We start from the raw sequence: 56,688 nt of genomic DNA, 5'->3' as shown, positions 1-56,688 counted from the left end.
GTGCCGCCCCCTGGCTGCGGCAGCTGCTCGACCATCGGCCCTCACTCGCCGGCGACCACCCCCGGCTCACCGAGCGGGCGGCATCCGTCGGCAGCCTGCCGACCCCGGACGGCGGCCCTGCGCGCGAGGTTCTCGTCGAGTCGCTCAGCGACCGCGAACGCGACGTGCTGCGGCATGCCGCGCAGATGATGTCGACCGAGGAGATCGCCGGAGCACTGTATGTGTCCGTCAATACGGTGAAGACACATCTGAGCAGCATCTACCGCAAGCTTTCCGTTTCGCGGCGCAGTGATGCGGTCCGCCGCGCGAGGGAGCTCCACCTGCTCTGACGGCGACATGCTGGCTCGGCGCGCAGACCGGGCGTACGACTCGGAGCGCGCACCCGGAGCGCGGACTCGGAATACGGGCTCGGAACCCGGGCTCGGAACCCGGACTCACCTCATCCGGGTGATGCCGCACCGGTCGCACGTCGGACAGCATGCAAGGAAGAGAGATTCCCTGGACCATCCAGCACCAACCAGGACAATTGGGAGGTGCGGGCATGCGTTACGAGTTCCGCGTCACCGACAACCTGTCCGGGCCCGTTGCAGAGGCCTTCCCCGAGTTGGAGGCAACGCCAACCCCACACCAGACATTGCTCTACGGCCCGGTCACCGACGAGGCGCACCTGTACGGACTGCTCATGCGCTTCCAGGACTTGGGCCTGCACGTGGTCGAGATGCGTCGGCTGCCCGACTGATCAGTTCCGCAGTGGCAAGGAGGCTTTCGCGATGAACGCGACGACCCCGGGCGTACACCTGAACCCGCACGAGCGGGTCGCCCAAGGCAAGGCAGCCCGCGCGCGGGTGCCGCGCTCCAGCCACGCCGTCTTCGAACCGCCGGCGGACCGGCCGGACCCAGTCGGGACCATCGAGCACCAGTCCGCCTCTCGCTTGCCGGAACTCGTACCCATCCGGTACGGCCGGATGCTGGAATCCCCGTTCCGGTTCTACCGGGGCGCGGCCTCCATCATGGCCACCGATCTCGGCGCCGCGCCCGACACCGGACTCTTCGCGCAGCTCTGCGGGGACGCCCACCTGCTGAACTTCCGACTGCTCGCCTCCCCCGAACGGCATCTCGTCTTCGACATCAACGACTTCGACGAGACCCTGCCCGGCCCATGGGAGTGGGACGTCAAGCGGCTTGCGGCGAGCCTGGTGATCGCCGGCCGCGCCAACGACTTCTCGGAAAAACAGCGCAAAGGCGTGGTCCGGGGCACCGTACGGGCGTACCGGGAAGCGATGCGCGGATTCGCCGGGATGCGCAACCTCGACCTCTGGTACCTCCAGGGAGATACCGACCGGCTCCGTGAGCTGATGCCCGAGGATATGGGCAAGAGGGCCCGCGAAAGGATGTCCAACGCGCTGACCACAGCGCGAACGCGCGACAGCCTGCAGGCGTTTCAGAAACTCACGAAGGTCATCGACGGCGAGCGGCGCATCGCCCCCGACCCACCGTTGATCGTCCCGCTGACCGACCTGCTCCCCGACGTCGAGCGCGAGGTGCTCGAGCAGCAGATCCGTCACCTCATCGCGCAATACGGCCGCAGCCTCCCGTCCGACCGGCGGCATCTGCTCGAACAGTTCCGGTTGGTCGACATCGCCCGCAAAGTAGTCGGGGTCGGCAGCGTGGGCACCCGCTGCTGGGTGGTGCTCCTGGTCGGCGCGGACGACGGGGACCCGCTGCTGCTGCAGGCCAAGGAGGCCGACACATCGGTGCTCGCCCCGTACGCCGGTGCCGCCGAGTACGAGAACCAGGGGGAACGGGTGGTGTCCGGGCAGCGGCTGATGCAGGCGACCAGTGACATCTTCCTCGGCTGGGAGCGGGCCACGGGCATCGACGGCCTGCAGCGCGACTTCTACGTCCGCCAACTGCGGGACTGGAAAGGCATCGCCCGGCCCGAGCTCATGGCCCCGGAGCAAATGGAGTTCTTCGGCAGCCTCTGCGGCACCACACTGGCCCGCGCCCACGCCCGCTCCGGCGACCGGATCGCCATCGCCGCCTACCTCGGCCGCAACGACAGCTTCGACCGGGCACTGGCGGAGTTCGCCGAGCTCTACGCCGACCAGAACGAGCGGGACTTCCAGTCCCTCGCCGACGCCGCGCGCACGGGACGCGTCACCGCCGAGAGCGCGTGAGCGCACGATTCACCCGTGACAGGTGAGGCCTCGGGCCGGGAAACGAGGAGTCTGGAAACGAGCGGGCCCTGCGAGGTCCGAAAGCAAGTGGCAGGAGGAGAGCTATGGATGGCTACCTGGTCCTGGCGTACGACTACCCCGTGCTGGGCGCCTTCTGGACCGTGATGTGGATCTTCCTCTGGATCATGTGGCTGATGCTCCTCTTCCGGATCATCATCGACATCTTCCGGGACCACGAGATGAACGGATGGGCCAAGGCCGCATGGCTGCTCTTCGTGATCATCATCCCGTTCCTCGGTGTGCTGGTGTACGTGATCGTCCGAGGCAAGGACATGGGCAAGCGCGAACTCACCCAGGCACAGAAGCAGCAAGATGCCATGGACTCCTACATCCGGGAGACAGCCGGTGGCGCGAGTGGGGCGGACCAGTTGGCCAAGCTGTCCGAACTCAAGGCCAAGGGCGAGATATCGGAGCAGGAATTCGAGCGGGCCAAGCAGAAGATCCTGGCCTGAACCGCCGCAGCCGAGTGGGGCTGAGAGCCGGAAAAGCGAAGCGCCCCGACCGGTGAAACCCGGTCAGGGCGCCACGTGCTCAGGTCAGGACAGCGGGGGCAGGCCCGAGCAGCCGAGTGGCGACGGCGTCGAAGGCGTCGGTGACCTGTTGCACCGGGTTGCCGGCGGTACGGCGGGGCAGGGCGGTATGGGCGGGCGGTCCGTGCGGTGGAGGAAGCCCAGGGCTGTGCCGTGCGAGGCGGCGCGGCCGGGGAAGGTCCGACGACTCATCGGGAGGCCATCGTTTCGGCGAGGGCGCGGAAGATCAGCGCGGTGGAGGTGGCCCCCGGGTCCTGGTGGCCGATGCTGCGGGCGCCGAGGTAGGAGGCGCGGCCCTTGCGGGCCTGCATCGGGGTGGTGGCACGCATGCCTTGCTCGGCCGCGTCGGCTGCCGCGAGGGCGGCGGCGGCGAAATCGCTGCCCGAGTCGGCCGTCAGTCGGAAGGCGGCCAGCGCGGGGGCGTAGGCGTCGATCATTGTCTTGTCCCCGGCCTGCGCCGTGCCGAGTTGCTGGACGCTGTGGAGTCCGGCCGCGAGGGCGGCCGCGAACTGTTCCGTATCGGCGGTGGGTGCTTCCAGGACCTTGCCCATGGCGCGGAAGGCGCTGCCGTAGAGGGGGCCGGAGGCGCCTCCGACGCTGGAGATCAGGGTTGTGCCGGTCTTGACCAGCACGGCGCCCACGGTGTCCGGCGGAAGGTCGGCGAGTGCGGCGACGGCGGCGGAGAAGCCGCGGTGCATGTTGGTGCCGTGGTCGGCGTCGCCGATGGCCGAGTCGAGCTGGGTCAAGTGGTCCTTGTGCTTGTCCACGGCGGCGGCGATGGCCTGCACCCAGGTGCGGGCGAGGTCGATGTCCACGGAGTCTCCGTTCTTGGGGGGCGCTGTCGGGGGTGGGGCGGATCCGGAAGTCTCACGCGTGCCGGACCCGCCCGGCTCTCTCTAGACTCCCCAGCGCAGGGCGGGGGTGTTCACGGGCATGTCCCACAGGGACAGAATGTCGGGATCGGCCTTGCACACGGTGATGGAAACACCCGCCATGTCCAGGCTGGTGACGTAGTTTCCGATCAGGTTGCGGGCGATGACGATGCCCTTGTCCGCGAGTACGGCGGCGACCTCGTTGAAGACCACGTACAGCTCGATGAGCGGTGTGCCGCCCAGGCCGTTGACCATGACGATGGTCTCGTCCCCCGCGGTGAGCGGCTGGTCGCCGAGGATCGCGCCCAGGGCGGTGGCCACGAGCTCCTTGGCCGGACGGAGCTTTTCCCTGCTGCGTCCGGGTTCGCCGTGGATGCCGACGCCGACCTCGATCTCGTCCTGGGGCAGGTCGAAGCCGGGCTTGCCGGAGGCGGGTGTGGTGCAGGCGGTCAGGGCGATGGCGAAGGACCGGGAGGAGGTGTTGACCTGGTGGGCGATCTTGGCGACGGAAGCGAGCGGGGCGCCCTGTTCGGCCAGGGCCCCGGCGATCTTCTCGACGAATACGGTGGCTCCGGTGCCCCGGCGCCCGGCGGTCCAGGTGGAGTCCTGGACCGCGACGTCGTCGTCGACCAGGACGGTCTCGACTGTGATGCCTTCCTCACTGGCCAGTTCGGCGGCCATCTGGAAGTTGAGGACGTCGCCGGTGTAGTTCTTCACGATGAACAGCACGCCCGCACCGCCGTCGACGGCCTGGGCCGCGGCAAGCATCTGACCGGGTACGGGCGAGGTGAACACCTCCCCCGGACAGGCGGCGTCCAGCATGCCGAGTCCCACGAAGCCGCCGTGCAGCGGCTCGTGTCCGGAGCCGCCGCCGGAGATGAGGGCGACCTTGCCCGGTCTGATGCCGTCGGCCCGGGTGATCACCTTGTTCTCCGCGTCGACCTTCAGATCCCGGTGGGCGGCGGCGATCCCGCCCAGGGCCTCATCCAGGACGGCCTCGGGAGCGTTGATGAGCTTCTTCACGACAGAACTCCTTCGGCGGCCGCGACCGGCTTGGCCGGTCCCTCGGCCACGGTGGCGGGGGAGCGGCGGGCGTTCAAGGCGGCGTAGAGCAGACCGCCCGCGACCGCGCCGACGGCTTCGGCGATCAGGTAGACGGGCAGTTGGTTCCAGTGGACCGTGCCGTCGAACAGCTGACCGATCATCATGGGGCCTATGGCACGGGCCGGGTTGATGGCGGCGGCGGTGGCGGGCGCGACCGGGATGATGATCGCGAACACGGCCAGACCGATGGCGAGGCCGGCGAAGCCACCGGACGAACGGCGGTCGATGGCGCCGAAGACGACGAAGGCCAGGATGAGTGTGCCGATGGCTTCTGCGAAGAAGGCCTGGCCCGTGCCGATTTGAGGGCCGTACGTGGCGATGCCCAGACCGACGTCCACGGCCTTGTGGCCCAGTACGCCGACGATCGCCAGGGATCCCAGGAGTGCACCGGTCACCTGGGCGGCGATGTAGCCGGGGACGTCCCGCCAGGGCATCTTCTTGGTGACGGCCAGCGCCAGGGTGATGGCCGGGTTGATCTGGCAGCCGGATATGTGACCGATCGCGTAGACCAGGGCGATGACGGCCGTGGCGAACGCGAGCGAGATCATCCCCAGCTCGGCCATCGTGAACGGGGCCTGGCCGCCGATGATGAGCGTTGCGGGGACCGAACCGACGCCGATGAACACCAGCGTGGCGGTGCCCAGCATCTCGGCGAGAAGTTTCTGAGGGTAAGTGTTCTCTTCCATGATGGCGCCCAGCGCCGGGCGGCGCGTTGGGCGTCTCACCTCCTCCGCGCGGAGCGGGCTGTGAAGGGAGGTGGCCGCCAGGCAGTGCCGGGGAACGGAGCCTGACGGCCGGCTCAGGGGAACCGGATAGGAACTTCCGGCGAAGATGTTCATCATTAATGAACGTTGTTCGGACGTTAAGCCCGGGTTTCGCGACTGTCAAGAGGTCCGGAACCGCGGCCTTCCACCGCAGCGCAGAGGCCCACGGCGGGTGCCATGGGCCTCTGTCAGGGGCGCGAGAGGGCTGCTCGGGCGGTCGCGGCCCGGCCGCGGAGGGACTCTCGGGCGGGCTGGACTGCTTGCCCACGGTGCTCGCCCGCGGGGCGGGGCGCTTGCGCCCCGGGCGAATCAGGTGTTCGCGCGGCGGGCGGTTCCCCGGGGTGCCCCCAGGTCGCGGGAGAGGTTGCGGGCGGTCTCGCGGACCGCGACAGCGAGCTCCTGACGTGCCGATTCGGCCAGCAGACGCTCCACCGGACCCACAATGCCGATGGCACCGACCACCTCGCCGGAGCGGTCGAAGACGGGGGCCGCAATGCCCGCGTCACCGATGGCGGACTCCTGGTCCTCCAGCGCGTAACCCGTGTTGAGGACTTCGCCCAGCTGACCTGCCAGCTCCTTCGGATCGGTGATGCTGGTGCCGGTGAGGACCGCAAGCTCGCCGGCGAGCAGCCGCTCCCGCTCGGCCGCCGGAGCGAAGGCGACGATGGCCTTGCCGAGGGCGCAGGTGCTCCACGGGATGCTGGCTCCTACTTCGAGGATCTGTACGGCGCCCTCCGGCCGGAAGGCGTGGTGCACCACCAGGATGTGGTCGTCGGTGAGCACGGCCACCCACACCGCTTCGCCCGCCCGGGTGGCGAGTTGGTCCGCCCAGGTCAGCGAGCGGGTGCGCAGCTCCTGGGTGTCCAGGTAGGCGTTGCCCAGCCGGACCAGGCCGGGGCCGAGCTGGTACTTGGAACTGTCGCGGTCCTGGACCACCATCCCCTCGGCCTCCAGCGTGCGGAGCAAGGCATGGACGGTGGGCTTGGCCACGCCCAGGCGGTCGGCCAGCTCGGTCACACCAAGCCGGGGCCCTGTGGTCGCGAGCTCCCGCAGGATCTGGGCCGCACGCTGCACCGCCTGCACCATGAAGAAACTCCTTGTTCAGTATTGCTGAATTGTGTTCCGAGAATTAACGTAGGCGTTCATGAGCACACTCGTCGGCATCGTACTCGTGTCCCACAGCGCCGAGCTCGCCGCCGGCCTTCGCCTGCTGGTGGAGCAGATCGGCTCCGATGATGTCCCCGTCGCCACGGCCGGGGGGACCGCCGAAGGCCGGATCGGCACCAGCTATGACCTCGTTCTCGCCGCGATCCGGGATGCCGATCGCGGAGGCGGCGTCGTCGTACTTCCCGACCTCGGCAGTTCAGTCCTCACCGCCCGCACCGTCCTGGAAGACCATCCCAGCTCCGACGTGCTGATCGTCGACGCGCCCTTCGTCGAGGGGGCTGTCGCAGCCGTGGTCACCGCCGCGTCCGGCGCCGACCTCAAGACCGTTTCCAAGGCCGCCAAGGAGGCCCGCAATGTCCCCAAGCTCTGAGTCCGCCGCGGACACCGCCCACACCCCTTACGCCACGACCACCGCATGCGCCACGCCGGCCGCAACCGCTGCGCCTGCCGCCGAACACGAGATCACCATCGTCCTGCCCGCCAACCTGCACGCCCGCCCGGCGGGGCGGCTCGCCCGCGCCGCTGCCGGCTTCACCAGTGCCGTACAGCTCGAGCACGCGGGCCGGACGGTCAACCCGACGGGCGTCCTTGCCGTGATGAGCCTGGGCGCCACCGCCGGAACCACGGTGACCGTGCGTGCCGAAGGCCCCGACGCGGACCGGGCGGTCGCCGCCCTGGCGGATATCCTCGCCACCGCCGAATAGCCCGGCCCACCCGCCACCGCACCGGAAGAGCCGCCGACCATGCCAATGTTCCCCGCACATCCCCAGTCGTCGATCGAACGGATGGGTCTGGGCCTGGCCGCGGTCGGGCGGCCCGGCTACATCACCCTCGGGCACGAGAGCGATCTGCCGGCCGGGCGCACCGTCGCCGCGATGCGCCGCCACGCGCACGAACTCCTCGACCTCGCCTACGCCCGCGGCATCCGCTACATCGACACCGCGCGCTCCTACGGCCGGGCCGAGGAGTTCCTCGCCGACTGGCTGAAGAGCCGCGGCACCCCCCGGGATCTGCTCATCGGCAGCAAGTGGGGCTACACGTACACCGCCGACTGGCGCGTCGACGCCCCGACCCACGAGGTCAAGGACCACAGCGCAAGCACCTACGACCGGCAACTCGCCGAGACCCGATCCCTTCTCGGCGAACGGCTCGACCTCTACCAGGTCCACTCGGTCACCCCCGACAGCACCGTCCTCACCGACACCGCCCTGCACCACCGACTCGCCGAACTGGCCGCCCAAGGAGTCACCGTGGGCCTGTCCACGAGCGGCCCGAACCAGCGCGACGCCATCCGCGCCGCCCTTGACATCGCCGTCGACGGTGAGCCCCTGTTCCGCAGCGTGCAGGCCACCTGGAACCTGCTGGAGCCCTCTGCCGGACCGGCTCTGTCCGATGCGTACGACGCAGGCCGTACGGTCATCGTCAAGGAAGCCCTCGCCAACGGCCGGCTCGCCCAGCCACAGCTCGCCCGTCACCCGGTCCTCGCACCGATCGCGGACGCGACGAACGCCTCTTGGGACGCCATCGCCCTGGCAGCGGCACTCCACCGGCCCTGGGCTCGTATCGTCCTGTCGGGGGCTGCGACAACCGGTCAGCTCACCTCCAACCTGCTGGCGACCACGGTGCACCTCAGCGCCGAACAACTTGACCGGCTCACCGCCCTCGCCGAGACGCCGCAGACCTACTGGTCCCACAGGTCCCAGCTCCCCTGGAGCTGACTCCAGCACTCGGCGCACCGTCCCCGCGCCCTGCCCGCATCCCGCCCCAACAGCGTTGCCCCTACGGCCCCTGCCCCAAGGCCTGCTGCCGGACCGTCCGCTCACGCACGCGGCTGGGAACGACGAAGCGCCCCGACCGGCCGAAGCCAGTCGAGGCGCTGGGTAGCAGGCCAGGGGAGGTATCCCCCACCCTGCCTCAGGTAGGCCGTGTGGGACTCGAACCCACAACCAACGGATTAAAAGTCCGCTGCTCTGCCAATTGAGCTAACGGCCCTCGGCAAGACACCCCTGAGCATAGCCGGAAGGTGCCCGGCAGCCGATCGGGTATCGGCTGCCGGGCACCTTCCGTCAGCTCAGGGCGACGTAGCCCTTGTAGCGATTGGACGTGAGCAGCTTGCCGGAGACGAAGTTGCCCTTGCCGTTGATGTTGTACAGGTAGCCCGCCCCGGCCGCAGTCCGGCCGATGACGTCCTGGCGGCCGTCGTGGTCGAAGTCGCCTGACCCGACGATGGCGTTGAAACCCTTCCAGCCCGTGGCCGCCTTCGTACGGGACAGGAAACCGCCGCGGCCGTTGCCCCGGTACAGCCACATATCGCCCACGGTGTCCCGGACCAGCAGGTCGGGGACCGCGTCACCCGACAGGTCGCCGCGGCCGGCTATCGCGTTGTACTGGCCCCAGCCTGAGCCGATCAGCACCCGCGAGCCGAAGCCGCCCGTGCCGTTGCCCCGGTACAGCCACAGGTACCCGGACGGCTCCCGGCCGAGCAGGTCCGGCTGGCCGTCGCCGGTCAGGTCACGGACGACCAGCAGCTTGTTGTACCGGTTCCAGCCTGTGCCCAGGTTGGCCCGCTTGCCGGGGCTGGTGTCCTCTCTGATGGGCACACGCTGCAGCGTGCCGCCCGTGGTGCGGACGAGGAGGTCGGCGTAGCCGTTGCGATCGAGGTCACCGGCCTGGAGGACCAGGTTGGCGCTGGGCTCGAAGAGCTGGCCCGCGCTGTCGACCGGGTCCGAGGTGATCGGCCCGAAGGTCAGGTGGTCGATGATTCCCTCGCCCGGCTCGCGAGCCAGGATCGAACCGGTTGTCTCATGGTCGAGGTCGACGTCCCTGGTCCATCCCTCGATCAGGGCGCGGTACGTGGGAACCGTCGTGTACAACCGGATGCCGTTCTTCACACACGCGGCACTGCCGGTCGCGGACACCGCGATCAGCTTGCCGCCCGCGACCAGCGCGCCGCCGGAGTCGCCGAAGCACTGCTCCTGGGCGTTCGGGGGCACGGTGCCGGGGGGCGGCCCGGTGCAGACGGTGCCCTTCGGCAGGCCGGTCACGCCGAGTGCGGTCGCACAGTCGGCGCTGGTGCGTACGACGGCCTGCTCGGCGTGGCGTACGCGCTTCGCCTTCGGGTCGCCGACGGCGGCCCAGGAGAAGAAGGTGGCGATCGAGCCTGCCGCGTAGAGGCCGGTGTCGGCGGGCCCGGCGAGTACCGGCCTGCCGTATCCGCCCGGGTTCGCACGGGAGTGGTTGAGGACACCGATCGCCGCCAGCCGGGTCGCGGCGTTGAACTGCGGATGCGTCCGGTAGTCCGGCCTGTTCGTCGCGCTCTCGATTTCCCCGGTGCTGCCGTACTCCTGGACGAAGTCCTTCTCGGACCGGCCGGTGAAGCAGTCGGGCGCCACCAAGGTGCGGGTCGTCGACAGAACGATCGCGGTGCAGGCACGCTTCGCACCGTCCGCCTCATCCTCCATGGCGATCGGCACCAGCCACGACGGCACGGCCGGTTCGGCCGCGGCGGCGGGCTGAGCGGCGCCCGTGGTGCCGGCCAGCAGCGCTCCGGCGAGCGCGGTGGTGACCAGTGCACGGGCGCCCGCGCGTTGCGCCTGACGGGGTTTCCTCATCGGAGTCTGTGGGTCCCTTCGTGTCGTGGGTAGGGTCGTCCCGCGTCGCGTTGTCCGCGATCTGCGGGCGGTCACACTCTCTGCCGTCAACCGACCGGTCAGGACAGAGACTTGTACGTCTGCCAGCCGGAGCCGGTGAAAGCAACGGAAAGCGGAAGGGCCCTGTGGTTCACCGCGGGGATGACGGACCCTTCCCGGCGGTTGAGGTCCTCAGAACAGCTCGGCGTACTTCTGCCAGCCGGTCCCGATCTTCACCCGGGCCGTGAAGGTGCCCCGTCCGGTGCCGTTGTAGCGCCACAGCACGCCCGCCATGTCACGAGCCACCAGGTCGGCCCTGCCGTCGCCCGTGAGGTCACCGATGCCGACGACCGCGTTGTAGATCTGCCAGCCGCTGCCGGCCTTGACCCGGTTCGCAAGGGTGCCTTGCCCCGTGCCGTTGTAGCGCCACAGCGCCCCGGAGGCATCGCGCGCCAGCACATCTCCCTTGCCGTCGCCGTTCAGATCGCCCGCACCCACGATCAGCAGGTTCTTCCAACCCCTGCCGATACGAACGCCCGCGCGCACTCCGCCGCCCGAGGCGTTGGCCGCGTACAGGAAGAGATCACCCGTGGTCGTCTGACGGGCCAGCATGTCGGGGCGGCCGTCGCCGGTGAGGTCGCCGGGGGAGACCAGCACGTCGAACTGGTTCCAGCCGCTGCTGCCGACCAGCTTGTCCGGCACCTCGGGCCACGAGTACCTGGCGCAGCCTCCGTCCATCAGATAGAGCCGTCCCGGCCAGCGGCGGACCAGGAAGTCGTTGCACCGGTCCCCGTTCAGATCGCCCATCGGGACGATCTTCGCCCGGTCGTCGAGGACGGGTCCTCCTTCGTATCCGCCGATCGTTCCGTCGCTCCGGCCCGGCCGGATGGACATGATCGGATTGCCCTTGCTCAGGGTGATCAGGTCGCCGATCGCGTCCCGCTCCCAGACGTCCCGCCACGCGGGCGTTCCGTAGATCTGCTGGAAGGTGCCGCTCCAGACCCCAGGGGCACCATGGCCGTCGGCGGGCCGAGCGGTCACGGTCCAGGTGTAGCGGCCGTTGGCCAGCCGGGTGCCGCCGTCCGAGACCCCTGTCCATGTGGCGTAGAGGGTGTGCCGGGCCTCGCCGCCCGTCTGCGTGCGGACGGTCTTCCCTGTACGGGGGTCCTTGAGGGTCAGCGTCCAGTCACCGGCCGGCTTGGACAGACGTACCCAGAACTGCCCGGTGTCGGTGTAGTCGTCCGCATCGGCTCCCGCGCTGGTCCCGGAGTGCTGGTACAAGGTGGCCCACCCACTGAGCGGCTGGGTGGCAACCCCCACCGGCACCACATGCACACGCTGAGCGGCATCCGAGTACGCGACATGACCACCGAACTTGTCGACCGTCCAGGTCACCCGGCGCTGCGGCCGCTGAGTGGCGGGGAAGTCGGCCAGCGGGCTGTTGACCGCCGTGCCGGAGGTGAAGTCGGTCAGTTCAAGCTTGCCGTCGGGCTTGTTGTGCCGTACGAGATAGCCGTCGCCCAGTAGCGCCTCATCGGCCGGTACGGGGACGGACTTCTTCGCCGTACGGTCGTACACACCGGCCCGGGTGCCGCAGGACCAGTACAGCCAGCGACCGAGGGCCTGAAGCTCCTCGGGGGTGCAGCCCGAGCCCGTGTCGACCTCGCCGGCGGGCTTCTTCGCCGCCAGGTCGTACGCGGTCACGCTGCCGGTGTTCCCGGTCGCACTCCACAGCGTGCCGGCCCACAGGGCAGAGGCCACCGGAGTGCGTGTCAGCAGCTTGATGTCGGTGGCGGCCCCGGTGTTGTAGACGGTCTGCTGGTTCGTCCCTGCGTGGGTGTAGACGACATAGTGGTCGGCCGCGTCGGTGATGGTCCCGCCGGACAGGCCCGTGGGCACGGCGGAGCCGTAGCGCGTCACGATCTGGTCGTCTGCGTCCGCCTTGTGCGCGAGGCTGATCAGGTCCCCGCCGTCGGAGTACAGCGCGTGGCAGTCGGGGGCGGACGGCAGGCACTCACCGCCGAGTTCCATGACCGATCCGCGCTCGCCATATTCGGGCGTCCCCTGCACATGGAGTTCCCGCGTATAGGCATGGCGCTTGCCGCTGCTGTCGTCCCCGACGAACAGAGTGCCCCCGCCGACTGCGAGGCCCTGAACCTTGGCCGGCACGGCCGCCAGATCGAGCACCCTTGACACTTGCGGGGCACCGTCAGCGCCTTCGGTCACGCGGTAGGCACCCCAGTCCAAGGGACCCGTGATGCCACCGACCACCACGGCGGAGCCGTCCGGTCCCGGAGTGATGGGGCTCGAATACCCGGCACGCGCAAGCAACTTCCGGGGCTCTCCGCCCGCGAGCGGCGTGGCCTTGATCCCGACCGAGCCGCCGGTGGCCTCAACGAGCCAGTTACCGACGAGCACGGGCCGGAACGAACTCTTCAGCTTCGGGACGCGGACGGGCTCGGCCGAGAGATCGTCTCGGGGGACGACGTTCAGCACGGTGGGCTGGGTTCTGTCGTACCAGGCCACGTGACGAGGCGTCAGCAGCGTGGCCACACTGCCGCCGACCGGTGCGGTGCGGCCGGTGACCTTCGCCGTGGTGATATCGACGGCGGCCAGACTTCTGGCACCGGCCAGGTCGACAGACAACAGGAGAGAGGACGCGTCTCCGCCTGACACGGGGGAGTCCACGAGGCGGGCTCCTTCGGGCAAACCGCCGACGAGCCTGTCGCGGGTGGTGCCGTCGTCGGCGACATCCAAAAGGTGGACCTCAACCGGGACCGGTTGAGCGTCAGACGCAGGAGACGCGTACTTCACGGCGACGACCGTGTTGCCGTACGTCCGAGCGTAGGAAAGGCCGCCCGGGATCTTCACGAATGCAGTCGTGCCGCGAGCCATGTCGCGCAGTTCGACTTCACCTGCTCGCGAATAGGCGAGCGTGTCGCTCCCGGAGGTGTGAATGAAGATCCGAGGTTCCGTGCGGGTCGACGCGGCCGAGAACGACTGGCCGTCGGAGTAGCGCGTCCACTGGATGCGGGTCGCGCCGTCCGGCTGGTTGAAGAAGCCCAGCGCTCCGGCGCCACCAGGTCCAGAGTCCTGCGATCCCTGCAGATAAAGGGCTCGCTCCTTGGCTGCGTAGGCCGCGGGAATCTCCACGGCGCCCGGGAATGGAGCCGGCCCGGCGCCGGTCGCGTCACCACGTGCGGCCTGAGAGTTGGCGGAAGCGAGCCCGGCGGTCAAGGTGAAAGCAACGGCGGCCGCCACGGCGGCGCGCATGAGGGCACGATGGGCCACTCAGTCCCTCCCCAGGACAAGAAGATGGCATGGAGGGACCAAGCACCTGTTCCGGCACCGGAATCTTGTTGAGCTGCCCCCCGGCAGAATCCCCCACGCGAGTGGACGGATCGTAACAGCAGCCCCACAGCAGCAAACAGGGCCCGTACGACACCCAAGTGCCGTACGGGCCCTGCCAGTCAGACCGTCAGGTCAGGTCAGCCGTTGCGCTTCCAGCGCGGCTTGTCGTCACGGCGCCCGAAAGAGCCCGTGTTCGTGCCGGTGCTGCCACCACGGTGCTCGTCCCGGCGGCCGTACGGGCGGTCGCCGCCGGAGCGGAAGCCGCTCGCGGGGCGGTCGTCGCGGCGGTCGCGGTTGAAGGGGCGGTCGCTGCCGCGGTGGCCGGACGGGCGGTCGTCGCGGCGGAAGCCGCCACGGTCGTCACGGCGCTCGAAGGAACGGCCACCACGGTCGTCACGGTCACGGTTGAAGCCACCCGTCGGGCGGTCGCCGCCGGAGCGGAAGCCGCCGGAGGGACGGTCGTTGTCACGACGGAACCCACCGCGCTCGCCGCCACGGTCGTCACGACGCTCGAAGGAACGGCCACCACGGTCATCGCGACGGTCGTTGTCACGACGGAAACCACCCGACGGACGGTCGTTGTCACGACGGAACCCACCGCGCTCGCCGCCACGGTCGTCACGACGCTCGAAGGAACGGCCACCACGGTCATCGCGACGGTCGCCGCCGGAGCGGAAGCCGCCGGAGGGACGGTCGTTGTCACGACGGAACCCGCCACGGTCGCCACCACGGCGCTCGAAGTTGCCCCGGTCGTCGCGGCGCTCGTACGCCGGACGCTCGGTCGGCTGCTCAGGCACCGATACCGCCGCCTCGACCTCGGCCTCCGCGGCCTCCGTCACCTCGGCCACCGCCGCCTCCGGGTCGTCGCCACGCTCGCGCGCCGCGCGCGCCACCAGGCGGTCGGCCTCCTCGCGGAGTTCGGCCGCGCGGCGCTGCACGCGCTCCAGCTCCTTGGTGAGGTCGGCGACCTCGCGCTCGGCCTGCTTCGCGGCGTTGTTCGCGGAGTCGGCCTGGACCTCGGTCAGCGAACGGGCGCCGGTGATCTCGGCGACCTCCGGGTCGAAGGCGCCGGCACCGCCGACGATGTGGCGCGAGGCGTCGACGCCCGCATCCTCCATCAGGCGGAAGATCTGGCGGCGCTGGTGCGGCAGGGACAGCGACACAACCGTGCCGGACTTGCCGGCGCGGGCGGTGCGGCCCGAGCGGTGCAGATAGTCCTTGTGGTCACCGGCCGGGTCCACGTTCAGGACCAGGTCGATGCCGTCGACGTGGATGCCGCGGGCGGCGACGTCGGTCGCGACGAGCGCGTTGACGTAGCCCTTCTTGAAGTCCTCGAGGACGCGCGTACGGGCGCCCTGCGTCATGCCACCGTGCAGCGCGTCGGCCTTGACGCCCGTGTCCTGCAGCTGCTCGGCGATCCGGTCCGCGCCCAGCTGGGTGCGGACGAAGATGATGGTGCGGCCCTTACGGGCGGCGATGGCGGCGGTGACCGGCGCCTTGTCCTTCGGCTTCACGACGAGCACGTGGTGCGTCATGGTCGTGACGTTGCCCTGAGCGCTGTCGACCTCGTGGCTGACCGGGTTGGACAGGTAGCGCTTGACCAGGGTGCCGATCTCGTTCTCCATCGTCGCGGAGAAGAGCATGCGCTGACCGCCGGCCGGAACCTGGTCGAGCAGCTCGGTGACCTCGGGCAGGAAGCCCAGGTCGGACATCTGGTCGGCCTCGTCGAGGATCGCGACCTGGACGTTCGCCAGGGAGCAGGCGCCGCGGTTGATGATGTCGCGCAGTCGGCCCGGCGTGGCGACGAGGATGTCGACGCCGCGCTCGAGCGCGTAGATCTGGTTGCCCATGGACGTACCGCCGCAGACGACCTTCATCTTGAGGCCGAGGACGTCGCCGTAGGGCTGGAGGGCGTCCGCGACCTGCATCGCGAGCTCACGGGTCGGGGTGAGGATGATGCCGCGGGGCTTCTTCTTCTCGGTGTGGCCGCCGGCCAGGGTGGCGAGCAGCGGGAGGCCGAAGGAGAGGGTCTTGCCGGAGCCGGTGCGGCCGCGGCCCAGGATGTCCTTGCCGGCCAGGGCGTCCGGGATGGTCGCGGCCTGGATCGGGAAGGGGACGGTCACGCCGTTCTGCGCGAGCTTGCGGACGACGCCCTCGGGCAGGCCAAGGTCGCCGAAGGTGACCTCGGGAGCGGTGTCGACAGCGGTCTCGGGAGCGGTGTCGACGGTCTCGGGGGACGTCTCGACGACGGCCTCGGCGGACTCGTTCTCGGGCATGACGGCGTGATCAGTACTGAAAGTGGACATGCGAAATGCGAAACCTTCCGGAGTCTCGGCACGCGCCCAAACTCCGTGATTTCGCAATTCGACCGCCTCAATGCGGTCAGCCACGGCTAGGGAGAGTACGCGCCACGCGGCGCTCTTCTGTGTCGGCGCCGGGCAATGGGATCAAACGATCTACCACCATACGCACCCTCCCCCACCGAAGGCAAACCTCGCCCGAGTGACTCCCGTTACACGGGCACCGCGGGGCCGTCGCGCGACTGATCACATGGGTCCCTGCTGGGGTGACGCGGCCGGTTCCGTACGCATTCCGTACCCCTGCACGTTCGCCGGCATCGCCCCCGCCCGCACCTCAGGCGCGGACGACGCCGGCGGCGGATCGGTCGGCTCGCTCGGCGGTGGTGTGGGACTCACCGGCGGCGGCTCGGACGGCGAAGGCTGCGGTTGCGGCTGCGAGGGCTGCGCGGAAGGGGAAGCTCCGCCTCGCGTGGGCTCGGCCCCCCGGGGCGGCTGCGGCCGCTGCTGTGCGGGGCCCGCGCTGGGGCCCGCCGTACCGCTCGGGCTCGGCGACGCGCCCGCTCCCGCCGCGCCCCCGTCGGACGCGTCCGAGCCGTGGCCCGCACTGGCGTGCCGGCCGCCCGGCACCCCCTGCCCGCCGTCGGGCTCGGCCACCGTCCCACGCCGGTCCGTCGTCGAACGGGGCGCAGGCTTGCCGCCCTCGTCGTCGCTCACGCTTATACAGCCTGCCGAGGCTGCGACCGCCAGCGCAGTGGCGATCCAGACAGCCAAACGGCCGGGGGCGGACAACTGGCGCACGAGCGGCACCTCCGGGTCACGGGAGCACAGGTTTCACTGCCCAACTCCCTGTCCCCCACAAGGGTCACGCCCCACGTCGCACAAGGGACGCGGCACGCACCACCAGGACAGCTGCCCCTACTGCGTAAACCCGCGCGCCAACTCCGCGCCCAGGAACACCGATCCGAGCCCCACCAGCAACGACGCGGCCACATTCGCCGCCGCCAGGAAACTCCAGCCGCGCTCGGCCAGCCGCAGCGTCTCGTACGAAAACGTCGAGTACGTCGTGAGCGCCCCGCACAGGCCAATACCGAGCAGCGCGTACGTCGCCGAGGACACTGCCGCCCCCGACAGCACGCCCAGCACCAGGCTCCCCGCCGCATTGACCACGAAGGTCCCCCAGGGGAACACCGAGTCGTGCCGCGCCTGCACCGCACGGTCCGTCAGATACCGCAGGGGCGCACCGACCGCCGCGCCCATCGCCACCAGGAGCCAGTTCACCGCGCTGCCGCCCGGGTCAGGACCGCCCTGGTCGCCGAAGCCCCCAGCCACACCGCGCCCATCGCGCCGACGACCGTCGCGACCGCGTACGTCAGCGCCGTGATGGCCTCCGCACGCTCCAGCAGATCGGTGAAGTCCAGTACATACGTCGAGAAGGTCGTGAACCCGCCGAGCACGCCCACGCCGAGGAACGGCCGCACCAGCGGATGCGCGGGCCTGCCACCCCGGCCGCCCTCGCTGACCAGCACCATCAGCACCCCGATCAGCGCGCAGCCCAGCACATTGACCCCCAAGGTCGCCCACGGGAACCCGCCGTCGTCCACGGGCCACATCCTCGACGCCGCGAACCGCGCCAGGGACCCGACCACACCCCCCAGCGAGATCACCGCGAGCACCGGCCACTTGTGACGGCCGGCGGTCTCCGCACGCTGCGCGGGCACATGGAGATCGACGTCCGGATCGATCGCCTCCGGCACGCCGGGGCCGCTCACCCGTACCCCAGCTCGTGCAGCCGCTCGTCGTCGATCCCGAAGTGGTGGGCGATCTCGTGCACCACCGTGATCTCGGTCTCCTCGACCACGTCCTCACGGGTCTCGCAGATCCGCAGCGTCGGCCCCCGGTAGATCGTGATCCGGTCCGGCAGCACGCCCGCGTACCACTCGCCCCGATCGGTGAGCGGAGTCCCCTCGTAGAGCCCGAGCAGCTCGGGGTCGTCGGTGGCGGGTTCGTCCTCGACGAACACCGCGACGTTGTCCATCAGCCGCGTCAGCTCCGGCGGGATCCTGTCCAGGGCCTCGGCGACCAGTTCCTCGAACTCCTCGCGCGTCATCTCCAGCACGTGGCCATTGTCACGTACGGCGCCCGGCCGGTCGCCCCGGCATGGCTGCCCGCCCGGGTGGGCATACGGGACCAATGGCCCGCCAAGCCGCAGAACCGAACCGATCGATACGAGCCGCGCTCACCCGGCTCCGGCGCCACTACAGCTCGCGCCGCACCGGCCCCACCAGCATCCTTGTCCACACCCCGCACCCGTGGGTCCGTGCGCTGGGCCTCACCGCCGTGGTCCTGCTGGGCGCCTGGCTCGGCCTGCTGATCGTCGGCAGCGTCCGTGCGCCGGTCGGCCCGATGGACACCAGCATGACCCTGCGCCCGTCCCTGTCCGGCGGCACGAAGATCAACGTCTCCCCGCTCGGCGCCCTGGAGTTCGACTCCCATGTCGCGCCGATCCGCCTCGACGTCGACGTCGACCGGCTCGACCCGGCCCGCTCCGAGGCCCTGGTCGAACATCCCGAGCGGCTCTCCGGGCTCCAGGACGAGGTCGCCCGCGACGTGGCGGACGGCACCACCGAGCTGGCCGTACGCTCCTGCGTCGCCGTCGTCTCCGGCGCGACCGCCCTCGGTCTCGCCGTCTACCGTCGCCCGCGCCGGGCACTCGCCGCCGGCGGTCTGGCGCTCGCGCTCCTCGCGGCCTCCGGTATCTCCGCCTACGCCACCTGGAACCCGAAGTCCGTCCTGGAGCCGAGGTTCTCCGGACTGCTCTCCAGCGCCCCGTCGGTCGTCGGAAACGCGCGCTCCATCGTCACCGAATTCGACGTCTACCAGCAGGAGTTGGCGCGCCTGGTCACCAATGTGACCAAGCTGTACGACGCAGCGTCGACGCTCCCGACGTACCGGCCGGACCCGAGCACGATGCGGGTGCTGCATGTGTCCGACATCCATCTCAACCCAGCGGCGTGGCACATCATCGGCTCACTCGTCGAGCAGTACGGAATCGACGTGATCATCGACTCCGGCGACACGATGGACCACGGCACCGCCGCCGAGAACGGTTTCCTCGACCCGATCCCCGACCTCGGCGCGCCCTACATCTGGGTGCGCGGCAACCACGACTCCCGCATCACGCAGGCGTATCTCTCCCGCATGAAGAACGTGCATGTGCTCGACGACGGCCGGGCGGTCACGGTGGCGGGCCTGCGCATCGCGGGCTTCGGCGACCCTCAGTTCACCCCCGACCGCTCGATCGTCGCGCAGGGCGACCCGGCCGAGCGCATGACGGGCATCCGCTTCGCCTCGGCCCTGCGCGACCAGGCCCGCGCGCACACGCCCGTCGACATCGCGGTCACCCACAACCCGGTCGCGGCGCGCGAGACCGACGGTGAGGTTCCGCTGGTCCTGGCGGGCCATGTCCACCACCGCGAGACACAGGTGCTCGAACTCGGCACCCGTCTGAAGATCGAGGGCTCGACGGGCGGCGGAGGCCTGCGCGCGGTCCAGAACCAGAAGCCGGAGAAGGTGCGTGCGTCGGTCCTGTATCTGGACCGTACGACGAGGCGGCTGCAGGCGTGGGACGAGATCACGCTGGGGGGCCTGGGCCTGACGACGGCCGAGGTCAGCCGCCATCTGCCGGAGGAGAACCACCCGGGCGCCACGCCGTCCCCGAGCCCGGCTTCCCCCACCTCCCCGCCCTCTCCCACTGCGTTGTCCTGGGGGCGACCTCCAGACCCCCGTAAACCGTTTTGGCGATAGCTCCCCGCATCCCATATGCTTCTCACGTCCCCGACGCGCTGCGAAGCGCCCAGGTGGGCCCTTAGCCCTCATCGTCTAGTGGCCCAGGACGCCGCCCTTTCAAGGCGGTAGCACGGGTTCGAATCCCGTTGGGGGCACGCATCACCATGTGCGAGACTTGTGCTCGCACATTGCTTGGTCCTGTGGAGCAGTTTGGAGTGCTCGCCACCCTGTCAAGGTGGAGGCCGCGGGTTCAAATCCCGTCAGGACCGCTGCGGCTCGCGAGAGCCGCGTGGCTGGGTAGCTCAGTTGGTACGAGCGATCGCCTGAAAAGCGATAGGTCGCCGGTTCGACCCCGGCCCCAGCCACCATCCGAAAGCCCCGGCCCCAGCGGACCGGGGCTTTCGTCGTACCTGCCGGAGGCAGCCGAACGCGTTCCCCCTTGCTGTCGAATTTTTTGGGAGGTTGCTTCGGAAGTGGACGGATCTGGTCCACACCGCACCGCTCGGGGGCCAAATGCGTTCGCCAGTGGTTTCCCGGGGGTGCGATCCTGGGGTCCGTATGTCTACTTCCTTCGCAGACCTTCAGACCCTGCTGGCCGGGGCGTCACTGCGCGACGCCCACCGGCTCGGCCGCCGTCTCGAAGGCGCCCGCCGCATCCGTAAGCCCGAGGCTCGGCAGGCCGTGCTGGACGAGATCGCCGCCGAGGCCGAGCATTCCGCCGCCCGCACGGCCACGCGCGCCGCACGGGTGCCGGAGATCACGTATCCCGAGCAGCTGCCCGTCAGCCAGAAGCGGGACGAGATTCTCGAGGCGATACGGGACCACCAGGTCGTGATCGTCGCGGGCGAGACCGGCTCTGGCAAGACGACCCAGATCCCGAAGATCGCTCTGGAGCTCGGCCGGGGCGTACGCGGCATGATCGGCCATACGCAGCCGCGCAGGATCGCCGCCCGCACCGTCGCCGAACGGGTCGCGGAGGAGTTGCGGACGCCCCTCGGCGAGGCCGTCGGCTGGAAGGTCCGCTTCACCGACCAGGTCAGCAACGACACCTTCGTCAAGCTGATGACGGACGGCATCCTGCTCGCCGAGATCCAGACGGACCGCGAGCTGCGCGCCTACGACACGATCATCATCGACGAGGCCCATGAGCGGTCCCTCAACATCGACTTCCTGCTCGGCTACCTAGCCCAGCTGCTGCCCAAGCGCCCCGATCTCAAGGTGGTCATCACCTCCGCGACGATCGACCCGGACCGCTTCTCCCGGCACTTCGGCGACGCCCCGATCGTCGAGGTGAGCGGCCGTACGTACCCCGTGGAGGTCCGTTACCGCCCGCTCCTCGAAGAGGACGGCGAGGACTCCGACCGCGACCAGATCACCGCGATCTGCGACGCCGTCGAGGAGCTCCAGACCGAGGGCAAGGGCGACATCCTGGTCTTCCTCTCCGGCGAGCGCGAGATCCGCGACACCGCCGACGCGCTCAACAAGAAGCAGTACAGATTCACCGAGGTACTGCCGCTGTACGCGCGGCTCTCGCACGCCGAGCAGCACCGCGTCTTCCAGCCCCACACCGGCCGCAGGATCGTCCTGGCCACCAATGTCGCCGAGACCTCGCTGACCGTCCCCGGCATCAAGTACGTGATCGACCCGGGCAACGCCCGTATCTCCCGCTACAGCCATCGCACCAAGGTCCAGCGCCTGCCCATCGAGCGGATCAGCCAGGCCAGCGCCAACCAGCGCAAGGGCCGCTGCGGCCGTACGTCGGACGGCATCTGCATCCGGCTGTACGACGAGGACGACTTCCTCTCCCGCCCGGAGTTCACGGACGCCGAGATCCTGCGCACGAATCTGGCCTCCGTCATCCTCCAGATGACCGCGGCCGGCCTCGGCGACATCGAGAAGTTCCCCTTCATCGACCCGCCGGACCACCGCAACATCCGCGACGGCGTTCAGCTGCTGCAGGAACTGGGCGCGTTCGACCCGGCGCAGAAGGACCCCAGGAAGAAGCTCACCCAGCTCGGCCGCAAGCTCTCGCAGCTGCCGGTCGACCCGCGGCTGGCCCGGATGGTCATCGAGGCCGACAAGAACGGCTGTGTGCGCGAGGTCATGGTGATCGCGGCCGCGCTCTCCATCCAGGACCCGCGCGAGCGGCCCGCCGACAAGCAGACGCAGGCCGACCAGCAGCACGCCCGCTTCAAGGACGAGACCTCCGACTTCCTCGCCTACCTCAACCTCTGGCGGTACATCCGCGAGCAGCAGAAGGAGCGCGGCTCCTCCAGCTTCCGCCGGATGTGCAAGCAGGAGTATCTGAACTTCCTGCGCATCCGCGAGTGGCAGGACATCTACGCCCAGCTGCGTACGGTCGCCAAGCAGATGGGCCTGCACCTCGAGGAGCCCTCGGCGGACACGGTCGCTCCCGAACAGTCCGTACACACCTCGCTGCTGGCCGGTCTGCTCTCGCACATCGGCCTCAAGGACACCGACAAGAACGAGTATCTGGGCTCGCGTGGCGCCAAGTTCGCGGTCTTCCCCGGCTCGGCGCTCTTCAAGAAGCCCCCGCGCTTCATCATGTCGGCGGAGCTGGTCGAGACGTCCCGGCTGTGGGCCCGTGTCAACGCCAAGGTCGAGCCCGAGTGGATCGAGCCGCTCGCCGGACATCTGATCAAGCGCACCTACAGCGAGCCACACTGGGAGAAGGACGCGGCCGCCGTGATGGCGTACGAGCGGGTCACGCTGTACGGCGTGCCGATCGTCGCCCAGCGCAAGGTGAACTACGGGCGCATCGACCCGGAGACCTCACGCGATCTCTTCATCCGCAACGCCCTCGTCGAGGGTGACTGGCGTACGCACCACAAGTTCTTCGCGGACAACCGCAAACTCCTCACCGAGGTCGAGGAGTTGGAGCATCGCGCCCGCCGCCGCGACATCCTGGTGGACGACGAGACGCTCTTCGACTTCTACGACCAGCGCGTTCCCGAACATGTGGTGTCCGGCGCGCACTTCGACTCCTGGTGGAAGCACAAGCGCAAGGACTCGCCCGAACTTCTCGACTTCGAGCGCGAGATGCTCATCAACGAGAAGGCCGGGTCGGTCACCAAGGACGACTATCCGGACTCCTGGCGGCAGGATCGGCTGAAGTTCCGTGTGACGTACCAGTTCGAGCCGGGCGCGGACGCGGACGGCGTGACCGTGCACGTTCCGTTGCAGGTGTTGAACCAGGTCACCTCCGAAGGCTTCGACTGGCAGATCCCGGGTCTGCGCGAGGACGTGGTGATGGAGCTGATCCGCTCCCTCCCCAAGCCGATCCGACGGCACTACGTCCCGGCGCCGAACTACGCGAAGGCCTTCCTGGAGCGGGCTGTGCCCCTCCAGGAGCCGCTGCCCACCACGCTCGCCCGCGAGCTGCAGCGCATGGTCGGCGTCCCGGTCTCGGCGGACGACTTCGATCTGGGCCGGGTCCCGGACCATCTCAAGATCACGTTCCGGATCGTGGACGAGCGCCGTAAGAAGCTCGCCGAGGGCAAGGACCTTCAGGCGCTGAAGCTCCAGCTGAGGCCGAAGGCACGCCAGGCGCTGTCCAAGGCCGCGGCGGCGACCGCGGGGCCTTCGGGCGAGTCCATCGAGCGCTCGGGCCTGAAGGACTGGACGATCGGCACGCTGTCGCGCGTCTTCGAGACCCGGCGCGCCGGCCAGCCGGTCAAGGCATACCCGGCGCTGGTCGACGACGGCGAGAGCGTCTCCGTACGCCTCTTCGACACCGAGGCCGAGCAGCAGCAGGCGATGTGGCGGGGCGCGCGGCGGCTGATCCTGCTCAACATCCCGGTGAATCCGGCCAAGTTCGCCTCGGACAAGCTGACCAACCAGCAGAAGCTGGCGCTGTCCCGCAATCCGCACGGCTCGATCCAGGCGCTCTTCGACGACTGCGCGATGGCTGCGACGGACAAGCTGATCTCGGACCACGGCGGGCCCGCGTGGGACGAGGAGTCGTTCCGCAAGCTGTTCGACAAGGTCCGGGCGGACCTCGTGGACACGACCGTACGGACGGTGGACCAGGTTCAGCAGATCCTGGCCGCGTGGCAGGCGTGCGAGCGCCGTCTGAAGGCCACGAACAGCCTGGCGCTGGTCAAGAACGTCCAGGACGTACGGGAGCAGCTGGCGGCCCTGATGCCGGCGGGCTTCGTCACCGCGACCGGTCTGCGCCGCCTGCCCGACCTGATGCGCTACCTGGTCGCCGTCGACCGCCGCCTGCAGCAGATGCCGACGGCTGTCCAGCGCGACACGACGCGCATGGAGAAGGTCCACGAGATGCAGGACGAGTACGCCTGGCTGCTGGAGCAGATGCCGCAGGGCCGCCCGGTTCCGCAGGAGGTCCTGGACATCCGCTGGATGATCGAGGAGCTGCGGGTGAGCTACTTCGCGCATGCGCTGGGCACGGCGCAGCCGGTCTCGGACAAGCGCATCGTGAAGGCGATCGACGCGGCGGCGCCGTGACCGGCGGGGCGGCTTGCATCGGGTTCGACCGCACGGCCTGACCTGCTGTACAGTCTCTCTCGCAGCCAACGCACATGACGGCTGCGAAACATGGTCCTGTGGAGCAGCTTGGAGTGCTCGCCACCCTGTCAAGGTGGAGGCCGCGGGTTCAAATCCCGTCAGGACCGCAGTGATTACGAAGGCCCGCATCCAGCGATGGACGCGGGCCTTCGTCATGCGCCGGCCCGGGCCGCCGGAGGCCGCGGCGCAGCCCCGACAAGGGCCCGGGCAGATCAAGCCTCGCCGGCGATTGAGGAGTGGGGGTCGCCCCACGCCCGCAGGGCGTAGGGGGAGGATCCGGGGCGGAGCCCCGGCTCACGGGGCTCAGGCGTCACACGCGCCGCAACCGTCGTCCCGCCGTCTTGACGGCGTCATCTGCCACCGGTACCCAATCCATAAGGGACGGCACACACCGGAGGTGACGTGCATGGCGGCGTCCGCAGCGAGGCAGCACGAGACCAAGGCGCTTCTGCGCGCCCATCTGAAGGCCGCATCCGGCTATCGACACCTCACGCGGCACTGCCCCATCTGCCATCGCCTCCAGCGGCTCGCCATGGAACCTTCCACAAGCACCCCGCAGCCGGAGGACCGAGGCCCAACCCCTGACTGACTGGCCCTGCATTGGCAAGAGTTGTGCAGTGTGACGGGTGTCACCGAATCCGTTTCCGGAACCGGGGAACTTACCCCCTTCCTACAACCAACCAATTTAATATGTGCAATTGCACCACCTGCTGAGCACCTCCCCGGGCAACCACACGCCCCCCTTCCCCACCCATCCGGACCCATCCCCACCCATCCCCGGGCACAAAGAAAAATCGCGCTGGACCCGGCGGAGTCCAGCGCGATCAATGACGAAGTGTCCGTTGGGGCAGACGACCGTCATGTGGAGCTATAGGGGGGCTTGCCGGGATGGGGGTCCCGAAAATGCCCGATCAGTGGGTGTTCAGGCCTCGCTACGCTGCTGCGGAATACCCGCAAGCAGTGCGCGGACCTCTGCCTCGCGGTACCGACGATGTCCACCGAGCGTGCGGATGGACGTGAGCTTGCCTGCCTTGGCCCAGCGGGTGACCGTCTTCGGGTCCACGCGGAACATCGTGGCAACCTCAGCCGGGGTCAGCAGCGGCTCGGCATCAGGGGTGCGAGCGGTCATGAGCGGCCTCCTCGGGAGAACCGAACCTTCTCGGTTCTTTCCTCTAAATTCTGCACCTTGACCCGCGTTGCCCGAAATGGCGGACGCGGGTCGAGTCGGTTATAGGACGAACGGCTTGTCCTCGGCACTACAACTACACCATCCGTCCAGCCACGTCGGCCAAACCGATGGAATTGCCCTCTGAGGTGTCCATCAACGGCGGAAGTCCGATGGACCATGCCATAGCGGACAGTCACGCCACAGTGACGATCAGTCACAGAGCGATCAGGAGTCACCAGACCCCCCACAGTGCGCAATGCCGAGAATTCCGACCATAGTTGGACGGAAGGAGCCCTCGCCGGGCTCCTTGTCCTATTTTGACACGAGGGTAGGTGATGGGCGCAAGGCCCAGGTAAGTGCCGTCCGTCACGCTTGAGACAAAGGCCCGGTACGGGACCTACGTCCCGGCCCGAGGGAGTCAATGATGCTCAATGATCGCCAGAAACGCTCAGTTGGCGAACTGAAGGTCCCTCACAGCGCGCCATCGATCGACCAGACGGGCGTATGCCTCGCCCGCCCCCTCGCCGTCGCCGGCCCGCAGCGCCGCGATCCCCGCGGCCAGATCCGCGGCCGAGTGATCCTCGTCGAGCTGCGCTCCGGTCAGAGCGTGCACCAGGCCGCCGTAGTCCAGCTCGACCAGGGAACGGGGATGGAACTCCTCCAGCCACCGCCCCACATCTACCAGGCCCTCGGTCAGCGGGCCCTCGTCGATCGTCTCCCGCAGCGTCTTCAGCGCCCGCGCCACCCGGCGCCTGGCCTGCACCATGGGCGTCCGGTAGCGCATGCGCGGGGCAGCCGTCCCGGCCGGCTCGTACTCCCGCTCGTCGTCCGAGAAGAGCACGAACCAGCGCACCGGCACCTGCCAGACCGCCGTCCTGATCCACGGCCTGGCGTCGGGGTTGCGCTCGCGCCACTGTTCGTAGTCCGCGGCCGCCTGCCCGCGCACCACCGGCGGCAGCACCGCGTCCAGCAGCGGGGCCGGCAGCTGCTCGGAGAGCTCCTCCAGCGCCAGCCAGCCACGCAGCCGGGTCCGCCACGGACAGACGCACACCACCCCGTCCGCCTCCGCCACAAAGGCGTCGCCGCTCTCGTGGACCGGCACCGGGACCGGCGGGGTCGGCAGCAAGTCGGCCAGCGAGCGACGCAGTTCGTCCTGCGCGGTGGGGGTGCGCTCCCGGCGCGCATAGCGGGCCCAGTGGCCCCGTTCAGGCTCGGGAAAGGCCGCCAGCGGCTCGTACACCCGCAGGTAGGCCGCGTACGGGACGAGGACCGAGGACAGCGCTGGCATGCGGCAAATCCTTCCACGCCGGTACTCCGCCAGGGGGTGATCCTCAGCACTGCGTCGGATCTACGCCCGCGTAGGACTTACCCTCATCCCCAACTGGGCCTTCCCCACCCACAGGAGGCCCTTCATCCGCCGCTTCGTACTTGGGAGTCACCACCGTGACCGATCTGACCGACGGCGTCCTGCACACCCTGTTCCGATCCGACCAGGGCGGCCACGAGCAAGTCGTGCTGTGCCAGGACCGCGCCTCCGGCCTGAAAGCCGTGATCGCCATCCACTCGACCGCCCTGGGCCCGGCCCTCGGCGGCACCCGCTTCTACCCGTACGCCACCGAGGAAGAGGCCGTCGCGGACGCGCTGAACCTCTCCCGGGGGATGTCGTACAAGAACGCCATGGCCGGACTCGATCACGGCGGCGGCAAGGCCGTGATCATCGGTGATCCCGAGCGGATCAAGACGGACGAGCTGCTGCTCGCCTACGGCCGCTTCGTGGACTCCCTCGGTGGTCGCTATGTGACGGCCTGCGACGTCGGTACGTACGTCGCCGACATGGACGTCGTGGCCCGCGAGACACGCTGGGCCACCGGTCGCTCCCCCGAGAACGGCGGCGCCGGCGACTCGTCCGTGCTGACCGCCTACGGCGTCTTCCAGGGCATGCGGGCCTCCGCCCAGCACCTGTGGGGCGACCCGACACTGCGCGGCCGCACGGTCGGCATCGCGGGGGTCGGCAAGGTCGGCCGCCACCTGGTCGAGCATCTGCTGCAGGACGGCGCCGAGGTCGTGATCACGGATGTGCGCGAGGAGTCCGTACGGGGGATTCTCGACAAGCACCCGCAGGTCACAGCAGTCGCGGACACCGCAGCCCTGATCCGTACGGCAGGTCTGGACGTCTACGCCCCGTGCGCGCTCGGCGGCGCGCTGAACGACGACTCCGTGCTCGCGCTCACCGCCAAGGTGGTCTGCGGCGCGGCCAACAACCAGCTCGCGCACCCGGGTGTCGAGAAGGATCTCGCGGACCGCGGGATCCTCTACGCCCCGGACTATGTGGTCAACGCCGGCGGAGTGATCCAGGTCGCCGACGAGCTGCACGGCTTCGACTTCGACCGCTGCAAGGCGAAGGCGGCGAAGATCTTCGACACCACGCTGGGGATATTCGCGCGTGCGAAGGAAGACGGCATTCCGCCGGCCGCCGCGGCGGACCGGATCGCCGAGCAGCGCATGGCGGAGGCCCGCCGGCGCTGATCCTTGCCGGGCCCGGCCCGCCGACCTGGGAGACAAGACTCACCCCGGTCGGCGGGTCGACTGCCAAGAAGAGGTTAAAATCGCAGTTGACCAGCGAGGACAGGGCTCCTCGCGGGTTCTGCGAAGTGGCGCGTCATGCGGGCGGCGTACCGTATGGCCGCGGAAGCAGGTACCGTTGAAGCCCTACGGACCGGTCTCTCCACGGAGAGCCCGTTCTGAATCATGAACGCGTGTCAAGACTCTGGGGCCGTCGAGCCCCGTCACCGAGGGGGTCGAGCCATGGGGCGCGGCCGGGCCAAGGCCAAGCAGACAAAGGTCGCCCGCCAGCTGAAGTACAACAGCGGCGGGACTGACCTGTCGCGTCTGGCCAACGAGCTGGGCGCTTCGACTTCGAGTCAGCCTCCGAACGGCGAGCCGTTCGAGGACGACGACGAGGAAGACGACCCGTACGCACAGTACGCGGACCTGTACAACGACGACGATGACGAGGACGACGAGTCCGGTCCGTCGTCACAGCGCCGCGGCGCTTGACGTTGCACTGACACACCGACCCGGTCCGGGGCTGCCCCCGGACCGGGTTCTGTGCTGTTCAGCTTGCGGCCGCTCTCACTGTGCGTACGTACCCGTCAGGGTCGCGCCGGTCGCGTGGTCACCGCGCTCGGTGATCTCTCCGGCGACCCATGCGTCGACGCCACGGTCAGCGAGCGTGGTCAGCGCCGCGTCCACCGACTCCTCGGGGACGACGGCGATCATGCCCACGCCCATGTTGAGGGTCTTCTCCAGCTCCAGGCGCTCGACCTGACCGGCCTTGCCGACGAGGTCGAAGACCGGGCCCGGCGTCCACGTCGAGCGGTCCACGACTGCGTGCAGCTCGTCCGGAACGACCCGGGCGAGGTTGTTGGCGAGACCGCCGCCGGTGATGTGGCTGAAGGCGTGCACCTCGGTGGTCCGGGTGAGCGCCAGGCAGTCCAGCGAGTAGATCTTGGTGGGCTCGAGCAGCTCCTCGCCCAGCGTCCGGCCGAACTCCTCGACCTGCTGGTCCAGGGACATGTTCGCCCGGTCGAACAGGACGTGGCGGACCAGCGAGTACCCGTTGGAGTGAAGGCCGGAGGACGCCATGGCGATGACCGCGTCACCCGTACGGATACGATCCGCGCCGAGCAGGCGGTCGGCCTCGACCACTCCCGTACCGGCGCCGGCGACGTCGAAGTCGTCCTCGCCCAGCAGCCCGGGGTGTTCGGCGGTCTCGCCGCCGACCAGCGCGCAGCCGGCCAGGACGCAGCCCTCGGCGATGCCCTTGACGATGGCGGCGACCCGCTCGGGGTGCACCTTGCCGACGCAGATGTAATCGGTCATGAAGAGCGGTTCGGCGCCGCAGACGACCAGGTCGTCGACGACCATGCCGACGAGGTCGTGGCCGATCGTGTCGTACACGCCCATCCTGCGGGCGAGGTCGACCTTCGTGCCGACGCCGTCGGTGGCGGAGGCGAGCAGCGGGCGCTCGTACCGCTTGAGGGCCGAGGCGTCGAAGAGACCGGCGAAGCCGCCGATGCCGCCGAGGACCTCGGGGCGCCGGGTCTTCTTCACCCACTCCTTCATCAGCTCGACGGCGCGGTCGCCCGCTTCGATGTCGACGCCCGCGGCCGCGTAGCTGGCACCGGTGCCCGCGTGCGGAGCACGCTCAGAAGATTCAGCAGGCATGCTGGAGAACTTTCGTGTCGTACTGCAGGGGACTACGGGCGACGGAGCGCGTCGGCGGCGTCGGTGCCGCCCGCCAGCTCGGTCTCCAGGAGCTGCTTGCCGAGCAGCTCGGGGTCGGGAAGCTCCATCGGGTACTCGCCGTCGAAGCAGGCGCGGCAGAGGTTCGGCTTGGCGATGGTGGTCGCCTCGATCATGCCGTCGAGGGAGATGTACGAGAGCGAGTCCGCGCCCAGCGAGGCGCCGATCTCTTCGATCGTCATGCCGTTGGCGATGAGTTCGGCGCGGGTCGCGAAATCTATGCCGAAGAAGCAGGGCCACTTGACCGGCGGGGACGAGATCCGGATGTGGACCTCGGCGGCGCCCGCCTCGCGGAGCATCTTGACCAGGGCGCGCTGGGTGTTGCCGCGGACGATCGAGTCGTCCACGACGACCAGGCGCTTGCCCCGGATGACTTCCTTGAGCGGGTTCAGCTTGAGGCGGATGCCGAGCTGGCGGATCGTCTGGGACGGCTGGATGAAGGTGCGGCCGACGTAGGCGTTCTTCACCAGGCCGGAGCCGTAGGGGATTCCGCTCGCCTCGGCGTAGCCGATGGCGGCGGGGGTGCCGGACTCCGGCGTCGCTATCACCAGATCGGCCTCGACCGGGGCTTCCTTGGCGAGTCTGCGGCCCATCTCCACGCGGGAGAGGTAGACGTTGCGGCCCGCGATGTCGGTGTCGGGGCGCGCCAGATAGACGTACTCGAAGACACAGCCCTTGGGCTTCGCTTCTGCGAAGCGGGAGGTGCGGATGCCGTTCTCGTCGATGGCGATGAGCTCGCCCGGCTCGATCTCGCGGACATAGCTGGCGCCGCAGATGTCGAGGGCGGCGGACTCGCTCGCGACGACCCAGCCGCGCTCGAGGCGGCCGAGCACCAGAGGGCGGATGCCCTGCGGGTCGCGGGCGGCGTACAGGGTGCCCTCGTCCATGAAGACCAGGGAGAACGCACCCTTGACGTCCGGGAGCACCCTGGCGGCGGCCGCTTCGATGGTCAGCGGCTTGCCGTCGTCGTCGACCTGGCCCGCGAGGAGGGCGGTGACGAGATCGGTGTCGTTGGTGGCGGCGACCTGGGTGGCCCGGCCGTTCTCCTTGGGGAGTTCCGCGACCATCTCGGCGAGCTGGGCGGTGTTGACCAGGTTTCCGTTGTGGCCGAGCGCGATCGAGCCGTGGGCGGTGGCCCGGAAGGTCGGCTGAGCGTTCTCCCACACGGAGGCGCCCGTGGTCGAGTAGCGGGCGTGACCGACCGCGATATGACCCTTGAGGGAGCCGAGGGAGGTCTCGTCGAAGACCTGCGAGACCAGGCCCATGTCCTTGAAGACGAGGATCTGGGAGCCGTTGCTCACCGCGATTCCCGCGGACTCCTGTCCTCGATGTTGGAGGGCGTAGAGCCCGAAGTAAGTGAGCTTCGCGACCTCTTCACCCGGAGCCCAGACACCGAAGACGCCGCAAGCGTCCTGGGGGCCTTTCTCACCGGGGAGCAGGTCGTGGTTGAGTCGTCCGTCACCACGTGGCACGGCACCGAGTGTAGGCGAGATCGACCACTGGTCCGAATTGGGGATCCGGACGGGGCTCGCTCGGGAGCGGCCGGAGGCGGCCTTCGCCCGTGCGGCGGGGCCGGTTGGGGATCCATTCGGGCGTCCGCATTGCGGGACGATCGTTGACACGTACGCGACGTATCGGACAGGTTCCCGGCCCATGCAGCCTCGTGATGACCGGGGGGTCACGCTGGTGGGGCGCCGACACGTTGACCTGGTCCATGTCGCGTGCGCGATCTGTCGCTGCGTGTAATTGCTCGCCGACCCCGGTTCAGGGGTCCCTTCGATTCCGGTTCCGCGGTCCGGTCTGTCCCTAGGGGGCCGGTCCGCCCCGTGTTGCGCATTTCACACTGCCGCTCCCCTTCGGAGCGTGGCAACTCATGTCCGGAGAGGCGGCGCCGTCGCCGACAGTCCACTGCCGTTCGCCGCGGTGAGGGTCAGGCTGCGGTGCTGCAGCTTGTACGTCACATCGCCCTTGAGGACCTTCAGCAGGTGACTCTCCAGCATCTGCGCCGTGCCCGCGCACATCATCCGGGTGGTGGCGAGACGGCCGAAGGTGATCGTGGAGCCGGAGATCTTGACGGTGCCGGTGAAGTTGTTGCAGCCGAGGTTGCCGCGTACGGAACCGTCCTTGCCGAAAGTCAGGTGCGCGTTCTTCTCCGTGCCGGCGGGCAGCGAGGAGGCGGTGTCGCCGGTGACGAGGGAGTTCACGGACCACTTGGTGCCGACCAGCGGGGCCGGCGCCTCGCGGGTGAGGGCGATCGAGTCGCCCTTCTCGGTGGTCAGCGTGAGCCGACCGTCGGCGATCTTCGCCTTGAGCTTGCCGGAGAAGGCCGACCGCAGCGCGTCCTCGAAGCCCATGACGCCCTTGTCACAGGCCATCTCGGTCATCACGGCGTCGCCCACGGTGATCGTGTCGCCGTTGACCGTGACATCGGCGCCGAAACCGTTGCAGCCGTAGCTGCCCTCGGCGCGGCCCTTGGAGGTGATCTCGACATGCGCGCCGGCCGGGGCCGCGGACTTCTTGCCGTGGACGGTCACGCTGTCGACGGTCCAGTGGACGCCGGTGAGAGGCAACTCGGTCTTGACCGAGCCGCCTCCGTCACCGCCGGCACCGGAACCCGATTCCGTGCCGCAGGCGGCGAGCGCGAGGAGAGCCAGGGCGGTGACGGGAATGCTCAGCTGCTTTCGCATACCCATGGGACGGGGCTGCTGGGGCTCCGGTTCCCCGGCGGGGTTCAGCCGAGAATCGGCAGCAGCCCCGACAGATCCGCCCGCTCCCCGCTCGCGCTGACCCTCGCCGCGTCCAGTTCCTCGGCCCATCGGGTACGCCCGGTGGCGAGCCGGATCCAGGTCAGCGGGTCGGTCTCCACGACATTGGGCGGGGTGCCGCGGGTGTGCCGCGGGCCCTCGACGCACTGCACGACGGCGAACGGCGGCACCCGCACCTCCGTGGAGGCCCCCGGCGCCTTGACCGCCAGCGCGTCGGCGAGCAGACGGGTGCACGCGGCGAGCGCCTGCCGGTCGTACGGGATGCCGAGCCCGGTCGCGGCGTTCAAGTCATCGGTGTGGACGATGAGTTCGACGGTACGGGTGACCAGGTAGTCGCCCAGCCGCATCGCTCCGACGCGGGTGGTGAGCAGCCGTTCGTCGGAGGCTAGGGGCAGCAGTTCGGCGAGCCGGGCGGCGGTTCGCGCGTACAGCTCCTCCGGCTCGGCGCCTGCCGCGAGCTCCTTGGTGTCCTGCGAGATGCCCCCGGCGTGCGCGGCGGTCGCGAACGGCCAGTCCAGCAGCCCGACTTCCTGCTTCGCGGGCGCCGGCTGCTCAACACTCCGGCCGACCGCGCCGACCGCCATGGCGATGTGCCCGGCCAGATCGCGCACGGTCCAGTCCCCGAGCCGGGTGGGCAGGGCGAGCTGCTCGGGCGTGAGCGCTCCGACCGCCTCGTGTACCTGCCCGAACTGGGTGAGGACGGCGGTACGGATCTTGGCGGAGTCGTAGCTGCGGGTACGCTTCCTGGCAGGTGGCATGCGAGGAGACTAACGACCGGTCAGGTCCGGATGGCACACGCGCCGAGCCCCTTCTCCACCAGGGTTCCCGAGTCCGCCGAGGTCAGGCAGCCGGCTGCCGCTCGACGGTGAACGCCTCGCCGCCCGGCGGCACGCCGATCCCGCGCCACCTGAAGGGCACGCCCCGGGCCGAGTCCAGGTCCGGGCCGTCCATCAGCTGGAAGTGCACATGCGGCTCGGTGGAGTTGCCGGAGTTGCCGCAGCGGGCCATCTCCTGCCCGGCCCGGACCCGGTCCCCCGCGCGGACAGTGAGCGAACCGCGCTGGAGATGGGCGTACATGGCGTAGGTGCCGTCGCCGAGGTCGAGGACGATGTGGTTGCCCGTGACCCAGCCCGCGCCGCCCATGTCACGGACGGGCGCCTCGATCAGCATCAGACAGAACAGCGCGGGCAGGGAGTTGCGGCTGAGGTGGTCGCGCCGCCAGTCGGTGGCGTGGACGACGGTGGCGTCGGCGACCGCGATCAGCGGCTCGCCGAAGGCCGGGAAGTCCCGGTTGCGGCGGGCGAGGGGCCACAGCGAACTGAAGGCGGGCCGCCCGCCCTCCTCCGGCTCCGCCACGAGATCGATCGCGTACGTCTGACCGTAGGCATGCGTGCCATGGCTCGGGACCTTGTCGGCAGGGCTGTTGAGTGCGGACCAGCGGCCGGTCACCGGCGGTCCGATCTCGACCGGCGGCCGCGGGTCGGCACTCTGCCCGGCCGCGGTGCTCCGGCCCAGCGCGACGACGATGAGGGACGAGAGCACCAGCGGCAGGAACAGCCACCACCAGCTGAACGGGTAGTCGACGAAGAACTGGCCCGCCACCAGGGCGCCGAAGACCAGCTGAAGGCCTCGGTAAGAGATCATCGCGAGCTTGCGGGCGGGCATGGTTCCCCCTTGATTCGTACGGCGATCGTTCGTCGACGGTTGTTCGTACGGCGGCGCGTACGGCGGTTCACGCGGCGGACAGAACCACCAGCAGCGGCACCACCCGGCCGCCCGGGACCTCGTAACGGCCCCGCCCGGCGGTGTGCAGCCACCCGGCGGCGGTCAGCTGGCGCAGATGGTGGTAGATCTGCCCGGTCGTGCCGAGCCCTTCGAGCTCGGCCAGCTCGGCCGCGGTGCGCCGGCCGCCGAGGATCTCGCGCAGCAGCCGGAGCCGTACCGCATGACCGAGCGCGGCGAAGGAGTCGGCCGCCTCGGACCAGTCCGCGTCGAGGAGCTCCTCGGTCAGCGTGCCGTACTGCCACTCGTACTGCTCCTGCGTCGGCAGCCGCACGGCACCGGTGAACAGCACGCCGCCCGCCTGTGCCCCGACGAGCTGCGACTTGAGCCCTTCGAGCGCCCAGAAGTCGCCGCCGCCCAGCCGCGGGACATCGCGGTCTCCGCTTTCCAGCGCCGCCATGCGCCTCTCCAGCTCGGCGACGCGCTCCTCCAGCTCCATGACTGAGAGATTACGTAGTTACGTAATCTCGCGCAATAGGCTGCTGCAGACAGGGCCTACGGGCAAGCGTTGGCGTCCCAGCAGGTCTCCTCCGGAAAGGGATCGCCGGTACTGGCCGGTGGCGAGCTCGGAGTCGACGACGGCGGCTCCCAGGGGCCCGGCTCGTAAGGAGGCAAGGTGGGATCGGAACCGGACGGTTTCGGAGTCGGCCGCGGGCCGTCCTTGGACGGCGACGTCGTCGTCGCGCGCGGCTTCTTGTTCGGTGACGGTGTCTCAGCGGCATCCGGCTGTGTGGACGGCCGGGCGGTGGCCGGCTTCGCCGCGCTCGTGGGTGCTGAGGAAGCCGAATTCGTGACCGCGGGTGCTTCCGGCTGCTTCGGCCGGCCGCTGTCGTCGTCCGGCAGCAGAGCAATGCCGGTGACACCGGCCGCCAGGACCAGCATGACCAAGGTGAGGGTGATGATCAGGGCCGGTCGCCGACCGCGGCGCGAGAGCGGACTCTTCGACGGCTCCCCACCTGTCTCCGCGTCCGCGGCCGTCCCGGTGCCCTGCGCCTCGTCCTCGGCAGGAGCGGCCGGTGGGCCTAAGGCCGCGATCTCGGCTCAAAGCACTGCGTCCCGCCGCCTGGTGGCAGCGGGACACAGCAGAGCAGTGCGGCGTCAGACCAGCAGACCGGGGATGGTCTCCTCATGAGCCGTGCGCAGTTCGCTCAGCGCGATGCTGAACTCGCCCTGCACATCCACCTCGTCACCGTCCACGACACCGACACGGGTGACGGGCAGCCCCCGCGCCCCGCACATGTCGTTGAAGCGGAGCTCCTCGCTGCGCGGCACCGAGACGACCGCGCGCCCCGCCGACTCGCTGAACAGGAAGGTGAACGCGTCCAGACCGTCCGGCACGACCAGCCGGGCGCCCGTGCCGCCGCGCAGGCACGACTCGACGACCGCCTGGATCAGACCGCCGTCCGACAGGTCGTGCGCCGCGTCGATCATGCCGTCGCGGGACGCCGAGATCAGGATCTCGCCGAGCAGCTTCTCGCGGTCCAGGTCCACGGCCGGCGGCAGTCCGCCGAGGTGGTCGTGGATCACCTGGGACCAGGCCGAACCGCCGAACTCCTCACGCGTGTCGCCGAGGAGGTAGAGCAGCTGCCCTTCCTCGCGGAAGGCGATCGGCGTACGGCGGTTGACGTCGTCGATCACACCGAGGACGGCCACCACGGGCGTCGGGTGGATCGCGACCTCACCGGTCTGGTTGTAGAGCGAGACATTGCCACCCGTGACCGGCGTGCCGAGCTGCAGACAGCCGTCCGCGAGACCGCGCGTCGCCTCCGCGAACTGCCACATCACGGCCGGGTCCTCGGGCGAGCCGAAGTTCAGGCAGTCCGAGATGGCCAGCGGCCTGGCGCCGGATGCGGCGACATTGCGGTACGCCTCAGCCAGCGCGAGCTGCGCGCCCGTGTACGGGTCGAGCTTCGCGTACCGGCCGTTGCCGTCGGTCGCCATGGCCACGCCCAGGTTCGACTCCTCGTCGATCCGGACCATGCCCGCGTCCTCGGGCTGGGCCAGCACGGTGTTGCCCTGCACGAAACGGTCGTACTGGTCGGTGATCCACGCCTTCGACGCCTGGTTCGGGGATGCGACCAGCTTCAGGACCTGCTCGCGCAGTTCCTCGGAAGTCGCCGGCCGCGGCAGCTTGTTCGCGTCGTCGGCCTGAAGCGCGTCCTGCCACTCCGGGCGGGCGTAAGGACGGTGGTACGTCGGGCCCTCGTGGGCGACCGAACGCGGCGGCACATCCACGATCTGCTCGCCGTGCCAGAAGATCTCCAGGCGCTCGCCTTCGGTCACCTCACCGATGACGGTGGCGATGACGTCCCACTTCTCGCAGATCTCCATGAACCGGTCGACCTTGTCCGGCTCGACGATCGCGCACATGCGCTCCTGCGACTCGCTCATGAGGATCTCCTCGGGCGAGAGGGTCGCATCACGCAGCGGGACGGTGTCGAGCTCGACGCGCATACCGCCGGAACCGGCCGAGGCCAGCTCGGAGGTCGCGCAGGACAGACCCGCGCCACCGAGGTCCTGGATGCCCGCGACCAGCTTCTCCTTGAAGATCTCGAGCGTGCACTCGATGAGGAGCTTCTCCTGGAAGGGGTCACCGACCTGGACGGCGGGACGCTTGGCCGGGCCGGTGCTCTCGAAGGTCTCCGAGGCAAGGATGGAGACACCGCCGATGCCGTCGCCGCCCGTGCGGGCGCCGTACAGAATGACCTTGTTGCCGGGGCCCGACGCCTGCGCGAGATGGATGTCCTCGTGCTTCATCACGCCGATGCAGCCCGCGTTGACCAGCGGGTTGCCCTGGTAGCACTCGTCGAAGACGACCTCGCCGCCGATGTTCGGCAGGCCGAGGCAGTTGCCGTAGCCGCCGATGCCCGCGACGACGCCCGGCAGGACGCGCTTGGTGTCGGGGTGGTCGGCGGCGCCGAAGCGCAGCGGGTCGACGACCGCGACCGGACGGGCACCCATGGCGAGGATGTCGCGGACGATGCCGCCGACGCCGGTGGCCGCGCCCTGGTAGGGCTCGATGTAGCTCGGGTGGTTGTGCGACTCGACCTTGAAGGTGACCGCGTAACCCTGGCCGACGTCGACGACGCCCGCGTTCTCACCGATGCCGACGAGCATGGCGTCGTTCTCGGGAACCTTCTCGCCGAACTGCTTCAGATGGACCTTGCTGCTCTTGTACGAGCAGTGCTCGGACCACATGACGGAGTACATGGCGAGCTCGGCGCCGGTGGGACGGCGGCCGAGGATCTCGCGGATGCGCTCGTACTCGTCCTGCTTGAGGCCGAGTTCCTTCCAGGGCTGCTCGACGTCCGGGGTCCCGGCCGCGTGCTTGACCGTATCCAGGCTCATGCGTTGACCAGCTTCTTGAGGATCGAGGTGAAGAAACCGAGGCCGTCGGTGCGGCCGGTGCCGATCAGGGGCTCGACGGCGTGCTCCGGATGCGGCATCAGACCGACGACATTGCCGGCGGCGTTGGTGATGCCCGCGATGTCACGGAGGGAGCCGTTCGGATTGCCGTCGAGATAGCGGAAGGCGACCCGGCCCTCGGCCTCGAGCTCGTCGAGGACGCGCTCGGCGGCGACGTAACGGCCGTCGATGTTCTTGAGCGGTACGGAGATCTCCTGGCCCTTGTCGTAATCGACGGTCCAGGCGGTCGATGCGTTCTCCACCCGCAGCTTCTGGTCACGGCAGATGAAGTGGAGGTGGTTGTTGCGGAGCATTGCGCCCGGCAGCAGATGCGACTCGGTGAGGATCTGGAAGCCGTTGCAGATGCCGAGAACCGGCAGTCCCGCCCTGGCCTGGTCGATGATCGTCTCCATCACCGGCGAGAACCGGGAGATGGCTCCGGCGCGCAGATAGTCGCCGTAGGAGAAACCTCCGGCGAGGACCACGGCGTCGACCTGCTTGAGGTCCTTGTCGCGGTGCCAGAGCGAAACCGGCTCGGCACCGGCGAGGCGGACGGCGCGCAGGCTGTCCTTGTCGTCGAGCGTGCCGGGGAACGTGACGACTCCGATACGAGAAGTCACGACTCCACCTTTACGACGAAGTCCTCGATGACGGTGTTGGCGAGGAACGTTTCGGCCATCTCATGGATGCGGGCGAGGGCGGCGTCGTCGACCGGCCCCTCCACCTCCAGCTCGAAGCGCTTTCCCTGACGTACGTCCGCGATCCCGTCGAATCCGAGGCGGGGCAGTGCGCGCTGCACCGCCTGTCCCTGGGGGTCGAGGATCTCGGGCTTGAGCATGACGTCGACTACGACGCGTGCCACGGGCACTCCCGGTGGTGTGTTGCGAGGGCGGTTCCCTCAGCGTACCCGTCCGAAAAATCTACGCGAGTAGATATCAAGAGAACGTCCGGGGGAACGGAACGGGGAACACTCGGGGAAAATCCTGGGAAAAATCTCGCCCCCCATTGCATCTGACACGCGCATGTAATTGGCTGGGCTTCACAATGCGCGGTCCGTCGCTGTACAAAGGAATACAGAGGAAAGCAGCATTGCCCCTCACCAGCCGGAAAGCCGGTATCGCCGCATGTGGGAACCCATGCCAGAACCGGTGATACCGCAGGAAAGGACCGATATCCGTGGCTCAGCGAGTAGTGGTCACGCTCTCCGACGACATCGACGGCGGAGAAGCGGCGGAAACGGTCGCGTTCGCGCTGGACGGGAAGTCGTACGAGATCGACCTCAATCCCTCCAATGCAAAGAAACTGCGCAAGGCCCTGGCTCCGTACGTGGCCGCGGGCCGAAAGCAGACGAACGCCAAGAAGCGTGACAAGTCCCGCATCACCTACCGGCACACCTCGCTCGAGCCCGCCCCGGCGGCCGTGCGGGCCTGGGCGCAGTCCAACAAGATGGACGTGCCGGCCCGCGGCCGGATCCCCAAGGCGGTCTACGAGGCCTTCCGCGAAGCCAGTTGAGAGGTACGGGCGCCATCGAGTTGCATGGCACCCCCGCTGATCGGCTAGAGTCTGCAGCACGCCGAGGGGCGAGGCCGCAGGGCCCGATCCCACGCAGCGTGCGGGTGTAGTTCAGTAGCAGAACATCCCCCTTCCAGGGGGAAGGCGCAGTGTGCAATTCCTGTCACCCGCTCTCATCGTTTTACCGGCCGCTGATGTGGATCAGGTAGAGTGGTGCACGCACCGCCCAGTGAGAGCTGAGCGGCAGCAATGCGGACGTGGCTCAGTTGGTAGAGCATCACCTTGCCAAGGTGAGGGTCGCGAGTTCGAATCTCGTCGTCCGCTCAGAGTGAAGGCCCCGGTCTAATCGACCGGGGCCTTCGTCGTTTTTGTGCGGCCCGGGTCCGATGACATTTGTCATGGGCAGTGGTGACAGCGTGCACTGCCCGCTGCTCCCGCTCGGCGGAAGCCTTGAGCCATGACCACAGACCAGTACGTCATCGAGGCGCAGGGGCTGCGCCGGACCTACGCGGGCGGCTTCGAAGCTGTGACCGGAGTCTCCTTCTCCGTGGTGCGCGGCGAGATCTTCGCCCTCCTCGGGACCAACGGCGCGGGCAAGACCTCGACGGTCGAGCTGCTCGAAGGCCTCGCCGCCCCCGCCGGCGGGACCGTGCGCGTCCTCGGCCACGACCCGTACCGCGAGCGCGCCGCCGTCCGGCCGCGGACAGGCGTGATGCTCCAGGAGGGCGGCTTCCCCTCCGACCTCACGGCCGCCGAGACCGCCCGGATGTGGGCGGGCTGCACCAGCGGGGCCCGGCCCACCGGTGAGGCGCTGGAGCTGGTGGGGCTCGAACGGCGCGCCGACGTGCGGGTCAAGCAGCTGTCGGGGGGCGAGCGGCGGCGGCTGGATCTGGCGCTGGCCCTGCTCGGGCGGCCGGAGGTGCTCTTCCTCGACGAGCCGACGACCGGTCTTGACGCGGAAGGGCGGCGCGACACCTGGGAACTGGTGCGGACGCTGCGGGAGGGCGGCACCACCGTGCTGCTGACGACGCACTACCTGGAGGAGGCCGATTCGCTGGCCGACCGGCTGGCGATCATGCACCGGGGACGGATCGTGACCGCGGGGAGCCCGGCCGAGGTGACGGCCGACCGGCCGTCCCGCATCCGGTTCCTACTGCCCGAGGGGGTGGCTGCGGGACGGCTGCCGCTCTCGCTGCGAGCCGCCGCGGACGGCCGGCGGATCGAGATCCGTACGCACCGGTTGCAGCAGGCGCTCGAAGAACTGCTGCGGTGGGCGCGGGAGTCGGACGTACGGCTCGAAGGGCTGGATGCCCGCACCGCCTCGCTCGAAGAGGCCTTCCTCGACATCGCGCGGGGCGCGGCGCAGGACACCGCGCAGGGCATCGCGCAGACAGAAACGGCAGGTGTGTGACATGACCGCGACGGCTGGACGACTGACCGCTCTCGGGCGGGCCGAACTGACTCTTCTGCTGCGGAACCGGACCGCGCTCGCCGTGGCGCTGGTGATGCCCGGGGCGAGCGTCGCGGGCATCAAGTCATCACTGGACCAGATCCATCCCGACAAGGCCGGGATGAGCGTCGCGGAAGCGGCGATGACGGGCGGGATCGGGATAGTGCTGATCCTCGTCGTCCATCTCAACCTCATCTCGGCTTATGTGGCGCGGCGCGAGGAGCTGGTTCTCAAGCGGCTGCGTACGGGGGAGGTGCCGGACCGCGAGATCCTCGCCGGGACGGCGCTGCCCGCGGCCGGTCTCGCGCTCGCGCAGTGCGTGCTGATCGTGGTGGCCGGGGTCGCCTTCCTGGGGGTGGGGGCGCCGAAGCGGCCCGAACTGCTGGTCCTGGGTGTGCTGCTGGGGATGGTGCTGCTGGCCGCGTTGGCGGCCGCCACGTCCGCGGTGACCCGGACGGTGGAGAGCGCTCAGCTCACCACGCTGCCGATGCTCCTGATCTCGTATGCCGGCTCCGGCCTGTTCATACCGCTGGAAGTGATGCCGCAGGAGCTCGCGTCCGCGTGCAAGCTGCTGCCGGTGACCGGAGTGATGACGCTCGTACGGGCCGGATGGCTGGGCGGTGCCGACGCCCATGACGTGATCGGGGCCGCGGTGACGGCTCTGGCCTGGACCGCACTCTCGGTGTTTGCTGTGCAACGGTGGTTCCGCTGGGAGCCCCGCCGCTGACTTCGGGAGTTTCTGTGCGGGTGAAGGGCTGGAGCGGCCGCAGCGGACTGGCGAAGGTGGACCTGTACACGCGCGGCACGGTCTATCTGATCGTGTGGACGGCGGTCCTCGGGCAGACCCTGCTGCTGCATGCCCGGCCGGTCCACGAGGGCCGGCAGCTGCTCCTTGTCATGAGCGCCTCGCTGCTCGCCGTCGCGGAAGGGGTGCTCTGCGGACGGCTGGCCCGGCACGCGATGGATGCCTATCTGGGTCAGGGGCACGTGCCCCGGAGCCTGGTCTCGCGGGCGGCGGCGGTGACGGCCGCGACGACGGCCGCCGTGGTGGCGCTGGCGGCGACGGTCGATCTGGCGGGACTGCTGGCGGCGGGCCTGGCGCCGTTCCTGACCGTCCACTGTCTGCTCGTACGCAACCGGACCACGGCCCTGGTCCAACTGGCGGTGCTGGCCGTGGTGGGCGGGCTGGTTGCGCTGACCGGCCGCACCGCCGCTCAGGTGCTGTTCGCCGTCGTGACGACCGGCTTCGTGACCGGCTGGATGGCGTTCACGGCCCGGGCGTCCATGTGGGTGCTGGCCGTGATGTGGGAGCTGCGCGAGGCGCGCGACGTACAGGCGCGGCTCGCGGTCGCCGAGGAACGGCTGCGCTTCGGCCGCGATCTGCACGACGTACTGGGCCGGAACCTCGCCGTCATCGCGCTCAAGAGCGAGCTGGCGGTGCAGCTGGCCCGGCGCGCGCGCCCTGAGGCGGTCGACCAGATGACAGAGGTCCAGCGCATCGCCCAGGAGTCGCACCGCGAGGTACGGGACGTGGTGCGCGGCTACCGCGAGGCGGACCTGCGGGTGGAAGTGGAGGGCGCGCGGGGCGTGTTGGCGGCGGCCGGGATCGCCTGCACCGTCGAGTGGGGGGAGGCCGAACTGCCCGGCGATGTCCAGTCGGCGCTGGGCTGGGTGGTCCGGGAGGCCACGACGAACGTGCTGCGGCACGGGGACGCGCGGCGCTGCGCGATCTCGGTGCGCACCGCGGACGACACCGTCGTCCTGGTCGTCGAGAACGACGGGGTGGCCGAGGCGGCGTCGGGCGACGCCCCGGGATCAGGGCTGGCGGGCCTGCGGGAGCGGCTGTCAGCGGTGGGCGGCACGCTGGAGGCCGGCCCGTGTCGGGGCGGGCGCTTTCGTCTGACGGCCCGCGTTCCCTTCAAGGGCGGCAGAGACAACGGGGACATCGGGGATGACGTGAAGGAGGCGGTGTGACCGTACGCGTACTGCTCGCCGACGACGAGCATCTGATCAGGGGCGCCCTGGCCGCCCTGCTCTCGCTCGAAGACGATCTCGTGGTGGTCGCCGAGGCGGCCACGGGCGGCGAGGCCCTGGCCATGGCTCGGGCGCACCGGCCCGATGTCGCGGTCCTCGATCTCCAGATGCCGGGGCCGGACGGTGTGAGCGTGGCCACATCCCTGCGGTCCGAACTGCCCGAGTGCCGGACGATGATCGTGACCGGTCATGGGCGGCCCGGCCACCTCAAGAGGGCGCTGGCCGCTGGCGTGCGGGGGTTTGTCCCCAAGACCGTGAGCGCCCAGCGGCTGGCGGAGATCATCCGTACGGTGCACGCCGGAAACCGTTATGTGGACCCGGAGTTGGCGGCCGACGCGATCTCGGCGGGGGACTCGCCGCTGACCGGCAGGGAGGCGGAGGTGCTGGAGCTGGCAGCGGACGGGGCACCCGTCGCGGAGATCGCCGAGCGGGCCTCGCTGTCGCAGGGGACCGTACGGAACTACCTCTCGTCGGCCGCCTCCAAGCTGGGTGCCGAAAACCGGCACACGGCGGTGCGCCTCGCACGGGAGCGAGGTTGGGTATAGTGGTCACCGCGCCACGGCGCATGCGGACGTAGCTCAGTTGGTAGAGCGCAACCTTGCCAAGGTTGAGGTCGCCAGTTCGAACCTGGTCGTCCGCTCAGCTTGAAGGCCCCGGTCCTTTCGACCGGGGCCTTCTTCGTGTCTGTCTGCCGGTCGTGCCTCCCGGCCGTATCTACGACCAGCTCATGCCGGTCAGCAGCTCGTACGCCTCGATGTACTTCGCGCGGGTCGCCTCGACGGTCTCCTGCGGGAGGGCCGGCGGCGGCTGCTCGCTCTTGCGGTCCCAGCCGGAGGCGGGCGAGGTCAGCCAGTCGCGGACGTACTGCTTGTCGTACGACGGCTGGGCGCGGCCCGGCTGCCAGGAGGCGGCGGGCCAGAAGCGGGACGAGTCCGGGGTCAGCACCTCGTCGGCGATCACAAGGTCTTCGCCGTCGAAGCCGAACTCGAACTTGGTGTCCGCGAGGATGATGCCGCGGTCGCGGGCGATGTCGCGAGCCCGGCCGTAGACGGCGAGGGTCGCCTGGCGCAGCTGGGCGGCGGTCTCGGCGCCGACCTGGTGGGCGACTTCCTCGTACGAGACGTTCTCGTCGTGGTCGCCGACTGCCGCCTTGGTGGCGGGCGTGAAGATCGGGGCCGGGAGCTCGGAGCCGTCGGAGAGCCCCTCGGGCAGCGCGAGCCCGCAGACCGTGCGGGACTCCTTGTACTCGACGAGACCCGAGCCGGTGAGATAGCCGCGGGCGACGCACTCGACCGGGACCATGCTCAGGGACTTGCAGACAAGGGTGCGGCCCGCCCAGTCGGCGGGGGCGCCGGCGGGCAGGTCTGTGCTCAGGACGTGGTTCGGGACAAGGTCCTCGAGGCGCTCGAACCACCAGAGCGAAAGCTGGGTGAGAACCCGTCCCTTGTCGGGGATCTCGGTGGGCAGCACCCAGTCGTAGGCGGAGATGCGGTCGCTGGCGACCATCACGAGGTCGCCCGCCTCGTTCTGGTACAGATCGCGCACCTTGCCGGTGTGCAGATGCACCAGGCCCGGGACCTGAAGCGGTTCGGGCTTTTCGACGAATCCGGACACGGTTCCTCCCCGTGGTTTTGTGCAATGGCTCCGATTCTCCCGTACGACGGGAGCGGGGGCCTGGTCAGGGGTGGCTGACCGGTCCTGATCGGTCCCAATCGCGTACTCATCGCGTCCCCGTCGGGTCCCTGTCGCGCCCTCGTCGCGTCCTAGTCGTGTTTGCAGATGCGGTCGAGGAGATTGGCGGTCGCCCGCTGGACGCGGGTGTCGACATGACCGGGCCGGTCCAGCGCCGGGGACCAGGCGAAGGTGCCGGACGCGAAGACGAGGGCGCCGGAAGGTGCCCGGTACAGGGATGTCTCCTGGTGGCGGACAACGCCTTCGCCGTCCCGGTACGGCGAGTGGGCGAGCAGGATCCGGCTCTGGTGCTCGGGGAGCGAGGTGCGCGGGAAGTACCGGTCGGCCTCGCCGGCGACCAGGCCGGGAAGCTCGTCGCCGTCGTCTGCGCCGGTCGCCTCCCAGAGCCAGTGGTCCGCGTTCCGTACGACCAGCGGATACGGCTCGGGGACCCGGCCCGCGTACTGGATGCCCAGCATCTGCTGCTCGGCCCGGTCGATCTCGCGCCAGAGAGCGGCCTTCCCGGGGCCGCGGCGCTTGCGACAGCTGAGGAGACGGTGGGGGACGCCGGAGGGGGACGGAGCGAACTCGACCTGCCAGTACATGGTGTTGGCGGAGAGGAAGACGAGCGAGGTGCCGCGGTCGCGGGCGCGCTCGACGGTACGGCGCATGGGGGCCGACCAGTACTCGTCGTGGCCGGGGAAGACCAGGCCGCGGTAGCGGGCGGGGTCGATGCGGCCGGCATGGAGGTCGCGGGTGTCGGCGTAGGCGAGGTCGTAGCCGTAGCGCTCGGCCCAGCGGATGAAGTCGTAGGCGTGGCCGACGTGGAGGGGCAGGCCCGCGCCGGCGTACGGGCGGTCGAACGAGACCGTGACGGCGGCGTCCTCCTCGCCGAGGAGACAGCCCTGTTCGTCCCAGGCGTGGTAGAGGCTGGCGCCGGTACGGCCGTCCTCCGGGTAGAGGTTGTACGCCTGCCAGGTGATGTCGGGGAGCAGCAGGAGCAGGTCGGCCGGGTGGTCGTCGCGGACGGTGAAAGGGATGTGGGACCGATAGCCGTCGGCGGTGGTGAGCACGGCGACGTAGCCGCCGACCGACCAGTACGAGGGGATCTGCAGCCGCCAGGAGAGCCACCAGTGGTGACAGGAGACGGTGCGGTTGGCGGTGAGCGGGGGCGGCTGCACGATGCCGGAGAGGCGAGGGCTGGTGGTGATCTTGGCCGCGCCGTCGCCCGCGTAGTGCCCGATGCGGTAGACGTCGACGGAGAACTGCTGGGGCGGGTCGACGGTGACGTGGAAGTCGATCGCCTCCCCGGGGGCGACGGCACCGGTGGACGCGAAGCCCTTGATCTGGCGGTGTACGTCGTCGGCGGTGCGGGGGCCGCGGACGCATTTGCCGCGGTCGGGGTCCGCGTACCAGGGGACGACGTGGCCGGTGTCGTCGAAGTAGTTCTCGCTGCCACGGAGCCAGGGCAGGGGGCCCTGGCCGAAAGGATCCGTCACGGCGTGTGCGAGGGCGCCCGATTCCCATCGCCGGATCTGCTCCGCCCCCATGCTGCGCCCTCCCTCGATGTGGCCTGGGACAACTGTGATGCGCCGAATGTTCAGCGTCGGTCTCCAGCACATCACATAACGCACGCACTCCGTCACCCTTCGTCGCGGATTGACGGGAACGGAACGGAGGCGGAGGGTGCGAGGTCGCCGCGGTGGGGCTCCTGACCCACTCCGCGGGCACGCTTCCACGCCGTTCCGCGGCTGGAATTGTGTTGCGGGCAGGCTCAGACCAGGCGGACCGGCTTTTCTGCACGGATGCCCAGTTTGGTGAGCCAGGTGCGGAGGGGGGACACGTCGCCGTCCTCCGTGAGGCTCAGCACAGCGGCCGCAAGGTCTCCGCGGCGTTCGCCGTGGATCAGGAGGGCCGGGCCGTCGAGCCAGTCGAGGCCGGGGGCCGCGCCGGCCGTGTCGACCGCCGCGCAGCAGACCATCGCGGTGACATGGTCCGCGAGCAGTTCGCGCCCGGAGCGGGGCGGCTGCAGAGGGAAGAGGGGGAGCGGGTCCGCGCCCCAGCCGTTCAGGGCGTCGCCCGGGCTCTTGGGGACCGGCGGGGTCGCCGCCTCCTCGCGGGCAACCTCCGCGCTGATCCCGGCCCCCAGCGTCTCGCCGACGTCCTCGCCCCGGCCGGACAGGTGGTCCATCACCCGCGCGAGCGTCGGACCGTCCGGGCCGGTCGACGGTGGCACGCCCATGTCGTCGAGCACCCGGTGCAGGCGCGCCGCTTCCGTGCGCCACTTACGGTCGACGACCTCTTCCGGGTACTGCTGCCAGCTCACCGGGGACCAGTCGGGGCCCGCCTCGGCGGGACCGCCGTGGAAGAGTCGCGCGGCCAGCAGCGACGCGGCCTCGTCCGTCGCGCCCGGCTCTTCGAGCAGGTCGCACGCTGGGCGCTCACCCAGGCGGGAGGTGAAGCCCTCGGCCAGCCGGTCGCGGCGGGAGAGTTCGGTGAGGGCGGAGACGACGCCCGCGTCGAGCCGGGACGGCCAGCGGCCCATCCGCCAGGCGGGCAGTGCGACCCGGGTCAGCAGCCGGTCCCAGCCTGCATAGGCAAGGCCGACCTGCTCCTGGGCGACGATCCGCAGGCCGTAATCCACAGCCTGTGCACGCTCGGACGCGGCGGCCGCGACCCCTCGCTCCATCTCGGCGGCGGGCGCCTGGCAGCTGCGCAGCAGCACCCGGCTGATCAGGCCGACGAAGCCGAGCGCCGGCCTGCCTATCGCTCCCCGCCCAGGGCCCGCCGCGACCGCGACGGCGGCGTCCAGGCCCCGTACGAAACGGCGTGCCGCGGCTATGTCCGGCTGCGCCGACGGCCCGGTCCCGGCGACGACCGGCGCCAGCACCGCCCGCAGCTCGGCGACCCGCATCCACCACAGGAACGGCGAGCCGATCACCAGCACGGGCGCCTCGGCGCCGCGGCGGCGGCGCCCGCTCCGTATCGCATGGGCCGGGTGTGTGCGGTCCTCGAGCCAGCTGTCACAGTCCGGGGTGAGGGCCAGCGCGGAGGGCGCGGGCACCTCAAGGCGCTCGGCCACGTCCCGGACCAGGCGGTACAGATCGGGGGCCGACTCCTCCGAGAGCTCGACGGTGGGACTCAGCGCCGGCCTGGCTCGTACGATCACGGCTGCGACCGCAGCCGCGAGCACCAGCACCAGCACGGCGAAGAGCGTGACAACCCAGCGCGCGGTGTCCCAACTCCCGCCGCTCATATGCCCCGTGGTACCGCCGGTGAGCAGCACGACGGCGACGGCCGCGGGCAGCAGCGCCACGGCCAGGGCCCTGCTGCGGATGCGCAGCACGGCGAGGGCCCGCGAGCGCGCGGCCTGCGCACCCAGCGACTCACCGAGACCGGTACCGGACACGGCTGGACCTCACCCCCTCTGCCCTGCGACGGTGTTGCTCACTCCCCCACTGTGGCACCCACCACTGACATCGCAATGCCGGTGGGCCAAGTGCCGGAACGCTTGCGCCGCACCCTAGTTGGGGCTTCGGCGGGCGTCATCCGGATGGCTCAGCGCGTCACTCGATGGAATGGCTTTGGGCAAAGGTGATGACGGTAATCGGGCCCTGGGGGTTCACTCCCCGGCGGCCTCGCGTGCGATGTCCGTACGGTGCTGCGAACCGTCGAGCCGGATCCGGGCCACCGCCTTGTACGCCCTCTCGCGCGCCTGCGACAGGTCCTTCCCGGTCGCCGTGACCGAAAGCACCCGGCCGCCGGCGCTCACGATCGCCTCGCCGTCCCGCCTGGTCCCGGCGTGCAGCACGTACGCATGGGGCGCATCCTGCTCCGCGACCTCGTCCAGGCCCTCGATCGGGTCGCCGGTGCGCGGGGTCTCCGGGTAGTTGTGCGAGGCGACGACCACGGTCACGGCGGCGGCGTCACGCCACCGCAGCGGCGGCTGCATCTCGAGGGTGCCCTGCGCGGCGCTGAGCAGCACGCCCGCGAGCGGGGTCTGCAGGCGGGCCAGGACCACCTGGGTCTCCGGGTCGCCGAAGCGGGCGTTGAACTCGATGACGCGTACACCGCGCGACGTGATCGCCAGACCCGCGTACAGCAGCCCCGCGAAGGGCGTGCCACGGCGGTGCAGCTCGTCGACGGTGGGCTGCAGGACGGTCGCCATGACCTCGTCGACCAGCTTCGGGTCGGCCCAGGGGAGCGGGGAGTACGCGCCCATGCCGCCCGTGTTGGGGCCCGCGTCGCCGTCGAGCGCGCGCTTGAAGTCCTGGGCGGGGGTGAGCGGGACGACCGTCTCGCCGTCGGTGATGGCGAAGAGGGAGACCTCGGGGCCGTCGAGAAACTCCTCGATGACTACGCGATCGCAGGCCAGCGCGTGCTCGCGGGCGGCGACGAGGTCGTGGGTGACGACGACGCCCTTGCCGGCGGCGAGGCCGTCGTCCTTGACGACGTACGGAGCGCCGAAGGCGTCGAGTGCCTCGTCGATCTCCTCGGGCGTCGTACAGACATAGCTGCGGGCCGTGGGCACTCCGGCCGCCGCCATCACCTCCTTGGCGAAGGCCTTGGAGCCCTCCAGCTCGGCCGCCTCGCGGGAGGGGCCGAAGCAGGGGATGCCCGCGGCCCGTACCGCGTCGGCGACACCGGCGACGAGCGGCGCCTCGGGGCCGACGACGACGAGCTCGGCCGCCAGCTCGGTGGCGAGCCGCGCCACGGCCGCGCCGTCCAGCGCGTCGACCGGGTGCAGCTGGGCGACCTCGCCGATGCCGGCGTTTCCGGGCGCGCAGTGCAGCGCGGTGACGTCGGGGTCGAGGGAGAGAGAGCGGCACAGGGCGTGTTCGCGGGCGCCGCCGCCGATGACGAGGACCTTCACGGCAGTCAGCCTAACCGCCGGGAGCGGCTGCTCCTGTACGGGCCTCCGAGGCTCTCCCCTCTATTCGTTTGTGTATTCCTCCACGACCGTGGCGCCGAGCTCGCGCACGATGAGGTCGTGGCCGGAGAGCGCGGAGTCGACGAGGTCGGGGTCGTCCTCCTCCGGCACGTCGTCCTCGGGGGCGACCGGTGGCGGAGCCTGCACGGGGGCGGCGCGCGGCGGCTCGGGGGCGGAGGACCGCGGCCCGGGGGCTGATTGGGGAGCTGACTGGGCCGGTCCTGGGGCGGGGGTCGCGGAGGCTGCGGGCCCCGGGGCGGGAGCGTGGTTCTGTGCGGCGTGGGCCGGCGGGGCGGGGGCCTGTGAGCCCCGTCCGCCGCCGTAGCCCCCGCCACCGCCGAAACCGCCGCCTCCGCCGGACGGGGGCTGGGCGCCACCGCCCGGACCGCCCGCGCCGCCCGACGGGTCGATGATCGCCTCGACCTTCCACTGCACGTTGAACTGCTCGGCAAGCGCCTGCTTCAGCACCTCCTCGCTTCCGCTGCTCGCGAAGTTGTCCCGGGCACCGGCGTTGATGAAGCCGAGCTGGAGGGTGGTGCCGTCGAAGCCCGCCACCTGGGCGTTCTGGCTGAGCAGGATCCAGGTGAAGCGACGGCGGTTCTTCACGGCCTCCAGGATGTCCGGCCACATGTTCCGTACCTGTCCGGCGCCCTGGACCATGGCTGCGCCCGGTGCGGCGGGTCCGGGGGCAGGGGCCGCCGGGGTGGGCGCGGGTGCCACGGGCGCGGCGGGCGAGGCGCCCTGTCCCGGGGCCGACGCCGTGGGCCAGCCGCCGGGACGCCGTCCGGCCGTCTCAGCAGCGGGGGCGGCAGGTGCGGCCGATCCGGCCGCGGCGGGCCAGGCTCCGGGACGCTGCCCGGCCGACTGCGGCTGCCCGGCCGGGTCGACAGCAGGTGCGGGCACGGGCGCGGCAGTGGTGGGGGCGGCCTGAGGCGTCCCGGCGGCCGCACGCGCCGCGGCCGGACCTCCGCCCTGCGGCACGTTCGCCACGGGCGGTGGCACCGGAGCGTGGGCCCCCGCCTCCGGCGCCGGTACGTACCCCATCGCGGGCGCGGAACCCCCGGTCGAGAACGTCGCCCCCCGCTCCAGCCGGTCCAGCCGTGCCTGCACCGACCGCTCGTCGTCGAACGCGGCGGGCAGCAGCACCCGCGCGCAGATCAGCTCCAGCTGCAGCCGCGGCGAGGTGGCGCCACGCATCTCCGTAAGTCCCGTATTGACCAGATCCGCGGCCCGGCTCAGCTCGGCGGCACCGAAAACGGAGGCCTGCGCCTGCATCCGCTCGACCACGTCGGCGGGCGCGTCGATGAGCCCTGTCTTCCCCGCGTCCGGCACGGCGGCCAGGATCACCAGGTCCCGCAGCCGCTCCAGCAGATCGGCGACGAAACGCCTCGGGTCGTTGCCGCCTTCGATGACGGTGTTCACGACCTGGAAGGCCGCGGCCCCGTCGCCCGACGCAAACGCGTCCACGATCGAGTCGAGCAACGACCCGTCCGTGTACCCGAGGAGGGCGGTCGCCATGGCATACGTCACACCCTCCTCGGTCGCACCCGCGAGCAGCTGGTCCATGACGGACATGGAGTCGCGCACGGACCCCGCGCCCGCCCGTACGACGAGGGGCAGCACGCCGTCCGCGACCGGGATGTTCTCCTTGCCGCACACCTCGCCCAGGTACTCGCGGAGCGTCCCCGGGGGCACCAGCCGGAACGGATAGTGGTGCGTGCGCGACCGGATCGTGCCGATGACCTTCTCCGGCTCGGTGGTCGCAAAGATGAACTTGAGGTGCTCCGGCGGCTCCTCGACCACCTTCAGCAGGGCGTTGAAGCCCTGCGGGGTGACCATGTGCGCCTCGTCGATGATGTAGATCTTGTACCGGCTGCTCGCCGGCCCGAAGAACGCCTTCTCCCGAAGATCACGCGCATCGTCCACACCACCGTGTGAAGCGGCGTCGATCTCGATGACGTCGATCGACCCCGGCCCGTTCCTGGCGAGGTCGCGGCAGGACTGGCACTCGCCGCAAGGCGTGGGCGTGGGCCCCTGCTCACAGTTCAGACAGCGGGCGAGGATGCGCGCGCTGGTCGTCTTGCCACAACCGCGCGGACCGCTGAACAGGTACGCGTGATTGACCCGGTTGTTCCGCAGGGCCTGCTGCAGCGGGTCAGTGACATGCTCTTGCCCGATGACCTCGGCGAAGGACTCGGGGCGATAGCGGCGGTACAGCGCAAGGGACGACACGCCTACGAGGTTATCGGGGCCCACTGACAAGCGTCGCCGCCCGCCGATGCCCACGACGGCCCGGCCTGCCCGGCGGCGCCCGCTCGGCCCGGCGCCCACGGCGCCCATGAACGCAAGCGCCCCCCACGCACCCGCCAGAGCCAACCTACCCTTGCTGCCTTCCGGCCCTGGGGGAGTTCAGTCAGATAGCGCCACGTGAGGGGCTCCGCACAGGGTACCTGATGGCAGGGGGTGGGAACGAGTTCGCTAGCACTCCTCAACGTCTTGTATTGTTTGCGGCGGAGGATTCGCCTAGTGGCCTAGGGCGCACGCTTGGAAAGCGTGTTGGGGGCAACCCCTCACGAGTTCGAATCTCGTATCCTCCGCCATTGCTCTCACCGGGCAATACGTTGAAGGGCCCCACCGTTCGCGGTGGGGCCCTTCGGCGTTGTCCGTCTCTTTCCGTCTCCGTTCCCGTCCCAGTTGGGACCACGGTCGCAGCAATGTGACGGGCATCACCGCAGCCGTCGGTGCCGACCGGCCGGAACTCCACGACACCAACCGGCTGGGCCGGGACCGGCCGGGCCGGTAGCCCGTACGCTGGCGCAGGTGACGCGCTTGATCGTGGCAGCAGGTGGAGGAGGCGACGCAGTCGCCGCCGCAATGCTCGACGCGGCCGTGTACGGCAGCGAGGGACCGGCCGTGATCCTCACCTACGCGTGGGACCGCCTCTTGATCGACCCGGTGCCCGGTCCACGAGGCCCGGCCAACTTCACCGGCCTGCGCCCACTCACCAGAAGCGTCCAAGCCGTACCCGACGACGCAAAGCCGGTAGCCCCCGCCGGTTCGACACTCCCCCGGCTCGCCGCCGAGCTGCCGCACACCTTCGCCCTGGTCGACCCGCACCACGGCGCCGAAGGCATCACCCGCCAGCTCGAGGAACTCATCCAGCAGCTGGCTCCTGAGTCGATCGACCTCCTGGACGTCGGGGGAGACATCCTCGCGCGGGGTGACGAACCCACCCTCCGCAGCCCGCTCGCCGACGCCCTCACCCTCGCGGCGTGCTGCCAAGTCAACGCCCCCGTACGGCTCCTGGTCGCCGGCCCCGGCCTCGACGGCGAACTGCCCGCCGACGACCTGCGCGACCGCATGGGCCCACCCGTCCTGACGCTCACTGCTGAGCACGTCGAGCCGGTCAGCTCGGTCCTGGAATGGCACCCCTCCGAAGCCACAGCCATGCTCGCGGCAACAGCCCGAGGAGTCCGCGGCCTGTGCGAAGTCCGAGACGCGGGGTTGCCGGTCCCCCTCACCGACGAGGGGCCCACCGTCCATGAAGCCGACCTGGACGACGCCCTCAACCGCAACGAGCTCGCCCGGGCCCTCCTCGCCACGGAAACCCTCGACGAGGCCGAGCAGCACAGCCGCGAAATCTGCGGCTACTGCGAGATCGACTACGAACGCAACAAGGCCAGTCGGCTGGGCAGCCGGCCGGAACGAAAGCTCGACCCCGAGACCGCACTCCGCCAACTCGACCAATTCGAGGCCGAGGCCCGCGGCCGCGGCGTCACCCACACAACGTTCCGTCGCATCACCGAGGCTCTCGGCCTGGGCGGCAAACAGCGCCAGGACCTGAGAGCTCTCCTGCTCAGCAGCCGACCGGAGCAGTACCAAGCCCCTCTCTGGCACATCTCGTCCTGACGGAGTGCCCGGTCGGCACCGCAAGGCGCTGCGGCCGGGCTTACCGCCCGGCCGCAGCGCCGATATTCGGGGTGGTGCTCAGTGTGCAGGGGTGCGCGTGCTCAGCCGCCGATCTCTGCGGGCTTGACGACGATCCAGTTGCGGTCGGCGTCGACGCGGACTCCTGCCTCCTTCTGCTCGTCGGCCCGCTTGGCCTTCTCCAACTGCAGCGCGTCGGTGTACTTCTGCTTGCGGTTGACCCACACCCGTTCTCCACCGGCCTGTACATCGGTGTCGAAGAGCATGAACCAGTCACTGGGTGCGTCACCGGCGACGAGCACCGGACGCTTGTAGTGGGCGATGTACTCCTTGATACCGGCGAGCTTGCCGACGTACCACGTGCCCGGGGTCCACAGGTACGGCGTGATCTCCATCCGCATGTGCTTGCTCTTGGGGTACTCCGCGTCGAGGAAGTGCCCCTTCTCGATCTGCTTGCGTGCGGTGGTCAGTTCGCCGGTTGCGGGATCGCGCAGCAGTGTGGTGACACCGATGACGTTCTTCGGATCGATGCCGAGGCCGTAGGCAGGGTCGGAGACCACCATGCGCACCAGCTCCTCATGAGCGGCGGTCATGACGTAGACGCTGATCCCGTGCTTGCGCAGCTCGTTGATGAGCTGGCGCTGGCCGGGGTAGATGCGCGGCGGGTTGACCGTGCTGTGCACGGTTTCGTTGCCTTCGTAGTACGTGACCGGTATGGGCTTGCCGTAGGCGAAGAGGTCGTCGACATGGCCCTTGAGTGTTTCGAGGGTGAGCCCGGAGAAGACCTGTGCGACCCACGGATAACAGACCTTGTCGTCGATTTCGCACAGCCGCACGTAGTACGAGTAGAGGCTCTCGCCGTCGCGGAAGGGGATCAGTTTCAACGACGGATCGAGGTGGTCCCGGTCCAGCACGCCCTTCATCTCGAGGTAGGGCAGCAGTGATTCCTCGAGGTCGTAGCGCCAGATGGTGTTGTCGGCGTCGAAGACGGCGTAGTCGCCGTGGTCGGAGAACTTGGAGATGAGTTTCTGCAGCCGTTTTTCCTGGGCGTGCGGCCAGGAGCTCAGGTCCGCGTGGCGGCTGTCCCCGGCGGCGCCGGCGGGACTGTCGGCGGCCTGTGCCAGCACGGGGCCGAGCGTCAGCGCAGCAACAGCGGTGACGGCGCTGAGGATGCAGACCAGAAAACGCCGGGCAGTGGGCATGGAACTACCGCCTCTCAGGTCGGTCACGGTTCCGCATTACGCAATGCCATGTGGCATGCGCAACGAGGGAAGCGGATCCGGGCTATGGGTGTCAAGAGTCACGACGCCGCCCTTTGCACCGGTAACGTGAAACGGGCTGCGGGGCGGCGGGGCGGCCGCGTGCCGCTCAACTGCTCGTACCTGCCCGCCCACGAGTGCACCGACTGTCGCGAAACCCATACCGGGCCGCGACTTGAGTGCGGGGGGGCGGTTCCACGGCTCTGGCTCCGCGCCAGAGTAGAGAGGCAGAGGCTTCAGCCTGCGAAGCAGCCGAAGTCCTCGTTGTCACGACTGTCGTAGTTGCATGTGACGGGGGCCAGTCGGCCAAGGGGCGTTCCGGGGACAGGCCCGGCGCGATGCGTTCGGCGAAGGTCTGCGCCGTGTTGCCGTCGGGGGCGTCCGGGCCGACGGTCGTCGACACCGCGACGACCAGTCGCCCCTCCGGCTCGTACGCCATGCCCTCCTTGCCACAGCCGGCCCGCGGTGCTCGCATCCTGAAATCGAACAGACGTACCATTCTGGTGTGGCTGAAACGTACGACTTCCCCGACGACCTCCGTGCCGCGCAGCTCGACCTGCACCGGACGCGTGCTGAGTACGCGGCGCTGTGCCGGGCCCTGCCGTGGTCGGTGACCCCGGAGCCCGGCTGGACGAGCGAGAAGCACGTACTCGGCGACCGGGTGGTGTCCTTTCCGGACAGCCCGGGTTACACCGACGAGCAGGCGGCCGAGGTGGAGCGGCTGCGCCGGCGGCTGCTCGATCTGTCGGTCACGGTGAGCACGCATCCGTACTGGGCGAGCCTGACGGCGGACGTGGTCGATGCCCGGATGGCGCTCAAACACGTCCACGAGCAGGACGAGGGCAAGGCGGCGTGAGGGTCATGGCCGAGCGCCTACCATCGCGGCTGGAGCTTCTGCGCTTCCTGGAGCGGGTCCAGCTTCAACAGCTCCAGCAGACGAAACGCTGGCTGGAGCAGGAGGAGGACCGAGCCCTGCGCGCTGCGCACATACCACCGCCACCGCCGGAGTGGAAGATCGAGATGAGCCGCGGCGGGCGGCACCCCATCGCGGTCCATGCGGGGGACTGCACCCACGGCGGTGCGCCGCGGGCCAAGTCGATCAGCCGCGAACAGGCACTCGCCGCCCTCGCCGCGCATGTCGAACCGTGCACGATCTGCCGTCCCGACCGAGACCTCGGCATGCTGTGACCGGCCACCCGTCGCAGCCTGGAGGCATGAGAGGCGCCCCGATCGTCGTGCACCGGTTCAGCCCGACCGGCGGCCGGCGGGTCACGGTGCGGGACCGGATCATGGGCCTGGCCCACTCCGACCGGGACCTGCTGGAATTCCTCCGCCAGGCGGGCCTGCCCGACGCCGAGGACCTCCTGGACGACCCGACGTGGGTCGAATGGGTCGGCGGCAGGGCACACGAGTACCAGCCGGACGGTCCGCCGTGAGCCCGCAACCGCCCACCAGCGCAAACGAAGAGGCCCCGACTGATCACGGTCGGGGCCCTCGGCGACTCGCGGCCAAGAGGGTGAGTTCTCAGGCGGATTGACGAGTTCTTTGCTGCCTTCGACTCGTCGACCGAACCATCCACGCGCAGCAACCGCCACCAGTTCGTGGAGTGCGTTCCGGGCGGCTACCGCTCTGGGTGCCCTGCAACGGGGCTCGAACTCGGAGCCGGCGGGCCGCGGTTGCGGCGTGCCCAAGACCGTCAGGTCGCGGCACGGCCTTCCTGGCCCGTCTCGGGGTCGGCCGAGGCGGGCGGGCGTGCTCGATCGGTGCCGGTGTCGATGAGGATCTGTTCGGCCTGCGCATCGTTGTCGGCGCGGACGGCCCTGGCCATCGCGGCGCGTGCCGCGTCGGGCGTCGCGTGCGGCGGGATCACCAGCAGGGAGAAGTGGTCTCGATCGCCTCGGGTGATCAGGACGGTGTCGTCACCGACCGGGAAGGAGTCGATATGCACGGCGCGGTCGTCGATGATCAGTCGTGACGGCAGTTCTTCCCAGGCGCCGGCGTCGAGGCCGACACGCGTGACGGGTCCGAGGTACTCGGTCAGCGCGGAGATCAGGACGGGAAGCTCGGCGCCTATGTCGCGGGAACGCGGCCACCACGCACCGTCGAGAACTCCCTGACGGGAGTGCGTCGTCTCCAGCCGCAGGAGTGCCGTTCCGGGTTTGACGGACTGATGGATCGCGTCCGGCAGCAGC

The 56,688-nt window shown here is 69.8% G+C and carries 51 protein-coding genes, 9 tRNA genes and 1 other RNA gene (2 of these 61 running past the window's edge); 30 read left to right on the top strand and 31 right to left on the bottom strand.

What is annotated here, in order from left to right:
- The 4 genes from OG729_RS20945 to OG729_RS20930 all read left to right on the top strand — a co-directional run.
- Nucleotides 1–329, top strand: partial view of a LuxR C-terminal-related transcriptional regulator gene (locus OG729_RS20945; protein WP_405807616.1) — the 3' end only. It extends 1,339 nt beyond the left edge of the window; the window shows 329 of its 1,668 coding nt (coding positions 1,340–1,668); its start codon lies off the left edge, out of view; the stop codon is at nt 327–329.
- A 212-nt stretch (nt 330–541) separates the two neighbouring features.
- Nucleotides 542–739 (top strand): hypothetical protein, encoded by a 198-nt coding sequence (locus tag OG729_RS20940; RefSeq protein WP_360873204.1) that lies wholly within the window; start codon nt 542–544, stop codon nt 737–739.
- Between the two features lie 31 nt (nt 740–770).
- On the top strand, nt 771–2,177 hold the full coding sequence (locus tag OG729_RS20935) for a DUF2252 domain-containing protein (RefSeq protein WP_405807615.1): 1,407 nt from the start codon (nt 771–773) through the stop codon (nt 2,175–2,177).
- A 104-nt stretch (nt 2,178–2,281) separates the two neighbouring features.
- The gene (locus OG729_RS20930) at nt 2,282–2,689 is read left to right on the top strand and encodes an SHOCT domain-containing protein (RefSeq protein WP_360873199.1); all 408 of its coding nucleotides are present in this window, start codon (nt 2,282–2,284) and stop codon (nt 2,687–2,689) included.
- A gap of 266 nt (nt 2,690–2,955) precedes the next feature.
- Here OG729_RS20930 and dhaL read toward each other — a convergent pair whose 3' ends face one another.
- The 4 genes from dhaL to OG729_RS20910 form a co-directional block, all read right to left on the bottom strand.
- Nucleotides 2,956–3,582, bottom strand: coding sequence for a dihydroxyacetone kinase subunit DhaL (gene dhaL / locus OG729_RS20925; protein WP_405807613.1), 627 nt, complete (start codon nt 3,580–3,582; stop codon nt 2,956–2,958).
- Between the two features lie 81 nt (nt 3,583–3,663).
- Nucleotides 3,664–4,662: a dihydroxyacetone kinase subunit DhaK gene (gene dhaK / locus OG729_RS20920; RefSeq protein WP_405807611.1), complete on the bottom strand. Its 999-nt coding sequence runs from the start codon at nt 4,660–4,662 to the stop codon at nt 3,664–3,666.
- Nucleotides 4,659–5,429 (bottom strand): MIP/aquaporin family protein, encoded by a 771-nt coding sequence (locus OG729_RS20915; protein WP_405807609.1) that lies wholly within the window; start codon nt 5,427–5,429, stop codon nt 4,659–4,661. Before OG729_RS20915 ends, dhaK begins: the two co-directional genes overlap by 4 nt.
- A 387-nt stretch (nt 5,430–5,816) precedes the next feature.
- On the bottom strand, nt 5,817–6,593 hold the full coding sequence (locus OG729_RS20910) for an IclR family transcriptional regulator (protein WP_360873184.1): 777 nt from the start codon (nt 6,591–6,593) through the stop codon (nt 5,817–5,819).
- 58 nt (nt 6,594–6,651) lie between these two features.
- Between OG729_RS20910 and dhaM the strand changes: the two genes are divergently transcribed.
- The 3 genes from dhaM to OG729_RS20895 are packed head-to-tail and all read left to right on the top strand — an operon-like array spanning nt 6,652 to nt 8,392.
- A complete protein-coding gene (gene dhaM / locus OG729_RS20905; RefSeq protein WP_405807607.1) occupies nt 6,652–7,044 on the top strand; it encodes a dihydroxyacetone kinase phosphoryl donor subunit DhaM in 393 nt (130 codons plus the stop codon).
- Complete coding sequence (locus OG729_RS20900; RefSeq protein WP_360873178.1) at nt 7,028–7,378, top strand: HPr family phosphocarrier protein; 351 nt, start codon at nt 7,028–7,030, stop codon at nt 7,376–7,378. The genes dhaM and OG729_RS20900 overlap by 17 nt, the downstream gene beginning before the upstream one ends.
- A gap of 39 nt (nt 7,379–7,417) precedes the next feature.
- The gene (locus OG729_RS20895) at nt 7,418–8,392 is read left to right on the top strand and encodes an aldo/keto reductase (RefSeq protein WP_360873175.1); all 975 of its coding nucleotides are present in this window, start codon (nt 7,418–7,420) and stop codon (nt 8,390–8,392) included.
- 201 nt (nt 8,393–8,593) lie between these two features.
- Here the strand turns inward: OG729_RS20895 and OG729_RS20890 are convergent.
- The 8 genes from OG729_RS20890 to OG729_RS20855 all read right to left on the bottom strand — a co-directional run bounded on the left by OG729_RS20890 (nt 8,594) and on the right by OG729_RS20855 (nt 18,070).
- Nucleotides 8,594–8,666: transfer RNA gene (locus OG729_RS20890), tRNA-Lys, on the bottom strand.
- Between the two features lie 74 nt (nt 8,667–8,740).
- The gene (locus tag OG729_RS20885; protein WP_405807606.1) at nt 8,741–10,285 is read right to left on the bottom strand and encodes an FG-GAP-like repeat-containing protein; all 1,545 of its coding nucleotides are present in this window, start codon (nt 10,283–10,285) and stop codon (nt 8,741–8,743) included.
- 210 nt (nt 10,286–10,495) lie between these two features.
- Nucleotides 10,496–13,576: an FG-GAP-like repeat-containing protein gene (locus tag OG729_RS20880; protein WP_405807604.1), complete on the bottom strand. Its 3,081-nt coding sequence runs from the start codon at nt 13,574–13,576 to the stop codon at nt 10,496–10,498.
- A 215-nt stretch (nt 13,577–13,791) separates the two neighbouring features.
- Complete coding sequence (locus OG729_RS20875) at nt 13,792–15,960, bottom strand: DEAD/DEAH box helicase (protein WP_405807602.1); 2,169 nt, start codon at nt 15,958–15,960, stop codon at nt 13,792–13,794.
- A 240-nt stretch (nt 15,961–16,200) separates the two neighbouring features.
- Nucleotides 16,201–16,668: a hypothetical protein gene (locus tag OG729_RS20870; protein ID WP_360873163.1), complete on the bottom strand. Its 468-nt coding sequence runs from the start codon at nt 16,666–16,668 to the stop codon at nt 16,201–16,203.
- Between the two features lie 201 nt (nt 16,669–16,869).
- Nucleotides 16,870–17,232, bottom strand: a complete 363-nt coding sequence (locus OG729_RS20865; RefSeq protein WP_360873160.1) for a CrcB family protein — start codon at nt 17,230–17,232, stop codon at nt 16,870–16,872.
- On the bottom strand, nt 17,229–17,723 hold the full coding sequence (gene crcB / locus OG729_RS20860; protein WP_360873157.1) for a fluoride efflux transporter CrcB: 495 nt from the start codon (nt 17,721–17,723) through the stop codon (nt 17,229–17,231). The genes OG729_RS20865 and crcB overlap by 4 nt, the downstream gene beginning before the upstream one ends.
- Nucleotides 17,720–18,070, bottom strand: a complete 351-nt coding sequence (locus OG729_RS20855; protein WP_360873154.1) for a metallopeptidase family protein — start codon at nt 18,068–18,070, stop codon at nt 17,720–17,722. Before OG729_RS20855 ends, crcB begins: the two co-directional genes overlap by 4 nt.
- Nucleotides 18,071–18,144: 74 nt before the next feature.
- Between OG729_RS20855 and OG729_RS20850 the strand changes: the two genes are divergently transcribed.
- The 7 genes from OG729_RS20850 to OG729_RS20820 all read left to right on the top strand — a co-directional run bounded on the left by OG729_RS20850 (nt 18,145) and on the right by OG729_RS20820 (nt 24,877).
- Complete coding sequence (locus OG729_RS20850; RefSeq protein WP_405807600.1) at nt 18,145–19,758, top strand: metallophosphoesterase; 1,614 nt, start codon at nt 18,145–18,147, stop codon at nt 19,756–19,758.
- A 64-nt stretch (nt 19,759–19,822) separates the two neighbouring features.
- Nucleotides 19,823–19,895, top strand: a tRNA-Glu gene (locus tag OG729_RS20845).
- Nucleotides 19,896–19,934: 39 nt separating this feature from the next.
- A tRNA-Asp gene (locus OG729_RS20840) sits at nt 19,935–20,009 on the top strand.
- A 22-nt stretch (nt 20,010–20,031) separates the two neighbouring features.
- A tRNA-Phe gene (locus OG729_RS20835) sits at nt 20,032–20,108 on the top strand.
- Between the two features lie 190 nt (nt 20,109–20,298).
- The gene (hrpA, locus tag OG729_RS20830) at nt 20,299–24,228 is read left to right on the top strand and encodes an ATP-dependent RNA helicase HrpA (protein WP_405807599.1); all 3,930 of its coding nucleotides are present in this window, start codon (nt 20,299–20,301) and stop codon (nt 24,226–24,228) included.
- A 92-nt stretch (nt 24,229–24,320) separates the two neighbouring features.
- A tRNA-Asp gene (locus OG729_RS20825) sits at nt 24,321–24,395 on the top strand.
- Nucleotides 24,396–24,442: 47 nt separating this feature from the next.
- Nucleotides 24,443–24,877 carry a DUF6274 family protein gene (locus tag OG729_RS20820; protein ID WP_405811208.1) on the top strand — a complete coding sequence of 145 codons (435 nt, stop codon included), beginning with the start codon at nt 24,443–24,445 and terminating at the stop codon, nt 24,875–24,877.
- Nucleotides 24,878–25,210: 333 nt separating this feature from the next.
- Here OG729_RS20820 and bldC read toward each other — a convergent pair whose 3' ends face one another.
- Together bldC and OG729_RS20810 are read right to left on the bottom strand one after the other, a co-directional pair.
- Nucleotides 25,211–25,417 (bottom strand): developmental transcriptional regulator BldC, encoded by a 207-nt coding sequence (bldC, locus tag OG729_RS20815; RefSeq protein WP_003949541.1) that lies wholly within the window; start codon nt 25,415–25,417, stop codon nt 25,211–25,213.
- 487 nt (nt 25,418–25,904) lie between these two features.
- Nucleotides 25,905–26,744: a hypothetical protein gene (locus tag OG729_RS20810; RefSeq protein WP_360873145.1), complete on the bottom strand. Its 840-nt coding sequence runs from the start codon at nt 26,742–26,744 to the stop codon at nt 25,905–25,907.
- A gap of 155 nt (nt 26,745–26,899) precedes the next feature.
- Here OG729_RS20810 and OG729_RS20805 point away from each other — a divergent pair, with 155 nt between their 5' ends.
- Nucleotides 26,900–27,982: a Leu/Phe/Val dehydrogenase gene (locus OG729_RS20805; protein WP_405807597.1), complete on the top strand. Its 1,083-nt coding sequence runs from the start codon at nt 26,900–26,902 to the stop codon at nt 27,980–27,982.
- Nucleotides 27,983–28,261: 279 nt separating this feature from the next.
- Nucleotides 28,262–28,513 (top strand): DUF3073 domain-containing protein, encoded by a 252-nt coding sequence (locus OG729_RS20800; RefSeq protein WP_360873139.1) that lies wholly within the window; start codon nt 28,262–28,264, stop codon nt 28,511–28,513.
- A gap of 75 nt (nt 28,514–28,588) precedes the next feature.
- On the opposite strand, the gene purM is transcribed toward OG729_RS20800, so the two are convergent.
- The 6 genes from purM to OG729_RS20770 form a co-directional block, all read right to left on the bottom strand.
- Nucleotides 28,589–29,683 carry a phosphoribosylformylglycinamidine cyclo-ligase gene (gene purM / locus OG729_RS20795; protein WP_405807596.1) on the bottom strand — a complete coding sequence of 365 codons (1,095 nt, stop codon included), beginning with the start codon at nt 29,681–29,683 and terminating at the stop codon, nt 28,589–28,591.
- 32 nt (nt 29,684–29,715) lie between these two features.
- Nucleotides 29,716–31,233 carry an amidophosphoribosyltransferase gene (gene purF / locus OG729_RS20790; RefSeq protein ID WP_360873133.1) on the bottom strand — a complete coding sequence of 506 codons (1,518 nt, stop codon included), beginning with the start codon at nt 31,231–31,233 and terminating at the stop codon, nt 29,716–29,718.
- Between the two features lie 399 nt (nt 31,234–31,632).
- The gene (locus tag OG729_RS20785; RefSeq protein WP_405811207.1) at nt 31,633–32,448 is read right to left on the bottom strand and encodes an META domain-containing protein; all 816 of its coding nucleotides are present in this window, start codon (nt 32,446–32,448) and stop codon (nt 31,633–31,635) included.
- A gap of 44 nt (nt 32,449–32,492) precedes the next feature.
- Entirely contained in the window at nt 32,493–33,284 is a 792-nt protein-coding gene (locus OG729_RS20780; protein ID WP_405807595.1) for a sterol carrier family protein, read from the bottom strand.
- A gap of 82 nt (nt 33,285–33,366) precedes the next feature.
- Nucleotides 33,367–34,191: a M23 family metallopeptidase gene (locus OG729_RS20775; RefSeq protein ID WP_360873125.1), complete on the bottom strand. Its 825-nt coding sequence runs from the start codon at nt 34,189–34,191 to the stop codon at nt 33,367–33,369.
- A gap of 67 nt (nt 34,192–34,258) precedes the next feature.
- Nucleotides 34,259–34,747 carry an ArsR/SmtB family transcription factor gene (locus OG729_RS20770; RefSeq protein WP_405807593.1) on the bottom strand — a complete coding sequence of 163 codons (489 nt, stop codon included), beginning with the start codon at nt 34,745–34,747 and terminating at the stop codon, nt 34,259–34,261.
- A 177-nt stretch (nt 34,748–34,924) separates the two neighbouring features.
- Between OG729_RS20770 and OG729_RS20765 the strand changes: the two genes are divergently transcribed.
- Nucleotides 34,925–35,440: a hypothetical protein gene (locus tag OG729_RS20765; RefSeq protein ID WP_405807591.1), complete on the top strand. Its 516-nt coding sequence runs from the start codon at nt 34,925–34,927 to the stop codon at nt 35,438–35,440.
- Here OG729_RS20765 and purL read toward each other — a convergent pair.
- Genes purL through purS form a run of 3 tightly spaced genes read right to left on the bottom strand, consistent with a single transcriptional unit; the run spans nt 35,407 to nt 38,575 of the window.
- Complete coding sequence (gene purL, locus OG729_RS20760) at nt 35,407–37,656, bottom strand: phosphoribosylformylglycinamidine synthase subunit PurL (RefSeq protein WP_405807590.1); 2,250 nt, start codon at nt 37,654–37,656, stop codon at nt 35,407–35,409. The two genes, OG729_RS20765 and purL, sit on opposite strands and share 34 nt — an antisense overlap.
- Nucleotides 37,653–38,333, bottom strand: coding sequence for a phosphoribosylformylglycinamidine synthase subunit PurQ (gene purQ, locus OG729_RS20755; RefSeq protein WP_360873113.1), 681 nt, complete (start codon nt 38,331–38,333; stop codon nt 37,653–37,655). The genes purL and purQ overlap by 4 nt, the downstream gene beginning before the upstream one ends.
- Nucleotides 38,330–38,575 carry a phosphoribosylformylglycinamidine synthase subunit PurS gene (gene purS / locus OG729_RS20750; protein WP_215092426.1) on the bottom strand — a complete coding sequence of 82 codons (246 nt, stop codon included), beginning with the start codon at nt 38,573–38,575 and terminating at the stop codon, nt 38,330–38,332. Before purS ends, purQ begins: the two co-directional genes overlap by 4 nt.
- 314 nt (nt 38,576–38,889) lie before the next feature.
- Between purS and OG729_RS20745 the strand changes: the two genes are divergently transcribed.
- From OG729_RS20745 to OG729_RS20710, 8 genes are all read left to right on the top strand, one after another.
- Complete coding sequence (locus OG729_RS20745; protein ID WP_360873109.1) at nt 38,890–39,225, top strand: Lsr2 family protein; 336 nt, start codon at nt 38,890–38,892, stop codon at nt 39,223–39,225.
- Nucleotides 39,226–39,325: 100 nt separating this feature from the next.
- A tRNA-Gly gene (locus OG729_RS20740) sits at nt 39,326–39,397 on the top strand.
- A gap of 79 nt (nt 39,398–39,476) precedes the next feature.
- Nucleotides 39,477–39,549, top strand: a tRNA-Gly gene (locus tag OG729_RS20735).
- 133 nt (nt 39,550–39,682) lie between these two features.
- Entirely contained in the window at nt 39,683–40,636 is a 954-nt protein-coding gene (locus OG729_RS20730; RefSeq protein ID WP_405807587.1) for an ABC transporter ATP-binding protein, read from the top strand.
- A 1-nt stretch (nt 40,637) separates the two neighbouring features.
- Nucleotides 40,638–41,402, top strand: coding sequence for an ABC transporter permease (locus tag OG729_RS20725; RefSeq protein WP_405807585.1), 765 nt, complete (start codon nt 40,638–40,640; stop codon nt 41,400–41,402).
- Nucleotides 41,403–41,422: 20 nt separating this feature from the next.
- On the top strand, nt 41,423–42,649 hold the full coding sequence (locus OG729_RS20720; protein ID WP_405807583.1) for a sensor histidine kinase: 1,227 nt from the start codon (nt 41,423–41,425) through the stop codon (nt 42,647–42,649).
- Nucleotides 42,646–43,254, top strand: a complete 609-nt coding sequence (locus OG729_RS20715; RefSeq protein ID WP_328674668.1) for a response regulator transcription factor — start codon at nt 42,646–42,648, stop codon at nt 43,252–43,254. The genes OG729_RS20720 and OG729_RS20715 overlap by 4 nt, the downstream gene beginning before the upstream one ends.
- Nucleotides 43,255–43,276: 22 nt before the next feature.
- Nucleotides 43,277–43,349: transfer RNA gene (locus OG729_RS20710), tRNA-Gly, on the top strand.
- Nucleotides 43,350–43,423: 74 nt separating this feature from the next.
- Here the strand turns inward: OG729_RS20710 and OG729_RS20705 are convergent.
- The 6 genes from OG729_RS20705 to ffs all read right to left on the bottom strand — a co-directional run bounded on the left by OG729_RS20705 (nt 43,424) and on the right by ffs (nt 51,750).
- The gene (locus OG729_RS20705) at nt 43,424–44,323 is read right to left on the bottom strand and encodes a phosphoribosylaminoimidazolesuccinocarboxamide synthase (protein WP_405807580.1); all 900 of its coding nucleotides are present in this window, start codon (nt 44,321–44,323) and stop codon (nt 43,424–43,426) included.
- 149 nt (nt 44,324–44,472) lie between these two features.
- Nucleotides 44,473–45,930 carry a N,N-dimethylformamidase beta subunit family domain-containing protein gene (locus OG729_RS20700; protein WP_405807579.1) on the bottom strand — a complete coding sequence of 486 codons (1,458 nt, stop codon included), beginning with the start codon at nt 45,928–45,930 and terminating at the stop codon, nt 44,473–44,475.
- 224 nt (nt 45,931–46,154) lie between these two features.
- The gene (locus OG729_RS20695; RefSeq protein WP_405807577.1) at nt 46,155–47,789 is read right to left on the bottom strand and encodes a hypothetical protein; all 1,635 of its coding nucleotides are present in this window, start codon (nt 47,787–47,789) and stop codon (nt 46,155–46,157) included.
- A 213-nt stretch (nt 47,790–48,002) separates the two neighbouring features.
- Nucleotides 48,003–49,253 (bottom strand): phosphoribosylamine--glycine ligase, encoded by a 1,251-nt coding sequence (purD, locus tag OG729_RS20690; protein WP_360873087.1) that lies wholly within the window; start codon nt 49,251–49,253, stop codon nt 48,003–48,005.
- A 60-nt stretch (nt 49,254–49,313) separates the two neighbouring features.
- The gene (locus OG729_RS20685) at nt 49,314–51,542 is read right to left on the bottom strand and encodes a DNA polymerase III subunit gamma and tau (protein WP_405807576.1); all 2,229 of its coding nucleotides are present in this window, start codon (nt 51,540–51,542) and stop codon (nt 49,314–49,316) included.
- A gap of 109 nt (nt 51,543–51,651) precedes the next feature.
- Nucleotides 51,652–51,750, bottom strand: an RNA gene (gene ffs / locus OG729_RS20680) — signal recognition particle sRNA small type.
- A gap of 72 nt (nt 51,751–51,822) precedes the next feature.
- On the opposite strand from ffs, the gene OG729_RS20675 reads away from it, so the two are divergent.
- Nucleotides 51,823–51,910: transfer RNA gene (locus tag OG729_RS20675), tRNA-Ser, on the top strand.
- A 220-nt stretch (nt 51,911–52,130) separates the two neighbouring features.
- On the top strand, nt 52,131–53,219 hold the full coding sequence (locus tag OG729_RS20670) for a DUF1152 domain-containing protein (protein WP_405807575.1): 1,089 nt from the start codon (nt 52,131–52,133) through the stop codon (nt 53,217–53,219).
- 101 nt (nt 53,220–53,320) lie between these two features.
- Here the strand turns inward: OG729_RS20670 and OG729_RS20665 are convergent, their stop codons facing one another.
- Complete coding sequence (locus OG729_RS20665; RefSeq protein ID WP_360873079.1) at nt 53,321–54,439, bottom strand: haloacid dehalogenase-like hydrolase; 1,119 nt, start codon at nt 54,437–54,439, stop codon at nt 53,321–53,323.
- Between the two features lie 562 nt (nt 54,440–55,001).
- Here OG729_RS20665 and OG729_RS20660 point away from each other — a divergent pair.
- From OG729_RS20660 to OG729_RS20650, 3 genes are read left to right on the top strand one after another with little or no spacing between them, the layout of a single operon-like run.
- Nucleotides 55,002–55,352 (top strand): hypothetical protein, encoded by a 351-nt coding sequence (locus OG729_RS20660; RefSeq protein ID WP_360873073.1) that lies wholly within the window; start codon nt 55,002–55,004, stop codon nt 55,350–55,352.
- A 5-nt stretch (nt 55,353–55,357) separates the two neighbouring features.
- A complete protein-coding gene (locus tag OG729_RS20655) occupies nt 55,358–55,684 on the top strand; it encodes a DUF6233 domain-containing protein (RefSeq protein WP_405807574.1) in 327 nt (108 codons plus the stop codon).
- Between the two features lie 26 nt (nt 55,685–55,710).
- Nucleotides 55,711–55,932, top strand: coding sequence for a hypothetical protein (locus OG729_RS20650; protein ID WP_360873068.1), 222 nt, complete (start codon nt 55,711–55,713; stop codon nt 55,930–55,932).
- Between the two features lie 260 nt (nt 55,933–56,192).
- Here the strand turns inward: OG729_RS20650 and OG729_RS20645 are convergent, their stop codons facing one another.
- Nucleotides 56,193–56,688, bottom strand: partial view of a DUF5994 family protein gene (locus OG729_RS20645; RefSeq protein WP_405807572.1) — the 3' portion only. Its footprint extends 32 nt past the window's final position; 496 of the gene's 528 nt are visible here — the last part of the coding sequence; the start codon falls outside the window, past its right edge; the stop codon is at nt 56,193–56,195.

The organism is Streptomyces sp. NBC_00210 (assembly GCF_045160975.1).
In the GTDB taxonomy this organism is placed as follows: Bacteria; Actinomycetota; Actinomycetes; order Streptomycetales; family Streptomycetaceae; genus Streptomyces.
Note: the sequence above shows the minus strand (reverse complement) of the source record. Positions and strands in the feature narration are given on the sequence as shown.

Excerpts from the sequence above, each read along its gene's own strand:
- OG729_RS20885 (WP_405807606.1), bottom strand. The coding sequence starts at position 10,285 with ATGAGGAAACCCCGTCAGGCGCAACGCGCGGGCGCCCGTGCACTGGTC.
- purL (WP_405807590.1), bottom strand. The coding sequence starts at position 37,656 with ATGAGCCTGGATACGGTCAAGCACGCGGCCGGGACCCCGGACGTCGAG.
- hrpA (WP_405807599.1), top strand. The coding sequence starts at position 20,299 with ATGTCTACTTCCTTCGCAGACCTTCAGACCCTGCTGGCCGGGGCGTCA.
- OG729_RS20875 (WP_405807602.1), bottom strand. The coding sequence starts at position 15,960 with ATGTCCACTTTCAGTACTGATCACGCCGTCATGCCCGAGAACGAGTCC.
- OG729_RS20895 (WP_360873175.1), top strand. The coding sequence starts at position 7,418 with ATGCCAATGTTCCCCGCACATCCCCAGTCGTCGATCGAACGGATGGGT.
- OG729_RS20910 (WP_360873184.1), bottom strand. The coding sequence starts at position 6,593 with ATGGTGCAGGCGGTGCAGCGTGCGGCCCAGATCCTGCGGGAGCTCGCG.
- OG729_RS20930 (WP_360873199.1), top strand. The coding sequence starts at position 2,282 with ATGGATGGCTACCTGGTCCTGGCGTACGACTACCCCGTGCTGGGCGCC.
- OG729_RS20785 (WP_405811207.1), bottom strand. The coding sequence starts at position 32,448 with ATGCGAAAGCAGCTGAGCATTCCCGTCACCGCCCTGGCTCTCCTCGCG.
- OG729_RS20775 (WP_360873125.1), bottom strand. The coding sequence starts at position 34,191 with ATGCCCGCCCGCAAGCTCGCGATGATCTCTTACCGAGGCCTTCAGCTG.
- OG729_RS20915 (WP_405807609.1), bottom strand. The coding sequence starts at position 5,429 with ATGGAAGAGAACACTTACCCTCAGAAACTTCTCGCCGAGATGCTGGGC.
- OG729_RS20820 (WP_405811208.1), top strand. The coding sequence starts at position 24,443 with ATGCGCCGGCCCGGGCCGCCGGAGGCCGCGGCGCAGCCCCGACAAGGG.
- purM (WP_405807596.1), bottom strand. The coding sequence starts at position 29,683 with ATGCCTGCTGAATCTTCTGAGCGTGCTCCGCACGCGGGCACCGGTGCC.
- bldC (WP_003949541.1), bottom strand. The coding sequence starts at position 25,417 with ATGACCGCTCGCACCCCTGATGCCGAGCCGCTGCTGACCCCGGCTGAG.
- OG729_RS20810 (WP_360873145.1), bottom strand. The coding sequence starts at position 26,744 with ATGCCAGCGCTGTCCTCGGTCCTCGTCCCGTACGCGGCCTACCTGCGG.
- OG729_RS20780 (WP_405807595.1), bottom strand. The coding sequence starts at position 33,284 with ATGCCACCTGCCAGGAAGCGTACCCGCAGCTACGACTCCGCCAAGATC.
- OG729_RS20935 (WP_405807615.1), top strand. The coding sequence starts at position 771 with ATGAACGCGACGACCCCGGGCGTACACCTGAACCCGCACGAGCGGGTC.
- OG729_RS20665 (WP_360873079.1), bottom strand. The coding sequence starts at position 54,439 with ATGCCCACTGCCCGGCGTTTTCTGGTCTGCATCCTCAGCGCCGTCACC.
- OG729_RS20655 (WP_405807574.1), top strand. The coding sequence starts at position 55,358 with ATGGCCGAGCGCCTACCATCGCGGCTGGAGCTTCTGCGCTTCCTGGAG.
- OG729_RS20770 (WP_405807593.1), bottom strand. The coding sequence starts at position 34,747 with ATGGAGCTGGAGGAGCGCGTCGCCGAGCTGGAGAGGCGCATGGCGGCG.
- OG729_RS20725 (WP_405807585.1), top strand. The coding sequence starts at position 40,638 with ATGACCGCGACGGCTGGACGACTGACCGCTCTCGGGCGGGCCGAACTG.
- OG729_RS20800 (WP_360873139.1), top strand. The coding sequence starts at position 28,262 with ATGGGGCGCGGCCGGGCCAAGGCCAAGCAGACAAAGGTCGCCCGCCAG.
- OG729_RS20900 (WP_360873178.1), top strand. The coding sequence starts at position 7,028 with ATGTCCCCAAGCTCTGAGTCCGCCGCGGACACCGCCCACACCCCTTAC.
- OG729_RS20650 (WP_360873068.1), top strand. The coding sequence starts at position 55,711 with ATGAGAGGCGCCCCGATCGTCGTGCACCGGTTCAGCCCGACCGGCGGC.
- OG729_RS20940 (WP_360873204.1), top strand. The coding sequence starts at position 542 with ATGCGTTACGAGTTCCGCGTCACCGACAACCTGTCCGGGCCCGTTGCA.
- OG729_RS20700 (WP_405807579.1), bottom strand. The coding sequence starts at position 45,930 with ATGGGGGCGGAGCAGATCCGGCGATGGGAATCGGGCGCCCTCGCACAC.
- OG729_RS20730 (WP_405807587.1), top strand. The coding sequence starts at position 39,683 with ATGACCACAGACCAGTACGTCATCGAGGCGCAGGGGCTGCGCCGGACC.
- dhaM (WP_405807607.1), top strand. The coding sequence starts at position 6,652 with ATGAGCACACTCGTCGGCATCGTACTCGTGTCCCACAGCGCCGAGCTC.
- OG729_RS20880 (WP_405807604.1), bottom strand. The coding sequence starts at position 13,576 with ATGCGCGCCGCCGTGGCGGCCGCCGTTGCTTTCACCTTGACCGCCGGG.
- OG729_RS20850 (WP_405807600.1), top strand. The coding sequence starts at position 18,145 with ATGGCCCGCCAAGCCGCAGAACCGAACCGATCGATACGAGCCGCGCTC.